At 51.0% G+C, this 57,671-nt stretch carries 44 protein-coding genes, 1 tRNA gene and 1 pseudogene (1 of these 46 running past the window's edge); 28 read left to right on the top strand and 18 right to left on the bottom strand.

Annotation, left to right across the window (positions count from 1 at the left end; genetic code table 11):
• The 5 genes from HMPREF6485_RS12645 to mltG all read left to right on the top strand — a co-directional run.
• A protein-coding gene (locus HMPREF6485_RS12645; RefSeq protein WP_004346992.1) for an EFR1 family ferrodoxin crosses the window boundary here: on the top strand, window positions 1-799 show its 3' portion. The gene continues 83 nt to the left of window position 1, outside the view; only the last 799 of its 882 coding nucleotides appear in the window; its start codon lies beyond the left edge, outside the window; it ends in the stop codon at window positions 797-799.
• Window positions 800-864: 65 nt separating this feature from the next.
• Entirely contained in the window at window positions 865-2,568 is a 1,704-nt protein-coding gene (locus HMPREF6485_RS12640; protein WP_004346990.1) for a M6 family metalloprotease domain-containing protein, read from the top strand.
• Between the two features lie 136 nt (window positions 2,569-2,704).
• Window positions 2,705-3,244, top strand: coding sequence for a DUF4494 domain-containing protein (locus HMPREF6485_RS12635; protein WP_004346988.1), 540 nt, complete (start codon window positions 2,705-2,707; stop codon window positions 3,242-3,244).
• 5 nt (window positions 3,245-3,249) lie between these two features.
• Window positions 3,250-3,918: a YggS family pyridoxal phosphate-dependent enzyme gene (locus HMPREF6485_RS12630; RefSeq protein WP_004346985.1), complete on the top strand. Its 669-nt coding sequence runs from the start codon at window positions 3,250-3,252 to the stop codon at window positions 3,916-3,918.
• 12 nt (window positions 3,919-3,930) lie between these two features.
• Window positions 3,931-4,977, top strand: a complete 1,047-nt coding sequence (gene mltG / locus HMPREF6485_RS12625) for an endolytic transglycosylase MltG (protein WP_004346982.1) — start codon at window positions 3,931-3,933, stop codon at window positions 4,975-4,977.
• Between the two features lie 242 nt (window positions 4,978-5,219).
• Here mltG and HMPREF6485_RS12620 read toward each other — a convergent pair whose 3' ends face one another.
• Window positions 5,220-5,609: a rhodanese-like domain-containing protein gene (locus tag HMPREF6485_RS12620; RefSeq protein ID WP_004346981.1), complete on the bottom strand. Its 390-nt coding sequence runs from the start codon at window positions 5,607-5,609 to the stop codon at window positions 5,220-5,222.
• Between the two features lie 897 nt (window positions 5,610-6,506).
• On the opposite strand from HMPREF6485_RS12620, the gene HMPREF6485_RS12615 reads away from it, so the two are divergent.
• Entirely contained in the window at window positions 6,507-7,382 is an 876-nt protein-coding gene (locus HMPREF6485_RS12615) for a DMT family transporter (protein WP_004342525.1), read from the top strand.
• An 11-nt stretch (window positions 7,383-7,393) separates the two neighbouring features.
• Window positions 7,394-7,885 carry an exonuclease domain-containing protein gene (locus HMPREF6485_RS12610; protein ID WP_004346972.1) on the top strand — a complete coding sequence of 164 codons (492 nt, stop codon included), beginning with the start codon at window positions 7,394-7,396 and terminating at the stop codon, window positions 7,883-7,885.
• A gap of 115 nt (window positions 7,886-8,000) precedes the next feature.
• On the opposite strand, the gene HMPREF6485_RS12605 is transcribed toward HMPREF6485_RS12610, so the two are convergent.
• From HMPREF6485_RS12605 to HMPREF6485_RS12575, 7 genes are all read right to left on the bottom strand, one after another.
• The gene (locus tag HMPREF6485_RS12605) at window positions 8,001-9,146 is read right to left on the bottom strand and encodes a DUF6057 family protein (protein ID WP_004346970.1); all 1,146 of its coding nucleotides are present in this window, start codon (window positions 9,144-9,146) and stop codon (window positions 8,001-8,003) included.
• Between the two features lie 135 nt (window positions 9,147-9,281).
• Window positions 9,282-11,318, bottom strand: coding sequence for an alpha amylase C-terminal domain-containing protein (locus HMPREF6485_RS12600; protein ID WP_004346967.1), 2,037 nt, complete (start codon window positions 11,316-11,318; stop codon window positions 9,282-9,284).
• Window positions 11,315-11,758, bottom strand: coding sequence for a YhcH/YjgK/YiaL family protein (locus tag HMPREF6485_RS12595; protein WP_004342514.1), 444 nt, complete (start codon window positions 11,756-11,758; stop codon window positions 11,315-11,317). The genes HMPREF6485_RS12600 and HMPREF6485_RS12595 overlap by 4 nt, the downstream gene beginning before the upstream one ends.
• A 281-nt stretch (window positions 11,759-12,039) precedes the next feature.
• Entirely contained in the window at window positions 12,040-13,158 is a 1,119-nt protein-coding gene (locus tag HMPREF6485_RS12590; RefSeq protein ID WP_004342512.1) for a phosphatidylinositol-4-phosphate 5-kinase, read from the bottom strand.
• A 168-nt stretch (window positions 13,159-13,326) separates the two neighbouring features.
• Entirely contained in the window at window positions 13,327-14,622 is a 1,296-nt protein-coding gene (locus HMPREF6485_RS12585) for an NCS2 family permease (protein WP_004346964.1), read from the bottom strand.
• Window positions 14,623-14,861: 239 nt separating this feature from the next.
• Window positions 14,862-15,602 carry a nucleoside-specific channel-forming Tsx family protein gene (locus tag HMPREF6485_RS12580; protein WP_004346963.1) on the bottom strand — a complete coding sequence of 247 codons (741 nt, stop codon included), beginning with the start codon at window positions 15,600-15,602 and terminating at the stop codon, window positions 14,862-14,864.
• Between the two features lie 244 nt (window positions 15,603-15,846).
• The gene (locus HMPREF6485_RS12575) at window positions 15,847-17,151 is read right to left on the bottom strand and encodes a nucleobase:cation symporter-2 family protein (protein ID WP_004346960.1); all 1,305 of its coding nucleotides are present in this window, start codon (window positions 17,149-17,151) and stop codon (window positions 15,847-15,849) included.
• Window positions 17,152-17,271: 120 nt separating this feature from the next.
• On the opposite strand from HMPREF6485_RS12575, the gene HMPREF6485_RS12570 reads away from it, so the two are divergent.
• The 12 genes from HMPREF6485_RS12570 (at window position 17,272) to HMPREF6485_RS12510 (ending at window position 31,786) form a co-directional block, all read left to right on the top strand.
• Window positions 17,272-18,471, top strand: a complete 1,200-nt coding sequence (locus HMPREF6485_RS12570) for a uracil-xanthine permease family protein (RefSeq protein ID WP_004342504.1) — start codon at window positions 17,272-17,274, stop codon at window positions 18,469-18,471.
• A 694-nt stretch (window positions 18,472-19,165) separates the two neighbouring features.
• Entirely contained in the window at window positions 19,166-20,716 is a 1,551-nt protein-coding gene (locus HMPREF6485_RS12560) for a lipopolysaccharide biosynthesis protein (RefSeq protein WP_004346956.1), read from the top strand.
• 208 nt (window positions 20,717-20,924) lie between these two features.
• Window positions 20,925-21,545 carry an acyltransferase gene (locus HMPREF6485_RS13185; protein ID WP_155814416.1) on the top strand — a complete coding sequence of 207 codons (621 nt, stop codon included), beginning with the start codon at window positions 20,925-20,927 and terminating at the stop codon, window positions 21,543-21,545.
• 11 nt (window positions 21,546-21,556) lie between these two features.
• Window positions 21,557-22,297 carry a glycosyltransferase family 32 protein gene (locus HMPREF6485_RS12550; RefSeq protein WP_044126122.1) on the top strand — a complete coding sequence of 247 codons (741 nt, stop codon included), beginning with the start codon at window positions 21,557-21,559 and terminating at the stop codon, window positions 22,295-22,297.
• 9 nt (window positions 22,298-22,306) lie between these two features.
• Window positions 22,307-23,383, top strand: a complete 1,077-nt coding sequence (locus tag HMPREF6485_RS12545) for an EpsG family protein (protein WP_004342497.1) — start codon at window positions 22,307-22,309, stop codon at window positions 23,381-23,383.
• A complete protein-coding gene (locus tag HMPREF6485_RS12540; protein WP_004346949.1) occupies window positions 23,384-24,229 on the top strand; it encodes a glycosyltransferase in 846 nt (281 codons plus the stop codon).
• Window positions 24,226-25,233 carry a polysaccharide pyruvyl transferase family protein gene (locus tag HMPREF6485_RS12535; RefSeq protein ID WP_004342495.1) on the top strand — a complete coding sequence of 336 codons (1,008 nt, stop codon included), beginning with the start codon at window positions 24,226-24,228 and terminating at the stop codon, window positions 25,231-25,233. The genes HMPREF6485_RS12540 and HMPREF6485_RS12535 overlap by 4 nt, the downstream gene beginning before the upstream one ends.
• An 11-nt stretch (window positions 25,234-25,244) precedes the next feature.
• Window positions 25,245-26,420, top strand: a complete 1,176-nt coding sequence (locus HMPREF6485_RS12530) for a glycosyltransferase (protein ID WP_004346947.1) — start codon at window positions 25,245-25,247, stop codon at window positions 26,418-26,420.
• A gap of 15 nt (window positions 26,421-26,435) precedes the next feature.
• Window positions 26,436-27,206 (top strand): glycoside hydrolase family 16 protein, encoded by a 771-nt coding sequence (locus tag HMPREF6485_RS12525; protein WP_004346946.1) that lies wholly within the window; start codon window positions 26,436-26,438, stop codon window positions 27,204-27,206.
• Window positions 27,207-27,275: 69 nt separating this feature from the next.
• Window positions 27,276-27,995 carry a WecB/TagA/CpsF family glycosyltransferase gene (locus tag HMPREF6485_RS12520; protein WP_004346944.1) on the top strand — a complete coding sequence of 240 codons (720 nt, stop codon included), beginning with the start codon at window positions 27,276-27,278 and terminating at the stop codon, window positions 27,993-27,995.
• Between the two features lie 6 nt (window positions 27,996-28,001).
• Window positions 28,002-28,751, top strand: coding sequence for a WecB/TagA/CpsF family glycosyltransferase (locus HMPREF6485_RS12515; protein ID WP_004346942.1), 750 nt, complete (start codon window positions 28,002-28,004; stop codon window positions 28,749-28,751).
• 554 nt (window positions 28,752-29,305) lie between these two features.
• Window positions 29,306-31,786, top strand: coding sequence for a cellulase family glycosylhydrolase (locus HMPREF6485_RS12510; protein ID WP_004346941.1), 2,481 nt, complete (start codon window positions 29,306-29,308; stop codon window positions 31,784-31,786).
• Between the two features lie 365 nt (window positions 31,787-32,151).
• Here the strand turns inward: HMPREF6485_RS12510 and HMPREF6485_RS12505 are convergent, their stop codons facing one another.
• Window positions 32,152-34,317, bottom strand: coding sequence for an elongation factor G (locus HMPREF6485_RS12505; protein ID WP_004346938.1), 2,166 nt, complete (start codon window positions 34,315-34,317; stop codon window positions 32,152-32,154).
• Window positions 34,318-34,491: 174 nt separating this feature from the next.
• On the opposite strand from HMPREF6485_RS12505, the gene hemW reads away from it, so the two are divergent.
• Entirely contained in the window at window positions 34,492-35,610 is a 1,119-nt protein-coding gene (gene hemW / locus HMPREF6485_RS12500; RefSeq protein WP_004346935.1) for a radical SAM family heme chaperone HemW, read from the top strand.
• A gap of 37 nt (window positions 35,611-35,647) precedes the next feature.
• Here the strand turns inward: hemW and HMPREF6485_RS12495 are convergent, their stop codons facing one another.
• Both HMPREF6485_RS12495 and HMPREF6485_RS12490 read right to left on the bottom strand, forming a co-directional pair.
• Window positions 35,648-36,832: an ATP-binding protein gene (locus HMPREF6485_RS12495; RefSeq protein WP_044126457.1), complete on the bottom strand. Its 1,185-nt coding sequence runs from the start codon at window positions 36,830-36,832 to the stop codon at window positions 35,648-35,650.
• Between the two features lie 252 nt (window positions 36,833-37,084).
• Window positions 37,085-39,133, bottom strand: coding sequence for an outer membrane beta-barrel protein (locus HMPREF6485_RS12490; RefSeq protein ID WP_004346932.1), 2,049 nt, complete (start codon window positions 39,131-39,133; stop codon window positions 37,085-37,087).
• A 122-nt stretch (window positions 39,134-39,255) separates the two neighbouring features.
• Between HMPREF6485_RS12490 and HMPREF6485_RS12485 the strand changes: the two genes are divergently transcribed.
• From HMPREF6485_RS12485 to HMPREF6485_RS12475, 4 genes and pseudogenes are all read left to right on the top strand, one after another.
• Window positions 39,256-40,824, top strand: a complete 1,569-nt coding sequence (locus HMPREF6485_RS12485) for a sensor histidine kinase (RefSeq protein WP_004346931.1) — start codon at window positions 39,256-39,258, stop codon at window positions 40,822-40,824.
• The gene (locus HMPREF6485_RS12480) at window positions 40,821-41,528 is read left to right on the top strand and encodes a response regulator transcription factor (protein WP_004342831.1); all 708 of its coding nucleotides are present in this window, start codon (window positions 40,821-40,823) and stop codon (window positions 41,526-41,528) included. Before HMPREF6485_RS12485 ends, HMPREF6485_RS12480 begins: the two co-directional genes overlap by 4 nt.
• Window positions 41,529-41,741: pseudogene (locus HMPREF6485_RS14430) on the top strand (PD-(D/E)XK nuclease domain-containing protein); the annotation flags it as partial.
• A 25-nt stretch (window positions 41,742-41,766) separates the two neighbouring features.
• Complete coding sequence (locus HMPREF6485_RS12475; protein ID WP_044126455.1) at window positions 41,767-43,878, top strand: prolyl oligopeptidase family serine peptidase; 2,112 nt, start codon at window positions 41,767-41,769, stop codon at window positions 43,876-43,878.
• Between the two features lie 134 nt (window positions 43,879-44,012).
• On the opposite strand, the gene HMPREF6485_RS12470 is transcribed toward HMPREF6485_RS12475, so the two are convergent.
• The 3 genes from HMPREF6485_RS12470 to HMPREF6485_RS12460 form a co-directional block, all read right to left on the bottom strand.
• Complete coding sequence (locus tag HMPREF6485_RS12470; protein ID WP_004342826.1) at window positions 44,013-44,474, bottom strand: DUF4293 domain-containing protein; 462 nt, start codon at window positions 44,472-44,474, stop codon at window positions 44,013-44,015.
• Window positions 44,474-44,803 carry a DNA-directed RNA polymerase subunit omega gene (locus HMPREF6485_RS12465; protein ID WP_004342825.1) on the bottom strand — a complete coding sequence of 110 codons (330 nt, stop codon included), beginning with the start codon at window positions 44,801-44,803 and terminating at the stop codon, window positions 44,474-44,476. Before HMPREF6485_RS12465 ends, HMPREF6485_RS12470 begins: the two co-directional genes overlap by 1 nt.
• A 63-nt stretch (window positions 44,804-44,866) precedes the next feature.
• Complete coding sequence (locus HMPREF6485_RS12460; RefSeq protein ID WP_004342823.1) at window positions 44,867-45,715, bottom strand: outer membrane protein assembly factor BamD; 849 nt, start codon at window positions 45,713-45,715, stop codon at window positions 44,867-44,869.
• A 48-nt stretch (window positions 45,716-45,763) separates the two neighbouring features.
• On the opposite strand from HMPREF6485_RS12460, the gene HMPREF6485_RS14465 reads away from it, so the two are divergent.
• Window positions 45,764-45,886, top strand: a complete 123-nt coding sequence (locus HMPREF6485_RS14465; RefSeq protein ID WP_004346928.1) for a hypothetical protein — start codon at window positions 45,764-45,766, stop codon at window positions 45,884-45,886.
• Between the two features lie 650 nt (window positions 45,887-46,536).
• Here HMPREF6485_RS14465 and HMPREF6485_RS12455 read toward each other — a convergent pair.
• A tRNA-Pro gene (locus tag HMPREF6485_RS12455) sits at window positions 46,537-46,609 on the bottom strand.
• A gap of 290 nt (window positions 46,610-46,899) precedes the next feature.
• Here HMPREF6485_RS12455 and HMPREF6485_RS12450 point away from each other — a divergent pair.
• From HMPREF6485_RS12450 to HMPREF6485_RS12440, 3 genes are all read left to right on the top strand, one after another.
• Entirely contained in the window at window positions 46,900-48,990 is a 2,091-nt protein-coding gene (locus HMPREF6485_RS12450; RefSeq protein WP_248622320.1) for a DUF5686 family protein, read from the top strand.
• A 38-nt stretch (window positions 48,991-49,028) separates the two neighbouring features.
• On the top strand, window positions 49,029-52,394 hold the full coding sequence (locus HMPREF6485_RS12445; RefSeq protein ID WP_004346924.1) for a UvrD-helicase domain-containing protein: 3,366 nt from the start codon (window positions 49,029-49,031) through the stop codon (window positions 52,392-52,394).
• Between the two features lie 104 nt (window positions 52,395-52,498).
• Window positions 52,499-55,402 (top strand): PD-(D/E)XK nuclease family protein, encoded by a 2,904-nt coding sequence (locus HMPREF6485_RS12440; protein WP_004346923.1) that lies wholly within the window; start codon window positions 52,499-52,501, stop codon window positions 55,400-55,402.
• A 544-nt stretch (window positions 55,403-55,946) separates the two neighbouring features.
• On the opposite strand, the gene HMPREF6485_RS12435 is transcribed toward HMPREF6485_RS12440, so the two are convergent.
• The 3 genes from HMPREF6485_RS12435 to HMPREF6485_RS12425 all read right to left on the bottom strand — a co-directional run bounded on the left by HMPREF6485_RS12435 (window position 55,947) and on the right by HMPREF6485_RS12425 (window position 57,477).
• Window positions 55,947-56,279, bottom strand: a complete 333-nt coding sequence (locus HMPREF6485_RS12435) for a hypothetical protein (protein WP_004346921.1) — start codon at window positions 56,277-56,279, stop codon at window positions 55,947-55,949.
• Window positions 56,280-56,461: 182 nt separating this feature from the next.
• Window positions 56,462-56,749, bottom strand: coding sequence for a winged helix-turn-helix domain-containing protein (locus HMPREF6485_RS12430; protein WP_004346920.1), 288 nt, complete (start codon window positions 56,747-56,749; stop codon window positions 56,462-56,464).
• Between the two features lie 371 nt (window positions 56,750-57,120).
• Window positions 57,121-57,477, bottom strand: a complete 357-nt coding sequence (locus HMPREF6485_RS12425; protein WP_004342814.1) for a MarR family winged helix-turn-helix transcriptional regulator — start codon at window positions 57,475-57,477, stop codon at window positions 57,121-57,123.
• Window positions 57,478-57,671: the final 194 nt, after the last annotated feature.

Here is a 57,671-nt window from a genome sequence, read left to right as displayed (position 1 = left end):
CATCGCCGAAGCCCTGTCGGGCGACTGTCGCTTTGAGCTCTCTCCCACCGAGCGGATAGGTTTCGCCTTTCCCGTACATGGTTGGCGGCCACCACTTCCCGTACGCCGGTTCGTAGAGCACTTGAGTGTCCGGCTCACTACCGAACACGAACTTGACGACGAAGACCTGAAGGGCGAATGGCTCATGCGGTCGCTGTTGGCACGAGAGGAGACAAGAGCGCGGTTTTGTTATGCCCTGATCACGGCCGGTGACGACATCGGCGAAACAACCGAGTGGCTCGACCGTGCCATCGCCGCCAATCCACTGCTGCACCGTTTGGGCATCTGCCGACTGCATTCGGCGTTTTCACTCGTCATGCCCAATACCTATGTAGGGTTGCCGGGCATGACCATTGATGCTCCGGCCAAGGTGGCCGAAAAGAAGAAACGGGCGGCAGAGCTGCTGGAGGAATACCTGCCGCTGATTGTCGAAAGGCAAAAGGGCGAGCGGCGGCTTCATCTCAGCAGGTGGCCGCGCACCAACTCCCGCCTACTGGGCGGACTTTTCGAGAGATTTCTCCTCACCGACGGCCCGTTCCGCGTTGACCGGGAACGCTGCATTCAGTGTGGCATCTGTGCCGAGGTCTGCCCCACGGAGAATGTCATCGGTGGCCACAAACGCTATCCACAGTGGAAGCACGATGGCAGTTGCATAACCTGCTTCGCCTGCTACCACCACTGTCCGCAACGGGCGATAGATTATGGTTCGCGCACGCGAGGCAAAGGGCAATATGCCTATCAGGGCCATAAGCCTTATTAGCCCAATAGGCCCTATTAGCCTCATAGGCCTTATAAGCCCAATAAAATCCCATAAAAAAAGAAAATATGAAGAAACTGTTACTTGCTTGCTGCATGATGTTTGCAGCCATCGGCGCATGGGCTGTCAAAGCCGATCCCACGCCATTCAAAGTCACCTTGAGCGACGGCACCACCGTCATTGCCAGTCTCTATGGCGATGAAGACTTCAGCTGGTATGCCGACACCGAAGGCAACGTGCTCGACTTCGACGGCAAGACGTTCAGCCGCAAAGGCATCACCGTGAACGAACTGCTGGCCCGGCACCATACTTCCATCAAGGCACGCAGGGCCCGCCGCATCGGTGTAGGGCCGGCATCGCCGGTTTATTTCCCACATACAGGCAGCCCGAAGGCGGTGGTGATACTCGTGGAGTTTCAGGACACCCCGTTTAGCGTGACCGATCCGGTGGCCTCCTTCAACGACTTCCTCAATGCCGAAGGAGCCATTCCCAACCGCGGATCGCGGGAAGACCGCAACTTTGGCAGCGTGTCCAGATACTTCAAAGACATGAGCGGCGGACAGTTTACACCGCAGTTTGACATCTATGGTCCGGTGAAGGTGAGTCACAATATGGAATATTACGGACAGAACGATGGGAAAAGAAAAGACATCCATTATGACGAAATGATCAAGGAGGCCTGCACGGCACTCGACGGCAAGATCGACTTTTCGAAGTATGACTCCAACGGCGACGGCGATGTAGATCTCGTTTACATCATCTACGCCGGTTATGGGGAAAATTTGTCAGGCAACTCCCCCAACACCATCTGGCCCAAATCGGGCTCCGGATTCTTCGGCACATACGACGGAAAAAAAATCAAACGCTACGGCGTGAACAACGAGTTGAACTACTCTCCCACCAAAAAATTCGAAGCTCCGCCCTACAAGCGCATCAACGGCATAGGGCTCTTCTGCCACGAGTTCTCCCACACGCTCGGTCTGCCCGATATGTATCCCATCAATGAAGAGGCTCAAGTAGACAATCAGGAAATGGAGTATTGGGATCTCATGGACGGTGGCGAATACACGGACAACAGCTATACGCCTACTCCCTACACACCATGGGAAAAGGCCACAATGGGCTGGATCACGATAGATAAACTCACAGGCGACCGCAACGTGACCTTACAGCATGACCAAGCAATCAAAGTGGAAGGCAACAAGGAGAACAGCCACTTCATCTTCCACAACATCCAAAACGAGGGCTGGAGCAGCAAGCTGATGGGCCACGGTATGCTTGTCTATCGGGTGAACTACCCCTACTCTTCAGTCAACATCTCCGACTATCCCAACAACACAAAGGGCTATCCGGGCATGACCATCGTGCCTGCCGACGGAATACTGCACTCCGCCTATCTTGCCAAGACCAATGAGGCCAAAGCCAGATATATGGAAAGCCACAAAGGCGACCCGTTCCCGGGCACTTCAAACGTGTCCCGGCTCACGAGCGAACAGAATCTGCCCAACTTCTGCTGGCAGGATAAACAGAATGACTCGTTCGTGACCACGCCCGTGAAGTTCGCGCTAAGGAATATCACCGAGGTTGGCGGCATCATCATGTTCGACTATGTGTCTGATGCCACGGGCATCGACATTCCCGGCATCGACGGAAAAACCGGCATAGGCGACGGTCGCATCTACACGCTCGACGGTCGGTTTGTGGGCACCTCCACAGACGGCCTGCCCAAGGGTATATACATTGTCAACAAGAAAAAGATAATTATCAAGTAGAGTGAACAAGTTGACGAGTTGACAAGTAAACGAGTTGCGTGCATGGCAAACTGCTCGCCTGCTCATTCCGCAGATTGACAAACAACTTGTCCACTCGTCAACTTGTTCACTCGTCAACTTAAAAAAATACACACTAATGAGAACAAGAACTTCTACGTGGTTTGAGACCAGCGTACAGTATGAGAAAACGATGGAAGATGACTTGCAGAAGAAAGTCATCGAGCAATATGTGGTGGATGCTTTCAGCTTCACTGAGGCCGAGAGCGCCATCACCGAAGAGATGTCGGCTTACATCTCTGGCGAATTTCGGGTGAAAACTATTCGGCAGGCTGCCTACGGCGAGATATTCTTCAGCGATGCCGCAGCCGACGACCGATGGTTCAAGGCCAAACTGATGTTTATCACTATCGATGAGAAAACAGAAAAGGAGAAGCGCACGGCCAACACCTATCTTGTGCAGGCCCATACCATCCAGCAGGCGATGAAATATATCGAACAGGTGATGGGCGGCACGATGATTGATTACGAGGTGGCGGCCATCTCCGACACGAAGATTTTCGATGTGTTTGAACACGAAAACAAGGTCCGCCGGCCCGAACCTGACGACCGTCCCGAATACGAATCGGATGGAAATGAAGAGACCCCGGCTGCCGAACCGGAAAAGGAAGGAGAATAAAGACAATGAACACTGACGTAGCACAACGCTTACACACGGTGCTGGGCAGCCTGCCTGAAGGAGTAAGACTGGTTGCTGTCAGCAAGTATCATCCCGCCGAACGGATATTCGAGGCCTACAACGAAGGGCAACGACTGTTTGGCGAAAGTCATGAGCAGGAACTCCGCCACAAGGTGGAGGCTCTGCCTCGTGACATCGAATGGCACTTCATCGGACATTTGCAAACCAACAAGGTGAAGTACATCGCCCCTTACATCGCTATGATAGAAGCGGTAGACTCCCTCCGTCTGCTGCGCGAAATCGAGAAGCAGGCGGCCCGTTGCGACCGCACCATCCGGGTGCTGCTCGAACTGCATATAGCCGAGGAAGCCACCAAATATGGCCTTTCGCTCGATGACTGCCGGGCACTGCTCGACGGTGGCGAATGGCGGGAGATGACACACGTGCAGATATGCGGCCTCATGATGATGGCCAGCAACACTGACGACAAGCTCCGTATCGCCCGGGAGTTCGACCTTGCCGCCCGTTTCTTCGATGAAGTGAAAGCCCGTCATTTTGCCGGCAACGATAACTTCTGTGAACGCTCATGGGGCATGAGCCATGACTATCGCATTGCCGTCGATCACGGTTCCACACTTGTACGCGTGGGAACCGGTATTTTTGGAGAAAGGTAAAGGAGATTCAACATGAATAAAGCAACAACCCATCGTTACACCCTCGCTGCCATCGCTCTGCTGGCCATCATCGTCGGCATAGTCTACTACTATTTTTTTGCGGCACTCTCGCTCAACACCGAGACCCAGTATATCTACATTGACAACGACGACACCATCGATTCCGTCTACAATAAGTTGCAGCCGTTTGCCCGTGAATATCAGATGCAGGGTTTCCACACGCTCGTACGTCACAGTTCATACGCCGACAATATCCGCACAGGACGCTATGCCGTGAAAGCGGGAGAAGGTGCCTTCCGGGTGTTCCGCAACCTCAAGAATGGTATGCAGGAACCGGTCAACCTCACTATCCCTTCCGTGCGCACAGTGGATAGGCTGGCAGCCGAGGTGTCCAAACACCTCATGCTCGACTCGGCCACCATCGCCACAGCTCTCCACAATCCCGACACCTGCCGTGCGTTGGGCTACGACACGACCACCATCGCCTGCCTCTTCATTCCCGAAACTTACGACATTTATTGGAACACTTCCCTTGCAAAGTTTCTGGAGCGTATGAAGAAAGAAAACCGCAACTTCTGGAACGCCGAGCGCACAGAAAAGGCCGAAGCACTGAAACTCACCCCCGAGCAAGTGGTGACATTGGCCAGCATCATTGATGAAGAGACGGCCAACGATGCCGAGAAGCCTATGATAGCAGGCATGTACTACAACCGGTTGATGCTGCGCAACGCCAAGTATCCCGAGGGAATGCCCCTTCAGGCCGACCCCACCATCAAGTTTGCATGGCACCGTTTCGAACTCAAGCGCATCTACCACAATCTGCTTTCCATCAACAGTCCCTACAACACCTACCGCAATGCCGGTCTGCCTCCCGGTCCGATACGCATACCGTCGGTGGCCGGCATCGATGCCGTGCTCAATCGCGTGCATCACAACTATCTCTATATGTGCGCGAAAGAGGATTTCAGCGGCACGCACAATTTTGCCGAGACCTACGAAGAGCATTTACAAAATGCTTCCAAATATTCTAAAGCTCTCAACGAGCGGGGCATCAAATGACAGATGGAAACGCAAGCAAGGAACTGTTTTAGAAACTGAAATAACAAACCTCCCGTGTCGTTGAAAACACAAAGCTACAGAAGATAAGAGCAGTCGCTTCTAAAATATAACCACCCCAAGAGTCCCCCCGTTGGATATCCCTCAGTTGGAGGATGCCCAACGGGGGATTCTTATAGTATGTCCTTTAAAATTTTTCGCGAGTTTTTCTATTGCATTCGATGACGGAAAAACTCATTTATCCATCATTTCTTTATCGGTTTGCAGGCATCCTCCCACTCAAGGATACCCCCTTTAAGATTCACGACTTTGAAGCCGGCATTCACCAAAATACCGGCAGCCTCCAAACTTCGGCGACCGGACCTGCAATACACCAATGCCTTTTTGGAAGGATCAAGCAAGTCCATGGCTTTCGCCTTAAAGTCAGGGCTTTTCACATCAATGTTCAGCGCACCACCAATGTGCCCGCCATCATATTCACCTTGCGTGCGGACATCCACCAGTTGCACTCCGTCTGAGGCAAGCATACCCTCAAACTCGTTGGCGTTTACATTCACTACGTTTCCTTTTTGCGCACATGCCCCAAAAACGGCACATGCGACTCCCATCATGGTAGTTCTCAGCTTATTTTTCATGCGTTCTCTAATTGTTTATGTGTTACTTAGTAGTCAAATCTTGAAAGGATATCGACTTTTTCTTTGATTATATCTATTTACACAACTCTTGACTGCAAAGATAAGCATAAAAAACCAAAAACAATGTATTATCTGATACTTTATTTTCCACCTCCCATTCCCGAATGATATGCCATGCAATCGTCTCGGAACAGTAGCTATTTGAAAGAGAGCATGATGGGGGATGGCCATACGCTCACAAAACCGGTGAAAGGTATCTCCGCAGGTTGCCGGACAATAGCGAATAATCTTAACAGAAACATCTCCACCAAAACTTCCCAACCAGAATGGAAAACCGGCTTTAAGCCACCCTAAAAGTCCACCGGTTTCCTTATTCGGGCTCTCCGAACTTGCAAAAGAGCCGCAGTTGGAAACAGAACGGGCCACAGTTGCGATGCAACCGTGGCCCGTTTGCAATTCCGTTTGGGCCCGTTGAAGCCCATTTTTATCCCCAACTCGGTGTCAATAAAATTCAAACGACTGATTACCAGCACTTTGGAAACATTGCTAAAATTCGCTTATTTGCACCGAGTGGGTTGTCTGCCAAGAATATTGCAAGCAGAGAGCCCGAAAACGAACAAATCGTTTGACAATTACTCTATCCGAAGTTCTCCCCATCATCCGTCGACAGCTCCACCTTTCTTGCTGCTTTTGCCGGCAAGTGATGCGAAAGAACGCATAAATCTTCGTGAAACACCTATCCTTTCGCAGGGTTCGAAAGCCTCCTTTAAGGGTTGGTGTGATTCTTAGCAGGCTTTCTTCCGCCGGGTACTCCCCTCCTTCGGAGAGGCCGGGGGAGGCTTTCTTTCCCCCTCTTTGTTTGTAAAATATGGATTATTTTTGTACTTTTGCACCGAAATGCGAGTAACCAAGAACTTAGGCTATCACCTCCTCGCCGCCATAGTGGTGCTGATTTGGGGTGGAACATTCGTCAACAGCAAGGTGCTTATCCTCCACGGCATGACACCGGCAGAGATCTTCACATTGAGATTTCTGTTGGCTTATATCTGCATCTGGTTTATCTCCCCCCGCCGGCTCATGGCCGACAACCTGCGGGACGAGGGGCGGATGGTGCTGCTCGGACTCACGGGCGGTTCGCTCTACTTCGTCTCTGAGAACATGGCGGTGGGCATCAGCTATGTCAACAACGTGTCGTTCATCGTGTGTACGGCTCCGCTCATCACCGTGATGATGGCCATGGTGCTCTTCCGCGAGGAGAAAATGACATGGCCCCTCTTTCTCGGTTCTACGCTGGCATTGACCGGCGTGGGACTCGTCATCTTCAACGGACATTTCGTGTTACAGCTCAATCCGCTGGGCGACCTTCTTGCACTGGCAGCTGCCGTGTGCTGGGCGATATACAGCATATTGATGAAAGGCGTGAGCCGGCGATACAGTGCCGTGTTCATCACGCGCAAGGTGTTCTTCTACGGACTGGTGACGATGCTTCCTTTCTTTGCCGTCACCCCGTGGACATTCCCCCTGTCGGGACTGCTCAGGCCTGAAATTTGGGGCAACCTGCTGTTTTTGGGTGTCGTGGCCTCGTTTCTGTGCTTTGCGCTTTGGAGTCTTTCCATCAAGAAACTCGGAGCACTCAAAGCTTCCAATTATGTGTATCTCAACCCTGTGACCACCGTTGTGGCGAGTGCGTTGGTGCTCAATGAGCCCATGACTTGGATGGCTGGTGTGGGGTCGGCGATGATTCTCACCGGGGTGTTTTTGGCAAACAAATAAGTGGATGAAGCATGAACAATTTTGCAGCGATAGACTTTGAGACAGCCAACAGCGAACGCACGAGCGTGTGCAGCGTGGGGGTCGTGGTGGTGAGAGACGGGGTGATTGCCGACTCTTTCTACTCACTCATACAACCCGAGCCCAACTACTACACCTATTGGTGTACGCGTGTACACGGACTCACGCAAGCCGACACCGAGACTGCTCCCGTCTTCCCCCACGTGTGGGAGCGGATAACGGAACTCATCGGCGACCTGCCGCTCGTAGCCCATAACAGTCCGTTTGACGAGAGTTGCCTGAAAGCCGTCTTCCGTTGTTACCAAATGGACTATCCCGACTATCGTTTCTATGATACGTTGCGCACGGCGCGCCGTGTCTTTCCCCACCTGCCCAACCACCAGTTACAGACCGTGGCGGCAGCATGTGGCTACGACCTCACCTGCCACCACCACGCCTTGGCCGATGCGGAGGCATGTGCCCGCATAGCAATGGCCGTGCTCTGACGGACACAGAGAAAGGTGCGGGATGCCTGTGATCCCCTTCCATCTTTGCATATATCACCTTTTGCATCTTGTCCGCTCCCTTTTACATCTCTGAATATTTCAATTTTTGAATGTTTTAGCGGCCGTACTGCCAGTAATACCAATAGGTGTTGCCATAGGTTGCACGCAGTGCCGTTTGGCGTTCCCGCTTGTCGGGAAACTTGCGTTCGAGGGCCTGATAATCCTGAAAATCAGCATCCATCACGTTGTTGTGATAGACCAATCGCGGAGTCGAACGGGTGTGGGTGTAGAGTGTGAGGGCCTCACGATAGTGCTTGGGAAGCAGACTGTCTACCTTGTAATAGCGGCCCACGGTCGAGACAAACCCGTCGAGGTCTTTGTCGAGCAGGCAGGCCGTAAGCAGATAGTCGGCCGCAGGCCGGCGGGCAAGGTGGTGGCGCTCAAGGAAGTGCAGATAGCCGATGGTGGACATGGGGCGCATGGGACGCTTACCCACGTAGCAATAGAAACTGTCGGCAGGGAGCATGGCCAACCGCACGGCGTGTCCGTCGGGCTGCAAGGCAGTGCTGCCGCCGGTGACAGGTTTCTCAAACATGCGCTCGCCGAGCGTCCCCATGCGCGAGAGGGCCATCGCCCGCAGACAGGTGAGCACAGTGTCGGGGGCGGCTATCCGCGAACAGGCATCAAGGGCCTCCTCATGGTGACCTTCGGCCAGCAATCGTTCGGCACACAACTGTTCGTGGAACACATCATCGTGGTTGCTTATGCCCACCGTGAAAGCAAACTGCAAGAGCAATAGCAGCATGTTCTCCCACATCATTTGCGAGTACCACCGGTCTTGACTGATATCGATGTGCAGGTTGAGAATGCCGTGGCAGAAAAACAACACCCCTGCATAGACGACCAAAGACAGGGGAAACGCCCACATCCAGAAACCGAAAGAAAGGTCGCCGGCTCCATCGGTTTGTCCCCCTGCAAGCAGGGCCAGAAGAAGCAGCGAAGGGAAATAGACGAGGGCATGGAAGCGGGCACGCAGCTTCAACACGGCCCGCACACCCACACTGAGCAGCGTGAGTGCCAGCGTGATGACCACTGCACCCACAATGCGGTTGTAGGTCGTAGCCCCCCGGGAGAGCACATGTTGGGTGTAGGCTATCAAGTCGGTCTGATAGTCGTAGACGAAGAGGAAGGTGAAAACCACAAAAACAATAGCACAGGCCATCCTCATGGCAGCTGTGCTATTCTTGATATTAAAAGTCATTGGCTTCAAGGCGCGTCTGAAGAAGAATACGTGCCGCTAAGTTTGTTGAATGTCGTGCGAGGCAGATCTGCCGCGGGTTGTCTTCTCCCCACGGCCGACCTTTTCTCCATGCCCCGCACAAGAGGAATACTAAGTTCAGTTTTTTCTCAACACGAGTGCACTGCGTGCAGGCAGATAGAGCTTGAGCCACTCCTTGCGGTCGGCCACATAGAGCGGATCGAAGTTGGTGAGATGCACCACCGAGTCGTCGTTGAAGCCGTTGCCGCCAAAGCACTTGTTGTCGGTATCGAGCACCACCTCGTAGCTGCCCGTGGGCACAAGGAATCCATAGTCGGTGAAGGAGCGCACGGGCGAGAAGTTGAACACAAATATCAGGTCGCCACGCATGAAGGCCAGCACCTGGTCGCCGTCGTCGTGCCAAATCTCCTGTACGGGCGTGTTGTTGAAGTTGCGCTGGCTCTTGATGACGCTCAGCATTTCGCGATCGAAGTCGCCGAGCCAGTGATAGCACAACTCCTTGTTGTCGACAAGGTTCCATTGGCGGCGTGCATACTTGTAGCTCCAGCCGTTGCCCTCGCGGGGGAAGTCAATCCATTCGGGGTGTCCGAATTCGTTGCCCATGAAGTTGAGATAGCCGCCGTTGATGGCCGCCGCCGTCACGAGCCTTATCATCTTGTGCAAGGCTATGCCCCGGCGGGCCGGCTCGTTCTCGTCGCCCTTGCGGAAATGCCAGTACATGTCGGCATCGATGAGACGGAAGATAATGGTCTTGTCGCCCACCAACGCCTGGTCATGGCTCTCGCAATAGGAGATGGTGCGCTCGTCGGCACGGCGGTTTTTCACCTCCCAGAAAATGCTGCTGGGCTTCCATTGCTCGTCGGGCAGTTCCTTGATGATCTTGATCCAATAGTCGGGTATGTTCATCGCCATGCGGTAGTCGAAGCCGTAGCCGCCGTCTTCGAAACGGGCAGCCAGTCCGGGCATCCCGCTCACCTCCTCGGCGATGGTGATGGCGTTGGGATTCACCTCATGGATGAGCTTGTTGGCCAACGTGAGATAGCAGATGGCATTGTCGTCTTGATGGCCGTTGAAATAGTCGCCGTAGTTCGTGAAAGCCTCCCCCAACCCATGACTGTAATAGAGCATGGAAGTGACACCGTCGAAGCGGAAACCGTCGAAGTGGAACTCGTCCAACCAATACTTGCAGTTGGAGAGCAGGAAGTGTACCACCTCGTTTTTGCCGTAGTCGAAACAGAGCGAGTCCCAGGCCGGATGCTCGTGGCGGTCGCCGGGATAGAAGAACTGGTTGGGGTCGCCGGCCAGATTGCCCAGTCCCTCCACCTCGTTTTTCACGGCATGGGAGTGTACGATGTCCATAATCACGGCCACGCCCTTTCTGTGCGCTTCGTCAATCAGCTCCTTGAGTTCTTCGGGCGTTCCGAAGCGACTTGACGCCGCGAAGAAACTGCTCACATGATAGCCGAAGGAACCGTAGTAAGGATGTTCCTGAATGGCCATAATCTGAATGCAGTTGTAGCCGTCCTTGATAATGCGGGGCAACACATTCTCACGGAACTCACGATAGCTGCCCACCTTCTCGGCATCCTGCCCCATGCCGATGTGGCATTCGTAGATGAGCAGCGGTGTGCGCTTGGGCTTGAAGGAAGTCTTCTTCCAGACGTATGGTCTCTCGGGATTCCACACCTGTGCGGAGAATATCTTGGTCTCCTCGTCCTGCACCACGCGGCGCGTCCAAGCAGGTATGCGCTCGCCCTCGCCACCGTTCCAGCGCACGCGCATCTTGTAGAGGTCGCCGTGTTTAAGGGCTTTTTCGGAGAGTTTCAACTCCCAGTTTCCGGTGCCTTCGATACGGTGGGCGCGATAGCGGTCGTTCTCTTTCCAGTCGTTGAAGTCGCCCACCAGATAGAGGTCGGTGGCATTGGGTGCCCACTCGCGGAACACCCACCCCCTTGAGAGTTTGTGCAGGCCGTAGTAGGCATGGCCATTGGCGAAGTCGCTCAGTTTCATCTTGCCGCCATTCGTGAGTTGGTCGAGTTTCCACAAGGCATGCTCGTGGCGACCGCGGATAGCGTCTTCAAACGGTTCCAGATAGGGATCGTGGGCCACGATTCCTATGTGCTGGGGGGTAGTCTCCTTTCTCATTGTTTTCATGCTTTGACTTTAAAGATTGCTTTCAATATGTCGCCCTCGCCGATGCAGGGCTGGTGGCCGTCTTGGGGCCAGAAGATGGCAAACTCTCCCGGCCGGCATTTCACAAGCGTCTCGGCCTTGGCACCGGGATATTTCGTCACGTCTTTCTCCTCGTTGTAGTCGGCCTCTGGCAGACGGGCCAGCGGCGTGTACCCGTAGGCTTCACAGGCGTTGAGGGGAATCTGAATATCGAGCATGCGGCGATGGGTCTCAAACACGGCTTCGCCCTCGCTCTTGGCGTGTGCCACCTGTATGTTGACGAAGAGGTCGTTGTCTTTGATGACATGTTTCCCCGGCTCAAGCCGGGCCAAGTCGTTCTCGCGGATGAACTTCACCACTTCGGGAAACAGCGGGTTGAGGGAAACATACTTTTCTAAATTGTCTAATGTGTCTACAACCATAATGATTTCTTATTTTTAGTTATTTAATTTATAGGTGATAGGTGGTGGGTGTTAGGTGGTGAATGACGAGCCGGAAGTGTGAGCCCTACAGACTCGACGAGATTTCTTGTTCAGCCTCAAAACTTAGGGGGCTTGGCCAGCTGGGGAGTAACTTGTTCCGTGTTGCTTGTTCAGCCCCCACCTCCTAATTTAGGGGGCTTATCCTGCTAACTTAGAGGGCTTTAGACGGCCTTTGTCCCGCAAGGCACTCCCCTCCTTCGGAGGGGCCGGGGGAGGCTTCTTCAATCCTCAAACCTCCTGCCGTTTTCATAAGTCCCTCGTGCCGTGATTTTCCCGTTGCGGTCTTTTTCGACAAACTTCCCTTCGCGGCGGTCGTTCACATAGGAGCCCTCAAAACGCTTTCCGTCTTTGCTCTCCTCTATGGCAGCCCCGTTACGCTTTCCGCCACGGTAGACACCCTTAAACTTGCTGCCGTCAGCATAGTGGATGATCACCTCTCCTTCCACCTTCCCATCCTTGAAGTTACCCTCAAATATGTCACCGTTGTGCTTGGTCAGCTTGCCCAACCCGTTCTGTCGGTCGTTTTTCCACAACCCCACGTAGGAGTCACCGTTTTTCCACGTCAGTGTCCCTTGACCGTCTTTCATCCCTTCTTGGAAGTGGCCGGTGTATTTGTCGCCGTTGGCGTAGCGGAAGATGCCCAGTCCCGTGCGCTCGCCTTGTGCGTAGTCGCCCTCGTAGACATCCCCGTTACGGAACTTGTAGATACCTTTGCCGTTCTGTATGTCGTCGCGCCAGTCACCCACGTAGACATCGCCGTCGGCATATTTGTTGGTGCCCTTGCCCGAGCGTTGGTTGTTGGCCCATTGGCCGTCGTAGGTAGTGCCGTCGCCCCAGTCGAAGAAGCCCTTGCCGTTTTTCATGTCGTCGAGCCACTGGCCGCGGTAGTAGGCTCCATTGGAAAAAGTGTAGGTGCCTTTGCCCTGCCGCTTGTCCTGAAACCACTCACCGTCGTAGCGGTCGCCATTGTAGTAGTACATCACCCCGTGCCCCTGCTGATAGTCGCGGAACCACAGGCCCACATACTTGTTGTTGTTCATGAAATAATAAGTGCCCTTGCCGTGCTGCTGGTCTTGAAACCACTGCCCTTCATATTTCTCTCCGTCGGAAAAAGTGTAGATGCCGTAGCCCTCCCGCCGGCCTTTCACGTATTCTCCCTCGTAGGTGTCGCCGTTGGCAAATACGGTGTTGCCCTTACCGTTGGGCTTACCTGACACCATTTCGCCCTTGTATTGCCCCCCGTCACGCGTGGTACACGAGCCGAGAGTGATCTTTTGCGCCATCGCGCAGATGGGCAGGAATACAAGAGAAAGGGACAATATGGTCTGTTTGATATTCATCGTTTGTCAATATGATTTTCTATAATATTTTCGGTTTGCAGCCGACAAACTGCCGGCATAACAACATAAACACCTCAAAATTAGGAAAATATCGGGTAACAGCAAAATTGTTTTAGAAATATTAAGTTTTCAGGGGTTGCAAATGCGGGCTTGGAGATTTTAAAAGGGTTAATCAAAAATGAAATTGAGGATGAACAGCACGGAGAGCACAAGCAGTGTGATGTTGACTTCCTTCCACTTGCCCAGACACAGTTTCATGATGACATAACTCAGGATGCCAAGACAAATGCCATCGGCTATGCTGTAGCAGAGCACCATCGTGATCATGGTGATGAAGGCAGGGAAAGCCTCACTGATGTGGCTGAGGTCGATTTTCTTCACCGAGTCGATCATCAGCACACCCACCAACACGAGGGCTCCGCTTGTGGCGGCACTGGGAATGAGCAGGAACAACGGTGAGAGAAAAAGTGAAACGAGGAAAAACAGCCCCACAACAAGGGAAGTGAGTCCGCTGCGTCCTCCCTCGGCAATGCCGGATGCACTCTCCACGTAGGTGGTGATGGTGGACGAACCGAGCAGTGCTCCCACGGTGGTGCCGATGGCATCGCTGGTCATCGCTTCTTTCACACGGGGGATGGTACCGTCGGGCTTCACAATGCCGGTCTTCTCGGCCAGTCCCACGAGAGTGCCCACGGTGTCGAAGATGTTGATAAGCAGCAGGGAGAACACTACAAGGAACATCTTAAGAGTGAACAACCCCGTGAAGTCGAACTTGCAGAAGATGGGCTCCGGCGAATGGGGGGCGGAAACAGGCAGCCATCCGCTCTCCACCTGCGTCACGCCCATCGGGATGCCGATGAGCGTGGTGATGATGATGCTGAAAAAGAGAGCACCCTTCACCTTGCGGGCCATGAGTACACCGCTCAACAGAATGCCGATGATGCCGAGAATGGCCGGTGGCGTGAACTTGCCCAAGCCGACGATGGTGGCGGGATTGGCCACAATGATTTCGGCGTTTTTCAGTCCGATGAAAGCAATGAACATACCGATGCCGGCCGAGATGGCATAGCGCAGATTGGTGGGGATGCTGTCGAGAATCATCTCGCGCACATTGAAGAATGTGATGATGATGAAGATGATGCCTTCCACAAGCAGGGCAGCCAGCGACTGCTGCCACGTGAGCTCCATCGCCTGACACATCGTGAAAGCGAAAAAAGCGTTCAGCCCCATGCTCGGTGCTTGGGCAAACGGCAGTTTGGCCATAACGGCCAGCAGAATGGTGGCAATGGCCGAGGCCAAAGCCGTGCTGGTGAAAAGGGCCGCCTTGTCCATGCCGGTGGTGGAAAGGATGGACGGGTTGACGGCGAGAATGTAACACATGGTGAGGAAGGTGGTGGCACCGGCAATCACCTCGGTGCGCATCTTCATGGTGGTGGCGTTGAAGCCGAAAAGTTTTTGAAGCATAGTTTTTTTAAAGGAGTTAAAGGGAGTTAAGACAACAGCTTTTTTCTTGTGATCTTGTCTTCTTTCATCTTGATTTAATACATGGACATAACGTGTATGACGTTAAAGTAAGACTTAGTTGGAATATTCGAGGAAGGAGAAAGTTTTTATAGCTTTGCACGTTGGAAATAAGACTGTTATCTTAACTCCTAACGAACGAAGTGAGTGCTCACTTCTAAACTCCTCGTAACTTCGTAAAGTTAGAATGTCCACTTTGCTGCAATGGTGGGAATGAAATAGAAGCGGTTGTGCTCACCCTTGTCGTTCCACACGAAATTGTTGGAGAGTTCCCACTCCGTACCCACGCTGAGATTGATCTTCTCCCAACCCTTAAACTTGTTGAGGTTCCACCAGAACTGGGGTTCGGAAATCACAATCCACTTGCCGTTGGCCGACGGGTCGTACCAAAGGTCGCAAAAGCCGCTGAACGTGCAGAAGCCTTTGGCAAATTGGATGCCCCACACCTCGGTGAGCTGAAACCCGTTGAAAGGCCGGGCACCATAGTGGCGGTTCTTGAAGTAATACTTCCACAGAGCCTGTACGGAGAAAGTGCGCGAGAAGTCAGCCGAATGCCAATTCCACGCACCACCGGCGAGCACGGCATGTTGGAATCGGGTGGCATTCCAAGTGTCCTCATCGCTGTTCAGTCCGCCGTTATATTCCACATGGAATGCCCATTGCTTGTTTTTCGTGACATTAAACTCACGGGCGATTTCCCAATAGGCTCCGGCCACGCCGTCGCGCTGGTAGTCAATGTCGGTGAACAGATAGGTGCTGCCCCATGTGTCGGGCTTGAACATCTCCACGGTAGTGGTCACGCTCGGCCGGTTGCCGAGGTCGTTGTAGAGCGAATGTCCGAGGTCGTAGTGCAACTGCACGTTTTGGGCCGGTGCAGCCATTGTTGTTGCCACGAGGGCAAGGGTTGAGAAAAAATGTTTCATACGTTTAAATTATTGTTTATTGCTTATCAGGGAGTTAAAGGGAGTTAAGGAGTGAGCACTCGCTTCGCTCGTTAGGAGTTAAGACAACAGCCTCTACTCTTGTGTATGGATAGAAATGCCCCTCTTCGCTTCTTTACCTTATTCTTATTAAACAACAAATTGCTTTTCGGAAATTCGACTATTGTCTTAACTCCTAACGAGCGAAGCGAGTGCTCACTCCTTAACTCCCTTAATTCCTATCTTATTATTCCTTCAGTCTTATCACCACATTGGTCACTATCGCCGTGAGTCCGCCTGTGGTGATGCCGCTGGCAAAGATGTTGCGCAGTGTTTCAGGCAACTGAGAGAGGATCTCGGGTTGCAGTTCCACGCCGAGTCCGGTGGCAAAACTGAGGGCGATGACGAGCGTGGCCTTGCGGTCGATGTCGTGGGAGGCGATAATGCGCACCCCCGCTGCTGCCACCGTGCCGAACATCAACAGGGTGGCTCCACCGAGCACGGCAGTGGGAATGAGCGAGAATGCCACACCCACGGCAGGGAACAGACCGAGCAGCACGAGGAATCCGGCCACATAGTAGCCCACATAACGACTGGCCACGCCCGTGAGTTGTATCATACCGTTGTTTTGGGCGAAGATGGAGTTGGGGAAAGCACAAAGCAGTCCCGACATGATGGAGTTGCATCCGTCGCCGAGCACACCGGCTTGGGCACGTTTGATAAAGATGTCACCCTCAACGGGCTCGCCCGAAATCATCGAATTGGCCGTGATGTCGCCGTAGGCTTCGATGGCCGTAATCATGAAGATGAGGCCAAGGGCGATGATGCCCGAGATGTCAAACTTGAGTCCGTATTTGAGCGGTACGGGAATATTCACGCCTCCGAAACTTGACACCGAGTCGAGATTGACCATCCCCATGAAACAAGCGGCCACGAATCCTACAACCAGTCCTATAAATATAGACCCCATACGCAGGAAGCGGTTGCCGCTGCACTGGAAGATGAGAATGGTCACGATGACCAAGCCTGCCAAGGCCAGATGGGGCAGACTGCCAAACGTTCCGTCTGTCCGGGCGGCTGCTCCTCCGCCACATGCGGTGATACCCACTTTGAGAAGGCAAAGACCGATGAGCGTCACCACGATGCCCGACACAAGCGGGGTGATGATGCGGCGGGTGTATTTCAACAGCCGGCTGATAACCACCTCTACAAGTGCCGCCATAATACAGCAACCGAAAATCATGGGAAGTCCGCCTATGGCACCAATGGTGATGATGGGGCCGATGAAGGAAAAACTCGTACCCTCAATGCAAAGCATCCCCGTCCCCACAGGCCCCACGCGGCGGCACTGTACGAAAGTGGCGATACCTGACGCGAAAAACGCCATCGACACGAGGAAAGCCGTCGTGGAGGCATCAAAGTTCAAGGCACTGGAGATGATGAGGGGAGGTGTGGCGATGGCGACAAGAATGGCCATCAAATGCTGAAAACCGGCAAAGAGAGATTCCTTCACGGGCGGCCTGTCATGAAGACCGTAGATGAGTTCTTGCATTTTAAGTATTTAAGAGTTAGATTCGATTACAGGTTGCAAAAGTACACATTTTATGGCAAAAAGTTATTGATTATTGATTTTTTTTGTTAATTTCGCACTCAATTTAGATCAACAAAACCAATGGATACAGAAAATCTCTCGTTATCGAAGAAAACCATCGTGGGGGTGCAATTCCTTTTCGTGGCTTTCGGCGCCACGGTGCTCGTGCCCCTGCTCGTCGGCATCAACCCCTCCACCGCCCTCTTCACGGCCGGTCTGGGCACGTTCATCTTCCATTTTGTCACCAAAGGACGAGTGCCTATCTTCCTCGGCAGTTCGTTTGCCTTCATTGCCCCCATCATTGCAGCCACACAACAGTGGGGACTGCCCGGTGCGCTGGCCGGACTGGTGGGCGTGTCGCTCGTCTACTTCGTGATGAGTGCCATCGTGAAATGGCAGGGCCGCAAGTTTCTCGACCGTGTGTTTCCACCTGTGGTCATAGGTCCCGTCATCATCCTTATCGGCCTGTCACTCTCGGGGAGTGCCGTCAACATGGCCAAAACTCACTGGCTTCTGGCCTGCGTCTCGCTCGTCACAGCCATTCTTGTGCTCACGTTCGCCAAGGGACTGATGAAGCTCGTACCCGTGATTTGCGGTATTGTGGCAGGCTATATTGCGGCCGTCATCCTCGGTCTGGTCGACTTCTCGGGAGTGGTAGCAGCCCCGTGGTTCACCAATCCTGTCAGCCTCGACACCATCACCCATTTCCAGTGGGCACCTTTTTTATATATGATACCCGTGGCCATCGCCCCCGTGATAGAACACATCGGCGATGTCTATGTGGTGAGTGCCGTAGCCGGCAAAGATTTCGTCAAAGACCCCGGACTCCACCGCACGATGCTCGGCGACGGGTTGGCCTGTCTGGCTTCGGCCTTCCTCGGCGGCCCTCCGGAGACCACCTACTCGGAAGTCACCGGTGCCATGTCCATCACCAAGGTCACCAGCCCTGCCGTCATCCGCATTTCAGCCGTTACGGCCATCGTTTTTTCCGTCATCGGCAAACTGAGTGCCCTACTCCAGTCCATTCCACAAGCCGTTTTAGGCGGCATCATGCTGCTGCTTTTCGGTACGATAGCCAGTGTGGGCGTACAGAATCTTATCCATCATAAAGTGGACATGAACGAGACACGCAACGTGATTATCATCTCCGTCACACTCACAATGGGCATTGGCGGTGCCGTGCTCTCTGCCGGCGACTTCGCCATGTCAGGCATCGGCCTCTCTGCCATCATCGGTGTGGTGCTCAACTTATTGCTGCCCCAGCCCAAACGCACCTCTTAAGAAGATTAGGGGGACACCATATTTATTCGGTATTCCCCCTTCCTTCCAAACAAAAGAACGCAAAACTGGGATATTTATGCCCTTTTTATTCTTTTATTCTTTGATTTCCCTCTAAAAGAATATTTGAGAGGGGCATTTTCTTCCTTTCCTTTTGGTGTTATCGCCAAAAATTCCTACCTTTGCACCGCATTGTAAATACAACATTTCTGCGAGATGTATAAGGGTGACAGACAGCAAAAAAAGGAAAATTCCTCTAAAACGGTATTTGCATCACGGGCTACCTGCTTGACAGTTAAAAGTCCGCTTACCTCCCTCTCTGTCTTTCTTGGTCCATCTCACATGCGGGAACGTAGCACCCCCCCGACGCCTATCCTATATCTCTACTGATGTGGATTATCCAAATGGCAGCTTCCTACTGTGTATACATAGTGGGAGGAGGTCGTTTTAGTTGCTGTCTATTCCTCTGATATTTATGATGATTCATTACCAGCTTCTGTTTTTCACAGATTTTAGTAGAATTGTTAATGTGCTTCTTGAATACTTTAAGAGTTCTTATGCCTGCAAGAACTTGGAAATACTGCCCCATATAGACCATCCACGTCTGTCATTCATTATTCAAATTTATAATACTTCTTCTGTACCTTTTTTACGATAACTTTATTGCATAATAACAGAAAGAATAAAAGGATATCAAATGAAAATTCAGGATAACAATTCAGCTGTCAACAACAAACGAATTATAAAAAACACACTATTTCTTTACATTAGAATGCTATTTCTAATGTTCATATCTTTATATACCTCGCGAGTCGTCTTAGATAATTTAGGCATTTTGGATTTTGGAATATATAATATAGTTGGAGGATTTGCCACTATGTTTATATTCTTTAGATCATCTTTAGCAAATGTTACCCAAAGATATTTAAGTATAGAATTGGGGAAACATGATGAAAAGGCTGCAAAAGACATTTTTTGTATACATCAATCCGTATATATCATTGTTAGCATACTGGTTTTGGTAGTCGGAGAAATTCTTGGTACTTGGTTTATATATTATAAAATGAATATTCCTGCAGAAAGATTATCTGCTGCTTTTTGGGTGTTCCAATTTACACTATTTTCTCTTTGCACTACAATTCTCAGTGTTGTATATGAGGCGGTGATAATAGCAAGGGAAGAGATGAAAATATACTCGTATGTGGGTATATTTGAAGGTCTGACTAAATTAGGTATAGCAATGATCATATCTGTTGTAACATACGATAAACTCATAGTCTATTCTTTTTTACTTGTTATGGTCGCAATTGGTATACGCTTCTTTTATTCTATCTATTGCAAGCGTAGGTATAAAGAGTGTGTTTATAAGTGGATATGGAATAGGGATAAGATAAAAGAATGTTCGTCTATGATTGGTTGGAATACAATGGGCACCTTAATTTACACGATAAATGATCAAGGCATAAATATTCTTTTAAACTTATTTTTCGGCCCTATTATAAATGCTGCAAGAGGAATCGCGTTTCAGATAAACCAAGCTGTGAATAACTTTGGAACTAACTTCTATATTTCAGTTCGTCCACAAATAGTTAAATTATACGCTACAAAGGATTTTAATCATCTATTTAAGTTGTTTTTCTCAAGCTCTAAATTATCTGTTTATCTTCTTTGGATTATATGCCTTCCCCTTTGCTTGTCCATTGATACCATATTGCATTTGTGGCTAAAAGAAGTACCTGCTTATACTAACGTATTTACAATTCTTATTCTTATCTACTCTATTGTTGATGTCTTAAATAATCCTATATGGTCTTTGGCATTAGCAATAGGCAAACTAAAAAATTACATATTGATTGGAAGCTCTGTGCTTTTATTCATTTTCCCTATTTCGTATGTTTTTCTAAAATTAGGTTCTACCCCTCAAACAGTTTTTGTTGTAAGCATTATTATAAGATGCGCCTATATATATGTCGTATTATTCTTCATTAAAAAAGAAATCAATTTCTCTTTAAACTCGTATTTTTATGAAGTGCTCTTTCCCGCAATAATTGTTATAGGCATATCAGGAGGAGGGTGTTATTGGCTCAATTCAGGCTTCAACAATTCTATTCCACAACGTGCTTTTATTACAATAGCAACCATCTTGATAACTGCTATAACAATATGGACACTTGGACTGAAAGGAACGGAGAGACAAAAGATCAAGTCGATATTCTATGATAAGATTCAAAGAAACAAACATGAATAGGTTTCTGAAAGGTATTGAACGGCAATATGTCAAATATGTTGAAAGGTTACCATACATTAACTGGTTCAACCCCATTATCACATTTTACCTCAATTTGAGAAGTTTCCCTCTCAATCAGGCAATTAGATTTCCGGTTTTCGTTTATGGATGGCCTAAACTATTTTCATTATACGGGACAATGGAATGTCAAGGGAAGTGTATAATGGGAATGATTAAATTTAACCAAACAAATCCTGAAGCACCATCTAATCCCGGATCTAATACGGCTTTAGCAAATTGGGGGAAAATTATTTTTCATGGAGAATGTCTGATATACACTTCTAATAAAATAAATGTAAGTAGACATGGAATTTTAGAATTTGGCGAAAGAACTATGGTAATGCATCATTGTAATATAGCTGCTTATTCTAAGGTTGAGATAGGCAATCAATCATGGATAACCCACAGGTGTCAAGTAATGGATACTAATTTCCATTATATAGCAGATTTTAATAATAAGGTTATAGAAAAAATTGCACGGCCAATCAAGATTGGCGCATATTGTTGGATTTGTAATACTACGACAATTTGTGCAGGTTCCGTCATACCGGACAAGACCATCGTTGCAAGCAATAGTCTTGTAAACAAAGATATGTCAAACATACCCGAGGAGACTATTATTGGAGGAATACCAGCTAAAATCATCTCAACCGGAGTACGTAAAGTAGACAATATAAGTTTAATAAAAAAACTACAAGTTTTTTTCATGCAGAATCCAGAGGAAGCCATCTTTAAATTAGATAAGAATATCAGCCATTCTATTTGTAATATTGTAAATAGCAATAGGTAAACATAATCAATATGATTCCAAAGATAATACATTATTGCTGGCTTAGTGACGATCCTATACCGGCAAGTTTAAACAGATACATGTCTACATGGAAAAGGATTCTTCCTGACTATGAATTCATGAAATGGGATTTCAACCGTTTTCCACGGGGTAAATCAAAGTGGGTAGATCAAGCTTTCGATAACAAAAAATATGCTTTTGCAGCTGATTATATCAGGCTCTACGCTTTATATAACTATGGAGGAATCTATTTGGATATGGACGTGGAAGTGTTAAAATCTTATGATCCTTTCCTTTGTTTGTCATCTATGGTATGTTATGAAGCTAATGGTACAACAATAGAGGCAGCAACCATAGGATCAGAAAAAGGCAGTGAATGGGTGAAGAAATGCCTTGATTATTATCAAGACAGAGACTTTGTTACAGAGAAAGGTGTGCTTTCTATGAAACCAATTCCACAAATAATGCGAGACATTCTAAATCAGAACTATAAACTGTCAAGTGTGGGGAATATTGAAGATGCACTGTCTCTGACTCAAGAAATTCCTGTTTTTTCTTCCGATTTCTTTAGTCCCAAATCTTATTCTTCTGGAAAGGTGAAAACTACTAAGAATACATATTCCATTCACCAATTTTCAGGAACTTGGCTACCTTGGTATGTTGGTATGGAAAAAAAAACATGTAAGTTTCTGCATATCCGTTATCATGATATCCTTAACAGAGTCTTCTTTACAAAAACTTTTTGGAAATAAGAGTATTTTATGTTGTTTTATTGGTTTATATTTTTGCTAATTGCGACAATAGCGCTTTACTATAGAGACAAAAAGGTAGCCTTTTATTTTATTGCTTTATTACTAATGGTCATGGGAGTAATAAGAGCCAGGACCGTTGGGAGCGATTTAAATGGAGGATATTGGAGTGAGTATATAGCAATGGGAGAAAATCCTGCTTCTTGGGGCATCGTTATGCATCAATTTGAGAAAGGTTTCTCTTGGATAATGGCAAAATTCAAGTTCAACATCTCCAAAGACCCCCTGATATTTTTCCACACACTTTTCTTTATCACATTCTTAAATTATTTGATTTTCATATATAGAGAAAGTAAATATAAATGGTTATCATTAGTTTTTATGATGGCTTTTGCATATTACTTCCAATTATATAATGGCATGCGACAAGAATTTTGTTATTCCATCATTCTTCTTGCATTATCTTTCTACATTCTGAGAAGACAGAAATACTTATGTTTTATATTAGTTGTAATAGTAGTGTCATTTCTTTTCCACAAAAGCATGATTCTGATGCTATTGCTAATTGTTTTACATCATTTCTACACAAAGTTCACAACTAAATTTATGATTATGGCGATAGTCATATCAAGTGCCACAAGTCTCACGTTAGCTCGATTCGCATCAGAACAAATGTCTCTATTATCAATCTATTTGGATGACGGCACATCCAATTTCTCAAATTACATGCAGAACACAAGTTTAATGGGCCAATATTCACAGATTTCCAATTTACTAAACTCGCTATTTTGCATATATACAGTTTACACCTATAGATATAAAAAAAATTTCTTCTTGGCGTGTTATGTTTTTGGGATTATACTTCTCAATATTTTAACCCCAATTAATTGGATCTTCCAAAGAATAGCTTATCCTTTTATGTTCTACCGAATAATAACTTATGCAGATTTGTGGTATGACATTCCAAAGAAAAATGAAAAAATACTATTTAGATTTGCAGTTATTCTTCTTGCTATCATAATGTTTCAAAATAGACTCATTGCTGATAATTACCAAGATGTTGTTCCATATATTAGTGTGTTTTTCTAAATGCTTTTATCTATAATAGTTACTTCACAAGATAGGCCAAAGGAACTAAAACGTTACTTTGAGACTATTAACAAACAAAAGAATATCAATTTCTCCAACCTACAAATTATATTTGTAGACCAAGGTGACAATAAAAGTATATATGACAATTTAAGCCAAAGTATTATCCGAAAATATGTAAAATACCACAAATGTGGCTTGTCGGAAGCAAGAAATCAAGGCCTTAAATTTGTCATTGGTGATGTTGTTGCTTTTGGGGATGATGACTCATGGTATGATGATGACACATTATCGAAAGTGCTTGACTTATTTGAAAAAAGAAACATAGACGGTGTTGGGACTGCCATAAAAAATGAATCAGATGTGCCATATAACAAATATCCTCAAGAAATAAAAAAACTAACATATTTGAACCATTATGGTCTTTCCTCAGCATCCATATTTCTAAAATATGACTCTTCTGTCTCTTTTGATGTAAATATTGGCGTGGGGTCTAAATTTAATCTTTTAAGTGGGGAAGAGACCGATTATCTTTGGACATATATGGAGCGCCATCCAAACTTCGTGATAGAGTTTCATCCTGAGATAACGGTAAGACACCCTGTCTTACAAAAGCAAAATTTCAACAACTATTTGGATAAATGCTATTACTATGCAAGGGGCTTCGGATATATCATGAAGAAGCACTCTCTTCCTGCTACATTTATAATACAAAATTTCCTCCGACCTTTTATGGGAATATTCGTGTATCTTATGGTTAACAACTTTAGATGCAGAAAATCATATTACATTTTGAAAGGCCGGATGGAAGGTTACTTATACAATATAAAGAATTTAGATAAATGAAAACGATCGGACTTTTTACAGGTGTTTATTTTAATAACATAGGAAACGCCTTTATCGATTTTGGTGCAGAAGAAAGTATAAAAGCAGCTATTAACGATGACTTTAAGATCGTGAAATTAAGTCAATGTCCTTTCTTTGCTTCTTCTATGGGGCCTGGGTTTGCTCTAAAAGAAAATAAGCTGATTCATTGGTTATGGGTAAAAGTAATGTCCAAATATGCTAAAAGACTTCATGACAGAACTTATTCGGCAATCAGTCCTAAAGAGGTATTTAACTTGATAGATTTGACTCCGCTTGATTATTTAGTAATCCCCGGATGTGATCTGACTGTACCCTTTATCAAAATTTTTGGAGAGGTCATAAAAAATATTTCGATTCGTGGCACAAAAATCATTTTTTTAGGAGCATCTGGTAACTTTTACACGGATTATGAAGTTAATATGGTCAAAAGATATTTAGAAGAGATTAGGCCATACGCTATTATGACAAGAGATCCCGAAGCTTTCAAGCACTATAAGGCGATGGCAGAACATACATATAATGGTATTGACAATGTCTTTTTTGTTAATAGACTGAACATCCCCAAAGTAAAAACAACCAAAACTCCATACATCGTATTAAATTTTGACGAGCCAAAGCACAATTCTATCAGAAAGGAGTTAGAAGCAAGGTTTAAGGATAGGAATATTATTTATACAAACCACAAACCATATCCCTACTCCAATATAAAAAAGATGGTAGACAAAGGGATTATGTGCTCTGACCAACCTTTAGATTATCTCTTCGTATATGCCAATGCAGAAGAGGTCTATTCCGATAGGGTACATGCCTGTATTCCGACTCTGTCTTTTGGGAATAAATGCAGATTGTACTCTGATAGCCCTCGCATCGCATTGTTTGAGAACGTAGACCTATATGATATCCAGAAGGAACTTACCCAAATAGACAATTTGCAATCAAGACAAGAAAAGCAGATTGAGTTTCTCAAAAATATCCTTATTTAAGAATAGGTTAAATGAATATACTGTTTTTTTATAGGATATATCCTGAATTCGGCGGAGTTGAAGTTGTTACCACCATTCTTTCAAATCGTTTTGTTCAAGATGGTTGTAATGTTGTCATAGCATCAATAGAGCAACCCCATTTAGAGATTATAGAACAGCTTGATCATAGGATAAAGTTAGTTAAGTTAGACTATCCTGTTATAAGTTTCAAAAATATAAAGAGACTGAACAAAATAATAGTAGACAATAAGATTGATATTGTCATCAATCAATGGGGACTACCCTATAAATCAACTGTACTATGCAATGCTGCTATCAAAGGTACAAAATGTAAACTTATATCGGTGTTGCATGGCTCACCTTATACTTCTAAAGTTCTATTGAAGGCTAAGGCGAATTATGAAAACAAAAACCTTTTGTTGAAGCCAATATTTTATACAAAATATAAAATAATTGATAAAGTCATCAGATATTCTATAAAATACAATGTAAAGCACACTCAAAAGTATGTGCTCTTGTCGCATAGTTTTATCAAGCCACTAATGAACTATGCTCATTTAAAAGACGATTCTAATATTACAGCTATTGGAAATCCTATAACTATAGAGGTGAAAGAAGAGCTGATAGATGTTGGAAAAAAGAAAAAACAGTTACTTTATGTAGGCCGTATGGATCTGACAAATAAAAATGTAGATAGAATCGTTAAAGCTTGGGAAGATATTTGGAGAAAGCACCTTGATTGGGAGCTAATATTAGTAGGAGACGGCCCTGATAAAGAAGCATTGATGAATTATACCAGCGATCATCAAATTGGAAACATTCGTTTTGAAGGTTTCCAAAAAGAACCTCCCATAAAGTATTATGCCAATGCTGCCGTATTTTTGTTAACTTCGGATCTTGAAGGGTTCGGGTTGGTAGTCATCGAAAGTATGAGTTATGGAGCTGTACCCATCGTATATGGCAGTTATGAGGCAATTTATGATATCATAGAAAATGGCAAATCGGGATTTATCATATCACAACCTTTCTCTCCCCAAGAATTAGAGCAAAAAATAGAATTACTGATTAGTAATGATGATATGAGGGAAAAAATGGGGCACAACGCAATAGAAAGAGCCAAAATATTTAAACTTGACTCAATTATAGAACACTGGTACACACTGTTCAAGGAGGTTGCTAAAAATTAGTTAGTTTGCCATTTAATGAAGAAAACGTTATATCTGCTAATATTTGTGTATATCAGCCTGCTTGTAAATGCACGACATATTATACCATCAAAAACAGAAGGAATAAAAACAAATGAGTGGGAATTGCATTGGCATGATGAATTTAATAAGAAATCTACTATCATCAATAAATGGAATACAGAAAATGGTTCACCAGCGCACATTCTCAGCAGTAGATGGCATGAAAATATTGAAGTGAGAGGTGGCCATTTACAGATCAAAAATATAAAACAAAATAAGGGTGGGAAAAATTGGACCACCGGAAGTATAACTTCCAAGCAAAAATTTAAATATGGATATTTCGAATGCAGGATTAAAATGTCTAAAGCCACGGGAGTCAATAATGCCTTTTGGCTATATTGCACCAATCCTTCACAAAAAAGCAATCATTGTTTTGAAATAGACATAACAGAAGGTCACTATCCAAATGAATCGTATAATAATATCCATGATTTGGGGATAAAGGAAAAAAGATGTAACAATCAGCTTTCTCAAAAGCATCTTGTTTCACCTAATATTTATGGTGCTTATCATAGGTATGGACTTGAATGGAATAAAGATACTATCACTTTCTTTATAGACGGGAAAATGGTTCGTACAGAACCTAATTTGTTCTGCCACGATGAAGGGTACATCGTTTTAGGTACTTCAGTGCTCAAATGGGCTGGTGAAATCACACCATCGATTGATGGGACAAGTATGAGTGTAGACTATGTAAGAGTTTTCAAAAAACATAAAGGAGAATAACTTTCTTATATGACAAGTTTGTAGAAAGCAAATGATTTTATAAAAACACGTTCACTTATACACCAAAAGATGAAATATCCCATTTTAGTCAAAAAATTGATTAAGACAGATTTTCTAACGACGGATGAACTCTGTTCAAATAAAGGAAAACTCTACACTTTCCTCAATCCTGTGTCCTACCTTGATGCGTTAAGAAACAAGAAATTGTTTGCCGATTTTAACGGCATATTTGCCGACGGCGGATTGCTGGTGAAAGCCATCAAGATACTGTATGGCACGAGCGTGGAGAGGCGAAGTTTTGATATGACCTCTATGGCTCCCCTACTGTTTGAGTACGCATCGTCACACCACCAAAATATTGCCATTGTAGCCACCAAACAGGAACCATTAGAAAAAGCTATTCAGACGCTTAGGCAGAAATATCCGAAACTGAATATCTCCTATTACCGCAATGGCTATTTTGCCGATGAAAAGGAAATGGAAGACGAGGCTCGTAAACTTGCAGAAATGAATCCGGACTTTCTCATTGTGGGTATGGGCATCATCATACAGGAGAGATTCTTGCTCAAAGTGAAACAAGCAGGTTTTCAGGGCATCGGATTCACCTGTGGTGGATTTATCCACCAAACGGCAGAAAACAAGGCCGATTATTATCCTCAATGGATTAACGACTATGGTCTGCGCTTTCTCTATCGCATGTATAAGGAACCGCACACCCGTAAACGTTATGCAAAAGCAGCTTTCGTTTTTCCCATTAAGTTTATATGGGAAAAATTCACAGCCAAATGACCGGTCTTGGAAAAGATAGAAATACTTAACATCCATATTCTCTCCATCCACACACGGGAACTGTTAGAGAATTTGCATGAAGGGGTATTAGTTACTCCTAATCTTGATCATCTTGTAAAACTACAAGAAGACAGATTATTTTATGAAGCATACAAGAAGGCCGATTGGATCATCTGTGACAGCCAGATATTATACTTTCTTTCCAACATCCTTGAACATCCTTTCCACAAGGCCATTGCCGGTAGCAGTTTTTTTCGTGATTTTTATGAGTTTCACAAAGATGATGATGATTGCAGGATCTTTATTCTTGGAGGTAGGCAAGGAGTTGCCGAAATGGCAATGGGGCATATCAACAAACGCTTAGGAAAAAGGCGAATAGTTGGTACACACTCCCCATCTTTCCATATAAATGAAGCCGAAAGCCACACTATAGCGGATATTATCAACCGCACTGGGGCTAATGTTGTATTAGTAGGGCTGGGAGCTCCCAAACAAGAAAAATGGATATTCCGCTATAAACACCTAATGCCAAATGTCAAAATATGGATGGCTTTAGGTGCTACTATCGACTTTGAGGCAGGGACACTTAAAAGGGCTCCCGCCTTTTGTAGAAAGATAGGGATGGAATGGTTTTATAGATTTCTCTTGGAGCCTCGACGCCTTTTCAGACGCTACTTCATTGATGACATAAAGTTTTTCTATTATTTTGCCCGACAGCTTCTTGGAATATACAAAAATCCGTGGAGAGATAAATAGAATATACTCTCTATTTTGTTGTTTCATTTATTTGCTGTCGTTGCTGTCTTTTTCGGCATAAGTAGATATAAAACAGGCAGTTATGAATGACAGGAAACTATGGAGTGCTGTCATTTTGCTGTCAGATGTGAGAGCGGGAGTACACGAGAGAAATGAGAATGGGAGAAATCTTCTCAAACACACTCCTTATGTATAATTTTGATTCCTCGGTATGATCTTCATTTATCATTTATGATTTTCACCCTCCATATATACTCGACATTCTCCACATAATCTTCATGAAATAATCCTGAATAGATAAGGCAACAACAGCAGGCAATACTTATGGCGTAGGTTGGAAAAGAAATTCCGGCCTACGCCTTTTTTCATGTCAGAAAAACAACAAAATACCATGACAAGAAAACAACAAAAAACTTTGTGACACCAATCATAGGCGACACGCAAATGCGAAAATGATAGCTGAAGGAAAGTTTTCGTTACAATGGGCAACGCCATTGACAAAAATTAAGAATAAATTTGCGGCGATATAATAACCCAAATTTAATTTGATTTTGATGAAAAACTTTCTACTTGCGATGGCCGTGGCGGTGATGCCATTCGGGGCCTTCGCGCAGTTTGGAGTCGTGGCTCCACTGCATGTGAATGGTAACCAGCTCAACGACGAGCATGGCAACAAGGTGGTGCTTCACGGGGTGATGGATACGCCTAACCCCTATTTCAACCACTACAGATGGGGACAACAGTGTACAGATGCCACCGTGCCGGCTTGCATCGACTATTTTGAAAAGGTGTTTGCCGGCATCGCCAATCCTGCAAAGGGCACCTATTGCAACATCTTCCGCTTGCATTTGGATCCATGTTGGACCAACGATCCCGCCAAGCCCAAGACGGGCAGCGAACAGGGAGAAGCTAATATCTCGCGGTTCAGTTCCACCCGCTTACAGAAGTATCTCAACACGCTCTACTGGCCTATCGCCCAAAAGGCTTTGAACCACGGACTCTATGTGGTGATGCGTCCACCGGGCGTGTGCCCTAAAGACCTGCGCGTGGGCGATGCCTACCAACAATACTTGAAAACGGTGTGGCGCATTGTCTCGGCTCATGCCGGCGTGAAAAAACATGCCGGTGTGGTGTCACTCGAACTGGCCAATGAACCCGTCCATGTGTATGGAACTAACGGTCAGAGTTCGCCCCGGGCACTCCACGACTACTTCCAACCCATCGTCGACGTTATCCGGGCCAACGGATTCAAGGGCATCATTTGGATTCCCGGAACGGGTTATCAGTCACAATATCAGAGCTATGCCACCCACCCCATCAGCGACGACAATTACGGATATGCCGTGCATGTGTATCCGGGATGGTATGGTGCAAGCGACAAGAGCTATGACCATCAGGCTTTCATCCGTAACTTCAAGGCACAAGTGCCTGTGGTGACATCAAAGCCCATTCTCGTGTCTGAAATAGACTGGAGTCCGGAAAAGCCGGGAGCCGGGAAATACAATGAGTTCGGCCAGTGGGTACCCGCCAACCTCGGCACATGGGGGACGGCTACCACAAGCAAGTGGGGCAACGCATGGAAAGCCGTGAAAGACCACTACGGCAACATCAGCATGACGCTCACCAGCACCGACGACTATCTCGATGTGGATCAATACTTGAAAGACGGTCGGGTGACAGATGCTTTCGGTGGCAACACGGAGGCGTGTGCCAAGACTTGCTTCTACTGGTATTACGAGTATTCCAAGAAAGACTTTGCCGTGAGAAGCGGTGGCACATCCCCCACTCTGCCACCTGCCAACAACAATACAGGTGGCAATCTCATCAAGCCGTGGCCGGTACAGAGCGATATAGTGCCGGCCGGCTGGACAGTGGTTGACAATGGAATCGAATGTAGTGAGGGAACCACACAAAACGGGCCACGCCTGATGCAGTTTGCTGCCGGTGGTGAATTCGCGCATGGTTTCTATGTCAGGGAGGTCAGTGCGTCGAAGGCCGGCTACATAGAGTATGGTGGCAAAAACGGATATCTGCTGCCGCTCGCTTTCGGTGAATACGAACTCACCTGCAATGCGATAGCCTGGACGGGAGAACCGTGGCTCAAATGTGAGGTGTTCGACCCCACAGGTGACATTCTGGCTTCAACCATTGTGGCTGTCCGGCCCAATATCGTGCGTAACCGCAATGCCCGCATCACGGGGAGCACACGCATAGGCCTGAGTTTCTATTCGATGCAGAAAGGCAACTACCGTGTGCGATTTACGCCCGTGGCCGACCGGCAGGGCAATGGCGGTGAATGGCGCGAGGTCGTCATCGGCAACATCGCACTTCACTCCAAGGGCAATCCTCTTGCTTTCGACAAGGGCGGCGAAGTGCCGGAGGGATGGACCGTTGTGGATGCCGACCGCAAGGCAACCACCGGTTCGGCCGGTTCCGGTCCACGCACATTCAGCTTTAGCGGAGGCGGAGATATTTCCACCGGACTCTACATTCGCCAGAGCGATGCCACCAAAGGCGGCTATGCCGAGTATGGCACTACTCCCGGTTACGGGCTGTCGCTCAAAGCCGGACACTACACCCTCTCCTATCATGCCGTGGCATGGGCCGGTTCGCCTTTTGTCAAGTGTGAAGTGCTTGACAGAAGCAATCGCGTGCTGGGGTCGCAAGTCATCAGTTGCGACAAGAGTGTGGAGAAAAACCTTTCGGCATCGACAGCGGCGAGCAGTCGCGGCGTGGTACACTTCCACGCGCCCTCTACGGACTACTATCATTTCCGATGGACACCCGTGGCCGACCGGCAGGGCAATCCCGGCACTTGGTTGGAGGTGGTGTTCGGACACATCAAGATACAGCAGGGTGCGATGCAGGCCAAAGCAACCTCTTCGGCCAATGACGAAACAACAGCACTGAAGGCTGCACAGCTGTCAACGGGCACATCGACCAATGATGTCTGGTACAACCTGCAAGGGCAGCGCGTTGTACGGCCCGTAAAAGGACTGTACATACACAAAGGCAGGAAAGTATTGGTGAAATAAACTAACCGAAGATACTGGAAATGTCTTGCCGGAATGTAGGGGGCAATGATTGATGTCCACCTACACGCCCGGCAAGACATTTGTCGTGTCTTTCCGAGACCGGTGCAGAATACCGGCACCCTCTGTGCATAGGTGGCGCACAGGAGGGGCGACAGAGTAGCGCGAATGGTGCAGAGCCCATGCACCACCCTCTTTGCAGCGCACTCTTTTGGCTTCTTGTATGTTTAAGGGGAGCTTCTCTTACCCTGCAAGACTTTCGGGGAACCGGGGGGCTGTCATAAAGAAAATCCCCGCAGGGGATTGGCCTGCGGGGAGCGTGTTGTACTTATTTGATTTGGAGCAATTTGTTTTCCTGATATAACATTTTAATCATCTTTCTCGGCAGCCAATTCGGCTTCATGCTCGGCGATGAGGCGGGTCTGGATGTCGGTGGGCACAAGCTCGTAGGAGGCAAACTTGGTGGTGAACGAAGCACGGCCGCCGGTGAGCGAGCTGAGGGAGATGGAATAGTTGGCCAGTTCCTTGAGCGGAATCTTGGCCTGCAACTTCTGGTAGCCGGCCTCACTGTCCATGCCCATGATGAGGGCACGACGGCCTTGCAGGTCGCTCATCACATCGCCCATGAAGTCGGACGGGACAAACACTTCCAAGTCGTAGATGGGCTCGAGTATCTTCGGGCCGGCATTCTTGAACGCATCGGAGAAGGCATGGCGGGCGGCGAGCATGAACGAGAGTTCGTTGGAGTCGACGGGGTGCATCTTGCCATCGTAGACGATGACGCGCACATCGCGGGCATAGCTGCCCGTGAGCGGGCCGTGCTCCATGCAGTCCATCACGCCCTTGAGGATGGCAGGCATGAAGCGTGCGTCGATGGCACCGCCTACCACGGAGTTGAGGAACACCAGTTTGCCGCCCCATTCGAGGTCGATCTCTTCGCGGCTCTTGATGTTCATCTTAAACTCCTGACCGTTGAAGGAGAAGTTGGTCGGATCGGGCATACCCTCTGCGTAGGGTTCCACGATGAGGTGTACCTCGCCAAACTGCCCGGCACCTCCCGACTGTTTCTTGTGGCGGTATTCCGCACGAGCCTTCTTGGTGATGGTCTCACGGTAAGGAATGCGCGGTTCGCCAAACTGCACCTGCAGCTTCTCGTTGTTCTCCAAGCGCCATTTCAGCGTGCGCAGATGGAACTCGCCCTGCCCGTGAACGATGGTCTGGCGCAGCTCTTTCGAGTTTTCCACCACCCATGTGGGGTCTTCCTGCCTCATCTTGAGTATGGCGGCCATGAGCTTCTCCATATCCTGCGCGTTGGCAGCCTTGATGGAGCGGGAGTATTTGGAGTTGGGGTATTTGATGAAATCATAACGCCACTCGACCTCCTTACCGTTGAGGGCGTTGCCCGTCTTCACGTCTTTCAGTTTCACAGTGCAACCGATGTCACCCGCATTGAGCTGTTCCACGGGCACGCGGTTGGCCCCGGCGCAGGCGTATATCTGGCCCATACGCTCCTTCGACCCGCGGTCGGCATTGGTCAGATCGTCGCCCGGTTTCACGCATCCACTCATCACCTTGAAGTAGCTCACTTCGCCAATGTGCGGCTCCATGCCCGTCTTGAAGAAGTAGAGGCTTTCGGGCCCGGCCACATCGGCAGCCACTTCCTCGCCCCGGGTGTTGTGTACCTTGGGCATCTCGTCCACAAACGGCACCACGTTGCCCAGAAACTCCATGAGCCGGCGCACGCCCATGTCTTTGCCTGCACACACGCAGAACACGGGGAAGATGCTCCGCGTGACGAGCCCTTTGCGGATGCCCTCACGCAGTTCGTCCTCGGTGAGCGACTCGCTCTCGAAGAACTTCTCCATCAGTTCCTCGTCATTCTCGGCCGCAGCCTCCACCAACGCGCGGTGCAATTCCATGGCCTTGTCCATCTCTTCGGCCGGGATGTCTTCGATGACGGGCGCGCCGCCCTCCGGCTTCCACGTGTATTTCTTGAGCAGGAGCACGTCGATGAGTGCGTTGAAGCCCGGCCCCGTCTGCACGGGATATTGTATCTGCACGCACTTCGACCCATAGATGTCCTTCATCGAGGCAATGATGGTATCGAAGTCGCACTTGTCGCTGTCAAGCTGATTGATGAGGAATATCACCGGCTTCTTCAACTTCTCGGTGTAGCGGAAGCAGTTTTGCGTGCCCACTTCGGGCCCGTACTGCCCGTTGATGAGCACCACGGCCTGGTCGGTCACGTTGAGCGAAGTGATGGTGCCACCCACAAAGTCGTCAGAGCCCGGGCAGTCGATAATGTTGAGTTTCTTGTTGTTCCACTCCACATGGAAGACCGTGGGGAACACCGAGTAGCCGTATTCCAACTCAACGGGGAAATAGTCGCTCACCGTGTTTTTGGCTTCGATGGAGCCGCGGCGCTTGATGAGACCGGCTTCAAACAACATACTTTCGGCAAGGGTCGTCTTGCCGCTGCCCGCACTGCCAATAAGCGCGATGTTCTTAATCTCGTTAGTCTGATATACTCTCATAACGTTATAGATTTAAAGTGTGAATAATATTAGCCTAAAAAGGGATGAACCGGCTGTCTGCCGAATCTGCCGTCTAAGATAGTTATTTTTGTCAAACCGACAAAACAATCGTTGCCAAAAGCCGTTTTTTTTAAAACAAATTAGTATTTTTGCACGTGCGAACACACATTTGGCATGGCAGGACTTTACATTCACATCCCCTTTTGCGAGAGCCGCTGCATCTATTGCGGCTTTTACAGCACCACCCGGACCGGACTACGCAGGCGGTATGCCGACGCGCTCTGCCGCGAGATGGAGATGCGGCGGGGGGAGATGCCGGGCCCTCCGGACACCATCTACCTCGGCGGGGGCACCCCGAGCACGCTCGGCGGCGAACTGCTGGGACGCGTGTTCGACTATATATATAAGGTGTACGGCCCCTGCGAGGGAGAAATCACGCTGGAATGCAACCCCGACGACGTGACCGATGACTTCTGCCACGCGCTTGCCCGACTGCCCGTAAACCGCGTGTCAATGGGGGCCCAAACGTTCAGCGACGCGCGACTGCGCTTCCTCCACCGACGCCATTCGGCTGCCGAGGTGGTCACAGCCGTAGAGCGGTTGCGCCGGGCCGACATCCGCAACATCAGTCTCGACCTCATGTTCGGCTTCCCCGGAGAGACACCGGCCGACTGGCAGACCGACATCGACAACGCCTTGCTGCTCCACCCCGAACACCTCTCGGCCTACAGTCTCATGTATGAGGAGGGCACACCACTCCACCGTATGCTCACACGGGGCGAAGTGGAGGAAATCGACGAAGACGTTTCGCTGCACATGTATGACATGCTCATCGACCGGCTCACCACCGCCGGCTACGAGCACTACGAGATAAGCAACTTTGCGCTGCCCGGCCACCGCAGCCGCCACAACTCAAGCTATTGGCACGGGGTGCCCTATGTGGGTCTCGGGGCTTCCGCCCACAGCTATTCGGGCACCGCGCGCTCGTGGAATGTGGACAACCTGCAGGCCTATCTTGAAGCCATCGAGGCCGGCCGGCTGCCATCGGAGAGCGAGAAGCTCGACCTCACCACGCGCTACAACGACCTCATCACCACCGCTCTGCGCACCCGGGAGGGCATCGCCCTCGATGCCATGCGTGCCGAGTTCGGCCCCGCCCTTTACGGCTACATGATGCAACAGGCCCAAAATCAGCTTGCTCTCGGCTTGCTGCAAACCGACGGCCGCAGCCTTTCACTCACGCGCAAGGGGCTCTATGTGAGCGATGCAGTGATGGTGGAACTGATCAGATAGCCTGCTCATACGCCTTGAAAGGCCGTCCCGAGAGTCATTAGAACAGCTTCTCCACCCCTACCTGCAGAAACTCATCCAATGGTACGCCGCCTGTGCCGACAACCATCGAAGTGGTAGGATGAAACTTGTCACGAAACGTGGAGAGTCCGCTGTTCATCGTCCTTCGTCCACTTTTTACCTCGATAGCCACGAGACTGTCACCCTTTTGCAGGACGAAATCCACTTCCTGCGAGTTTTCCCGCCAGTAATACACCTTATAGTTATCCTCCTCGGCATGGCAGAGCAGTTGGGCGCCGATGGCTGTTTCCACCCAGCGTCCCCATCTCTTCGGAGTGACTAACTCGTGGGCAAAGCCCCTACCCGAGTTGACGGTGAACAGCGCGGAATTGTAGGTCATCAGTTTAGGGATGGAATTATACTTGCGTGCCTGATCGTTGGCATACTTCCTCATTCCACAAAGCAGCTCCGCTTCAGACAGAGTTTCCAAGTAACTGGCAAGTGTGGTCACGTTGCCGGCATCCTGCAACTGACCGAGCATCTTGTTGAGCGAGAGTTCTTCCCCCGCATAGCTGCACCCCAGCTCAAACATCTGCCTCATGAGTGCAGGCTTATAGATAACCTTTGTCTGCAACACGTCCTTCTCGATGGAGGGGTTGACTATGGCATCGCGCATGTAGCCGAGCCATCTCGGCTCGTCACCTATGAGTGGAGCACTGCCCGGATAGCCACCAAAATAGATATATTGCTCTAATGTGAAACCGAAGGCATCACGCATTTCCTGATAGCTCCAGTGGGTCATGCGAATCAATTCAAACCGACCTGCAAGCGACTCATTGAGCCCTGACTTGAGAAGCAATCGAGAAGAACCGAGCACCACTACTTTCAGGCGGATGCCATGAAAAGTATCCACGTCCCATTCTTTTTTCACCAGATTGCTCCAATCGTCAATCTTGTGAATCTCGTCGATCACTAAAAGATATTCCTCAAAACCGCCATATTTCATCCGTGAACGAGCCGACTCCCACAGATCGGCGATCCATCCGCGGTCTTTAGGGTCTACGGCATCAGCCGACTCAAAGGTGTAAGGAATATGTATTTCCTCCAACACCTGCCTTACCACGGTCGACTTGCCTATCTGCCGAGGCCCGACTATCGCTTGGATAAACCTCCGTGGTTCTTCCAAACGTGATTTAACCAAATTGAAATGATACCTTTTATACATATTGCCCATGATAAATAATCTGTTACAAAACTAAACAAAAATTCTCAAATCTCCAAACAGAAATTCTCAAATCTCCAAACGGAAATTCTCAATTTGATCATCCGGGACAATAATAAAATCTTGATTTCCAACACTTTAAGGGTGACTGGTGATAGTCGTGGAATGACGCGACTGAGCAGATGGGATGTAAAAAGGCCTCCCCGTGGCAAGACATTTGTCCATGGGGAGTCCTTTTGGCGGCTTCACCGTTTCTCACTTTCCGAATCGTGAAGTGTCTATCTCCTCACGGCTGCGCTCCTTGAAGCCTCCGAAGGTGTAGGTGAACGAGAGGCCCAGCTCACGGTAGCAGGCAAAAGTCATGGTGAGATGCTGACCGCGATAGTCTATCCGCGGATTGATTCCTCCTGTCTCGAAGAGGTCGTTGCAGAATAGCCGCAAGGCGGCCCGCTTCTTCCAAAACCGACAACGCAGACTGAGGTCGAGATTGCCCGAAGGGGGCAGGTCGTAGGTGGCTTGATGGGCTTTCGAGCGTATCATCCCATCGACAGAGAGCGTGAGCTCGGGATGGCGGGCTAGCATGAACGTGTTGTGCATCGTAGTCATCCCATAGGCTATGCTCCGATTGAAGGAAAGGTCGTAGAAATCGTCGTCGCGCTCCTGCATCCACACTCCAATGAGTGTCAGGCGAGCATCCCACCATCCCCAAGGCTTGAAGGGCGCGGAGGCTTGTATGCCCGCCTGGCGCTGATAGTTGAAGTTCAGATACTGATACTGTATGGTGAGCCGATCGGATCGCTGGTAGGGAGTCTGCACAAAGTAGTCCTTGCAATGGGCATACCATGCCACCATCTGATACTTGCTGTGAAGCACATAGACAAACTGTGCCCGATACTTCACCGACGGGCGTAGCCCCGGATTACCCACTATCTCATTGTAGCCGCCATTGGAATAGGTCACGAAGTTGTTCATCGTCCAATATTGGGGATAGCGCTTGTCGCTGCTCACACCCATCTGTATCACATGCCCCGTGGCAGGCAACCACGTGAGATTGAGTGTGGGGAAAAGATCCCATTGATGCCATAGCGGCGTGTGGTAGTATTCGGCTGCCAACGAAACCTCCATCGTCAGTTTCTTGGAGAAATTGCGGTTGATGCCCCCGTAGACGTTGATGTTGTCTTCACATCGGCTTATGATGTTTTCGGTCGCATCCGTTATCTGCCTGCTGTTGTCGCGACTGGTGGTGTAGATGGTGCCGTAGTTCAATTGCCAGCCGTGGCCGAGCGTGTGTTCCTGTGAGAGAGACAGCCGCCATCGGTTGATGCGCTGGTTGTTGTTGATCTCATGGTTGATTTGCCCTGTGGGCAGCCGACTGTCAATCCACTGCTCTTCAGGATTGCGGAAACAGGTGAGCTCGGCCCCGGCCTTGAAACCGAAAGGCGCTTCGTAGTCGAGTCGAAGATTGTGGAGCCGTTCCGGTGAGTGGATATGAAACAGGGCTTCCACGGAGCCCGAAACCTCTTGCTGAGTGCGATTGCTCTCGATATTGCCATTATAGACGAAGTCCACCCGATGGTGTTCGGCAAAGGTATAGTCGATGCCGAGCCGGTAGCTGTCGTCGTGGAACTTCCTTCGCGACTCCTCATGAGTGGCGATGTCATGGCGGGTGCCGTCGGCAAGGGTGTGGAGGGATGTCTCATCAGTTACATCGAAATCCCGCCCATGACCGTGCCGGTACATCAAGTCGGCCGACCACCGTCCCCGTTGATAGAGCAAGGAGGCACGCTCGCCATATCGGGCATGATGCGTCTGGTTCCATGCGAGGTTTGTTTCACCCTGCAAAGCCGCCCCACCATCCGGTCGATGTTTGAGCACGATGTTGATGAGTGCTCCCCGCACCTGATACTTGGCCGGCACCGTGTACATCACCTCAACACGCTCCATGCGCCCTACGGGCAGCGAGCGCAGCAGAGCCATAAGCTGCGTGACGGTCATGCTGCTTGGCGTGCCGTCGAGCATCACATTCACCTGTTGCCCCGAGAGCAACAAAACACCGTCTCTCACGGTCACGCCGGGCAGCTCTTTCAACGCGTCGAATATATTGGTCACACCCTTCTTCTCCACCATGTGTGGCAGGTCGTAGACCAATGCGCCCCCTTCGGCCTTCACCATGGGGCGCTCGCCGCTCACCATCACCTCGGGCAGCGAGTACATGACACTGTCCATGCGCAGCGAGTCGGCTGTCTGGGCACAGGCATTTCCCCATGCCGGAAGAAAAACTATCAGCAACAAGAGATTTTTCATCACATTTTTCTTAGGTTATACTTGACACTTGCAAAAGTAGATATTTTCAGTCGTGTGTAGGCAAAATGCCGCTTATATAGTCTTAACAGAAATGTTATTTAGTCTTATCATATTGAACGGACATGACGAAAAAGCATTATCTTTGTTGCATGAAACTGTCCTTGAAATACATCGCATTGCCCGTCATCGCGACCCTGATAGCCATCTTTGCCTACCAGGTATACTGGCTGGCGGGGCTTTACACCACCATGCAAGCCAAAATGCAGAGCGACATCCGGGAAGCACTGCGCATGGCCGACTACGGAGAGATGTTGCATCGGGTGGAGATGCTGCGCAAACGGAAACATGCCGAACATGGCACGGTGGAGTTTTCGGCCGACTACAAAGTGCATGGAGGGACGGGCACGGCCACCAGTCGGACCACGGTCAAGAGTGACACCGGCAACATGGTCAGGAGAAAACTGCGGCGCATACTAAGACAGAAGGGAAAGGCGGCCATCGTCTATGACACCGAGACCAAGCGGACTGACGTGCGTGAGACCGACTCCGCGCAGGCCGGACTGGTGGCCAATGACAATCTGTCGACCATACTCAAGGAGCAGAAGGATATGCAGCAACTGGCCGTCTACATGCAACGCGGACTGCACTCGGGGCTTGATGCTGTAAGCGAAACCGACGTGAAGTATGCCGACCAACTCCTCACCAAGCGGTTACACGAACTGGGTGTTGACTCCCCCCACCGCCTCTGCTTCCTCCACCATTATACGGTCTATCCCGATACCACCACCTTCACCGATACCCTCGCCGTCATAGGACAGCCGATTGCAGGGCCGGCGATAGATTACCGCTACGATGCCGACCTCACCGACAGCCGCAGCTACTTGCTCGTGATGCCGACGACGAGACTCGTGGTGCTGCGTCAGATGAGCGGCATTTTAGCCACTTCGCTTGTCATTCTTGCAATAATCGTCCTCGTGTTCTGGTTTCTGATACACACCATCATGAAGCAGAAAACACTTGACGAGATGAAAAGCGACTTCACCAACAACATGACGCACGAACTGAAAACACCCATTGCCGTGGCCTATGCTGCCAATGATGCACTGCTCAACTTCAATGAGGGCATCAGCCGCGAGAAGCAACGGGAGTATTTGCAGATAGGCCGCCAACAGCTTGAAAAACTCGGTGGATTGGTAGAGCAAATATTGGCCATGAGCATGGAACGACGCAAAACCCTCACGCTCGAAATGGAGCGGGTGGAGTTGGAACCGCTCGTGCGTCCCATGATAGCAACATACAGGCTGAAAGCAGACAAGGCTGTCGATATAGAACTGGTGACCGAACCTGCCAGTGCCGCCGTGTGGGCCGACCGGAGCCATCTCCAGCATATTATCGGCAATCTTATCGACAATGCCGTGAAATACTCCGGACCGTCGGTGACCATCCGCATCGTCTGCACGGAAGGGTGCATCTCAGTGGGCGACAACGGCATAGGCATCGACAGCGCACAGTTGCCCTATCTGTTTGATAAGTTCTACCGCGTACACCAAGGCGACCGACAAGACGTGCAGGGCTACGGACTGGGCTTGTACTATGCCAAAAGCCTAATGGAACACATGGGCGGGACTATCGCCGTGGAGAGCACTCCCGGACGGGGAACCACCTTTACACTCAATTTCAAGACACCATGACAAAGAATCGGAAGATAAGCGTATTGCTGGCTGAAGACGAACAGACCTTGGCCATGATTATCAAAGACACGCTCGACGCACAGGATTTTAACATCACGCCGGCAGCCGACGGAGAGGAGGCGTTACGACTCTTCCTCGCCCGAAAGCCCGACGTGCTCGTGGCCGACGTGATGATGCCGCACATGGACGGCTTCGAACTGGTGAGGCGCATCCGCCGTGTCGACAGTCACACGCCGGTGCTATTCCTCACGGCCCGTTCTTCGGTGGAGGATGTGGTGAAAGGATTTGAACTCGGTGCCAATGACTACCTGAAAAAACCTTTCGGCATGCAGGAGCTTATCGTGCGACTCCGTGCTCTCATGGGCCGCGCAGCCCGCTATCGGCCGGAAGACCGGCCTGTTGTTCCCTCGCCCACCATTGGGATAAGCCGCTACCGGCTGGATGCCGTGAGGCAGCAACTGCTCTTCGCCGGGCAGACTGTGCTTCTCTCCCACCGCGAGACCGAACTGCTCCGCATGTTGGCGGAAAGACGCAACGACGTGGTGGAGACGCAAGACATCCTACTCAAGCTGTGGGGAGATGACAGTTTCTTCAACGCCCGCAGTCTGCAAGTGTTCATCACCAAGCTGCGCCACAAACTTGCAAAAGACGACAGCATCCGGATTGTCAATGTGCGCGGTATCGGATATAAGTTGCTCGTCTAAATTTACATCCTTGAATTCGAACTCGACGGCACACCGGAAGACGCGCTCCGGCAGATAGAGGAGAATGGCTATACCCGCCCTTTTGCCTTAGACAGCCGCCGACTTTACGAGATAGGTGTGAACTTCTCGTTGCAGAAGCGTTGCATCGACGGATGGAAGATAGTGTCTTCCCGTCTCCCTGCCGGAGACAGGACGGAAAGTGAAACCAATTAGAATGACCCAAATATCAAACAACCACATGAAAAGAGAAATGATCGTCGGTATGGCCATGCTCACCGTCTCGGGGGCCTTGGCACAGAAAATAACTTATCCCGACACACCGCGTGAAAACACCGTAGACACCTATTTCGGAGAACAAGTGGCCGACCCCTACCGATGGTTGGAGAATGACACGTCGGCCCGGACAGCTGCATGGGTGGAGGCCGAAAACAAACTCACACAGGCCTACCTCAAGCGCATTCCGATGCGGGAGAAACTGTTGAAGAGACTCAAAGAAGTGTCTGACTATGAGAAGATAGGCCTACCTACATTCAACAAGAAGAACAAGAAGTGGTATTTCTACAAGAACGACGGATTGCAAAACCAAAGCGTGCTCTACGTGATGGATCGTCCGGGAGACGAACGCAACGCCCGTGTGTTCCTCGACCCCAACAAGCTGTCGGCCGACGGGACGGTGGCACTGACGGGACTTTCCTTCTCCAACGACGGCAAATATGCCGCTTACAGCATCTCGCGCAGCGGCAGCGACTGGCAGGAGTTCTACGTGATGGATGCCGTCACGGGCCGCCTGCTTGACGACCACATCGAGTGGGCCAAGTTCTCGGGGGCAGCGTGGCAGGGCGACGGCTTCTATTACAGTGCCTACGATGCGCCCACGAAAGGCAAAGAATACAGCAATGTGAACGCCACCCACAAGATATACTACCACAAACTGGGCACACCGCAGAGCGAAGACCGGCTGTTCTACCAGAATCCGGCCTACCCGATGCGCTTCTACAGCGTGAGCGTGAACGAGGAGGAAACCATGATGTTCCTCTATGAGAGCGGGGCAGGAGCCGGAAACAACCTCTACGTGAGAGACCTCACGAAGCCCGACGCACAGTTTATCCGGATGACGGCCAACATGGAACTGCAATACTCGCCGGTAGAGACCATAGGACGGAAAATATACCTGCTCACCAACGACGGCGCACCGCGCAACCGTCTCATGGTGGCCGACATCGACCGCCCGGGCTTCGCCGACTGGCAGGAACTGGTGCCCGAGAGCGGCGATGTGCTCGAAGGGGTGACCTTCACTGCGGGCAAAATGATACTCTCCTACATGAAAGACGCTTGCAGTCATGCCTATCTCTACGCCCTCGACGGCAGGAGAATGGGTGAGATCGCTCTGCCGGGCGTGGGCAATGCGGGCTTCAGCGGTGACAAAGACCTGCCGGACGTGTTCTATTCGTTCAGCTCCTACTCCACACCCGGAACCGTCTACCGCTACGATCCGGCCACCAACCGCAGCACACGTTACTCTTCGCCGAAGGTGAACTTCAATCCGGCAGACTACGTGAGCGAACAGCACTTCTTCACCAGCAAGGACGGCACGCGCATTCCGCTCTTTATCACCTACCGGAAAGGCATGAAGCGCAACGGGCGCAATCCGCTGCTGCTCTACGGCTACGGTGGTTTCAACATTGCCCTGACACCCTATTTCGCCGCCACACGCATCCCCTTCCTCGAACGGGGTGGCATCTATGTGGTGGCAAATCTGCGCGGTGGCAGCGAGTATGGAGAGGAATGGCACTTGGCCGGCACGAAGATGAAGAAGCAGAACGTGTTTGATGACTTCATCGGGGCGGCCGAATGGCTCATCGCCAACCGCTATACCGACAGCGACCATCTGGCCATCAACGGGGGCAGCAACGGCGGACTGCTCGTAGGGGCCTGCATGACGCAACGCCCCGACCTCTTTCGTGTGGCCGTGCCACAGGTGGGTGTGATGGACATGCTGCGCTACCACAAGTTCACCATCGGCTGGAACTGGGCTTCCGACTACGGCACGAGCGAAGACTCCAAGGAGATGTTCGACTACCTCCGGGGCTACTCTCCGCTGCACAACCTGCGCCCGGGCATCCGCTATCCGGCCACACTCATCACCACAGCCGACCATGACGACCGCGTGGTGCCGGCCCACAGCTTCAAGTTTGCCGCCACTCTGCAAGCCTGCAACGACGGCACGCGCCCCACGCTTATCCGCATCGACACCAAAGCCGGCCACGGCAGCGGCAAACCGATGGGCAAACGGTTGGAGGAACAAGCCGACATCTACGGTTTTATTTTCTACAACATGGGCATCAAATAGAACGGTCCGTGCCCGTCACCGCCATAAAAGCAACACGGCATTAGCCCCAACGACACAGACCGGAGGACACAAAAAGGCCGGAATCCCGCGCGGGATTCCGGCCTTTTCGTGTTATCTTTATTCTGTTATATAGTCTATCTGAGCCGGTCGGCAGCCCTTACGAGCTTCTCGTCGTCAAGCACCCCCTTGCGCGCGAGCACCAGCAAGATCATGGCCACAGCAGGCAACATGCCGGCAAACGACATGTGGAAAGAGCCCGTACCCAAGTCGAGCAGCACGCCAAAGGCGCAAAGGGCGTAGTAGGCATACCATGCCGACAAGAGCACAAGTACGGTCGTACAGAGCCGGGCCTGCAAAGAGCGGTTGTGGTAGAGGAATATCGCCACGAACGAAAGCACACAGGCCACTGCCAGCAACACAAAGAGCGGCACGCTGCTGAAGTTGAACGAGCCGTTGGCATCCACCACACCGAGGTTGTAGACGGCCATCGTCTGCCCCAACATTTCAGGCACCACCACGGCCACCGGCAAGGCGAGGCACACCACAAAGGCCACCACTGCCAGCAGCAGGAAGATGGTTTGCTTGCGCTGTATCATCAGAACTCGCGATCCTTAGAGGGGTCACGCCAGTAGACATTGCCCTCGATAAACTCCTGTGTGGCGAGAAGTGTGGGTTTGGGCAACTTCTCGTAATAGCGCGAAATCTCTATCTGCTCGCGGTTTTCAAACACCTCCTCAAGCGAATCGTTGTAAGAGGCAAACTCGGCCAGTTTCTTGCTGAGATCCTGTTTGATTTCAATGCCAATCTGGTTGCTGCGCTTGCCGATGATGGCCACGCTCTCGTAGATGTTGCCGGTCTCCTCGCAGAGTTCCATGATGTTGCGGGTCACGGTGTTTGTAGGGGCTTTTGACTTCTTGTAATCCATTCTTTAGATGTATATACTGTTTTGTTTTTTATTGATATGCGTGTTGTGGACATCCGCCCGGGGTCAGCGCAGCGGATTGTCGTGCTCGTGTCGGGCGATGTATTTCTTGCAGTCGTCGATGTATCGTTCACAGTTGGCACGCTCCTTCGAGTCGGGATATTCGTTAAGGAATCCGTAGCACTCGTCCTGCGCGTCCTGATAACGCTCCATCTGTTTCGCCTCCACACTCATCTTGGCCAGTTCGTATTTGCTCTTCATGAGCAGCGTAGCAAAACGCTCCCGCTTGCTGCTGTAGGGATATTCCTTGAGCGCATTCTGCGAGGTGACGATGCAAGCCTGATAGTTGTTGCCGCCGCTGGTGCAGTTGCCGAAATAGGTGCCGAGATCGTAATAGAGCTGGGCGTTGTAGAGCTCCTTCTGCACGAGCTTGTCCTGCAGGGCGAAGAGCCGCTGCTGGGCCTGCTGTTTCAGTTTGCCGTCGGGGAAGAGGTCGAGATATTCCTGATAGGCAGAGATGGCCGAGTAGGTCTGCGACTGGTCGAGCCGGGGCTCAGGCGTACTCATGTAGAGGCTCTCGCCCACGTAGTATTTGGCCATCTCGGCATATTGCCCGCGCGGATAGGAGGAATAATACTTCTTGAAATATTCCGATGCCGTCTGATAGTCTCTCATGCAATACTCCGCCATCGCATACATGTAGAGGCACTCCTGCGCATTCTCGGTGCCTTTCATCACCGTCACGAGTTCCCCAAGCAGGGTGGCTGCGCGGGTGTACTTGCCGGCGGCAAAGCACTCTTTGGCATATTCGTATTTGTATGGGTAATTGTCCGATTTGTACACCTGATTGAACTCATGCGCACAACCCGACAGCAGGATAGCCACAAACAGGGCTGCAAGAGATATTTTTTTCATATAAGAATATTCACGCTTTGGCTTGCAAAATTACGCATAAATCTTTGAATGGCAAAGCAAAGAAAATGTTTTTTAGCAAATTTTGCGGAAAAGTCGCAAATACTTGCCATCATAAAAGAAAAAGATTGGTCTACAAAAGCAGAACTGACAGAACGGGCGGTCGCCCCTTAACGAACCTTTGACAAACAGGAGATCCCGCCACCCTCGGGCGCACAAATAACCTCTCACACCTCCAACTCCACGGCCATTCATTACCACCCGACACCTGCCACCCGACACCTGCCCTTGTAAAATATATTGGCCGAAAAAGCGGGCTGTGCCTGCGATATTTTCCAGCTAAAGCTCTTCGGCCGGAAATACGCAAAATTCAGGGAAGATGTTTAAGTCATTGGCTGTCAGCACTTTGAATTTCTTTGACGCTCACGAAGCCTCGAAAAGGGGGCGGAAAATGCCGAGAACAAGGCTCAAAAGGCCACAGTGAGAATGCAGAAGAGCCACTTTCAGCTGCTCGTCCGGCCTGTTTGACGCGCTCAAAGGGGCCCTTTCGCATTGTCGCAAGGCCCGGATGGGAAAATCGGAACGGCTTTTTTGTCTCTCAAACACATTTTTCCGCTCCGGATGGTGCATTAAGGTCTCAGCTTTTTTGTCCGTTCTTTTCTTCCGGAAAAGATGCAGGGCAGCCTTCGGAAAAACCGTAGGGGCAGCGCTTTATGCCTGCCCGCACGCCCCCAAGGGCGTATCCCGGCAAACGAAAAAGCGGAAAAATGGGCAAACGAAAAAATCCAAACCACCGATGAAGATGATTTGGATTTAACGGATTGTCGGGGTGACAGGACTCGAACCTGCGACAGCCTGGTCCCAAACCAGGAACGCTACCAACTGCGCTACACCCCGAAAAAATCGACCGGCTGACCGCCTTTTGCAATCAGCGCGTGCAAAGGTAGTGCTTTCTTTTTGTTCTGCCAAATTTTCATTCTCCTTTTTTCCGAAAACTTTCCTGCCGGCAAGTGAACCCGTGCATCGCCTCACCGGGGCCGGCAAAGGCTGGAAACAACCGCCTCGCGCGCCAAGGGCTATCGACGACAAGACAACAATAATGGAAGAATGACGAAAAAACAAGGATGAATAAAAATAATTGCAGACAGGCCGGTGGGGTGTGCGGATTTTTGATTAAATTTGCAGCAATGAAAACATTTCGCCTGTTTGTGACAATACTCGTGGGACTTTGGTTGTCGGCGGCAGCCCCCCTCCACATCGTGGGAAAACCGCGATACGACCGCGAATTGCTCAGGCGCGTGATGGACTATCCCCAACGGTTTGCAGACACCCGTCACGACACGCTCACGACCAATGTCTACATGAAATTCAGGGTGAACATCAACCGCCGCAACCCCACGCTCATGGCCGTGCCCACGTTGTTTTATCTGGCGCGCGACGGGCGGCGCAACTACTTCGGCGAGTGCTACGACCACGTGACCTACTACCGTCGCGGGCGCGTGGAGGCCAAGCGCAAAGTGTCGCTAAGCACCGTCTACCACCGCCACAACACGCTCTCCGTGCTCCACGAATACCTCCTGCCCGACATCTACGATGCGGAACTTTTCAAGGGGCGCATCCTCTCGCCGCTGTGCCGGGACAACAAGCGTTTCTACCGCTACCGCACCATCGAGCGCGACAACGGACAAACGAAAATACTGGTGAGACCGAAGTTAAAGAACACGCAGCTCGTGAGCGGTTATGTGCTGGTAGACAACGCTTCGGCACGGGTGATTAACTTCGAACTTGAAGGTGAATACGACATGATTCACTTCCGCTTGTTGTGCCGGATGAATGAAGACGGCGAGAAGTCGCTGCGCCCGAAGCAGTGTGATGTGACGGCCAAGGTGTCGGTCACGGGCAACCGCATCTTCACATGGTTCACCTGCGTCTACGACCTGCCCCGCGACCTGCCCGACTCCATCGACAACAGCGAAGACCCGCGGCTGATGCAGTCGGTGCGCCCGATACCGCTCACACCCGACGAAGAGCGCGTGATGGCCGACTTCAACTCCGCGCGCAATGCGCGCATACAGGCGGCGAGGGAGCAGGCTGTGCGCGACTCGCTGGCCGGCATATCGCCCAAGGCGAAGAAAGAAAATTGGGCTAAATATGTGTTCTGGGACATCATCGGCGACAACATGCTCAACCGCATACACGCCGACTTGGGGCAAAATCGGCAGGGCCATCTGCGCGTGGGGCCGATATTCAACCCGCTCTATTTCGGGTTCACGCGGCGCAAGGGACTCATCTACAAGTTTGACATCAGACTCAACTACAACTTCACGCCCAACCGCGATCTGTCCATGCGCGTGAAGATGGGCTACTCGTTCAGACAACGGCACACCTACTTCAACATACCGTTCAACTTCAACTTTAACAAACGGCGCAACGGATATGTGCGCGTAGACTTTGGCAACGGCAACCGCATCACCAACTCCCGGGTGCTTGAGGAGGTGAAGGCCGAGAAGAAAGACTCCATCAACTGGGGCAAAATGCACCTCGACTACTTCAAAGACATGAACCTGAAAATGGGTGTCAACTACGACGTGCTGAAGAACAGACTTGGGGTGCAGGGCGGTTTTGTGGCCCACAGACGGTCGGCCGTGCATAAACAGGGCTTCATAGCCGCCGGCAAACCCACCGTCTACAAGACCGTGGCCCCCTATCTGCGCCTGCAATACCGCCCGTGGGGCGACGAAGGCCCCATCCTCACTTCCGACTACGAGCGGTCGTTCAAGGGACTTTGCGGTTCGATGACCAACTACGAGCGGTGGGAATTTGACGGGCAATTTCTCCACAAGATGAGTCGCATGAGGGCGTGGTCGATGCGCGGAGGCGTGGGCCTCTACTCCTCGAAAGGAAAAACAGACTACTTCCTCGACTACACCAACTTCCGCGAAAACTACATCCCCAACGGTTGGAACGACGACTGGAGCGGCGAGTTTGAACTGCTCAACTCCAACTGGTACAACGCCTCCGACTACTACGTGCGCCTCAATTCCACCTACGAAGCACCGCTGTTGCTGCTCTCGTGGATTCCGGTGGTGGGACAAGTCGTGGAGAAGGAGCGCATCTATGTCAGCGCGCTCTCGGTGCGCAAGTACACGCCCTACTTCGAGGCGGGCTACGGGTTCACCAACCGCCTGTTCTCCATCGGCATCTTCGGCGGTTGGAGTCCGCGCCACTTCGAGGGCGTGGGCGTGAAGTTCGGCTTCGAACTTTTCAACAACTGGTAGGCGCAACGGCCCGTCTCCGCCCCTCTACCAACAAGAATATGCACAACGACAATATGAAACCACTCACCGTCTACAAGGCCAGTGCCGGGTCGGGCAAGACCTTCACACTGGCTACGGAATACATCAGGCTCGTGATAGACAATCCCACGGCCTATCGGACCATCCTCGCCGTGACTTTCACCAACAAGGCCACGGAGGAGATGAAGTTGCGCATACTCTCCCAGCTCTACGGCATCTGGCGGGCCGACAAGGCTTCGGAGGGTTATTATAATAAGGTGAAAGAAACCTCCGAACTGCCCGAACGCGAGATTAGGAAGCGGGCAGGAATGGCCTTGCGCAACCTCATACACAACTACAACTACTTCCGCGTGGAGACCATCGACACGTTCTTCCAAAGTGTGCTGCGCAATCTGGCACGCGAACTCGACCTCACGGCCAACCTGCGCATAGGGCTCAACGACTATCAAGTGGAACAGCAAGCCGTGGACAGGCTCATCGAAGACCTCGACGCGAAGAATCCCGTGCTCGGTTGGATCATGGATTATATCAACGAGAACATCAACGACGACAAGAGTTGGAACGTGATCGGGCAAATCAAGAAGTTTGGTGAAAACATCTTCAAGGACTTCTACAAAAGCCGGAGCCGCCGGCTGGAGGAGGTGTTCGGGCAGAAAGACTTCTTCCCCGAGTTCAACCGGCAAATGCGGGCCATCCGCAAGGAGGCGCAGGAGCGGCTCGCCGGCCAAGCCGAACGATTCTTCAGACTGCTGGCCGACAACGGTCTGTCCGTGGAAGACTTTGCCAATGGTGCATCGGGCGTGTGCGGCTACTTCTTGAAACTGCAAAAGGGGGAGTATGACGAGACCAAACTACTGGGCAAAAGGGTCTTGGATGCGATGGAATCGCCCGAAAAGTGGGTCAAGAAGAAAGAGGCCGTGCCCGGCAATCCGGCCTTCGACCTCGTGACGGAAGTGCTCTTCGACCTGCTGAACGAGACCGAACGGCTCCGCCCGAAGGCCGTGCGCGACTACAAGTCGGCCGACCTCACCCTCCGGCACATCAACCAACTGCGCCTGTTGGGCAGCATCGAGACCAAGGTGAGAGCCCTGAACGAAGAGGCCAACCGCTTCTTGCTGAGCGACACGCAGATGCTTCTCCACTCGCTCATCGACGGAAGCGACTCGCCGTTTATCTTCGAGAAGATAGGCACGCAGCTCGAACACGTGATGATAGACGAGTTTCAGGACACCGGCACCGTGCAGTGGGCCAACTTCAAGGTGCTTCTGGAGGAGTGCATGAGCCGCGACGGGGCCGCCAACCTCATCGTGGGCGACGTGAAGCAGAGCATCTATCGCTGGCGTTCGGGCGACTGGCGGCTGCTCAACGACATCGAGCGCGAGTTTGCCCCCCATGCCGAACAGCGGCTTGCCGTGACCTCGCTGTGTACCAACTACCGCTCCGAGCGCAACATCATCGCTTTCAACAATGCCTTCTTCCGCACGGCTGCGGCACTTGAAGAGGCCGACAGGCAGGAAGACAATGCCGAGGGGGCGGCCCAACTGGCCCACGCCTACGCCGACGTGGTGCAGCAATGGCCCCAAGGACGGGCTCCCCGGGGGCGCGTGGAGGTGGAACTGCTGCCCAAGTCAAGCACTGACGATGATATGCTCGACAAGACCGTAGAGACCGTAGACTATCTGCTGCGGGCAGGGGTGGCGACCAACAAGATAGCCATCCTCGTGCGTTCCAACCGCACCATCCAAGACATCGCCGACCATTTCATGACCCTTCGTCCCGACATCCCGCTCGTTTCCGATGAAGCTTTCCGCCTCGACGCATCCGCAGCCGTCGGCATGATAATCAACGCCTTGCGCTATTTGGTTAACGAAGAAGACTATCTATCGAAAGTGGCACTGGTGGAAGCCTACCAGAAGCAGGTGGTCGGCACCACGCTTACCGACAGCGAACTGCTCGTGAGAGACCGGGCAGGCAAGACCGAAGGCGACACCCGGCTCAACGAAGAGCTGCCTGCCGACCTCACCGAGCCCGACAAGCGGGCCCGATTGCTTGCCATGCCGCTCTTCGACCTGGCCGAACGGCTCTTCTCCCTGCTCGGACTGAAGAGACTGAAGGGCGAAAGTGCATACGTGTGTGCCTTCTTCGACCGACTGACGGCCTATCTGCAAGACAACACCACCGACATCACGGCTTTTCTGGAAGAATGGGATGCCAACCTGCATGAGAAGACCATACAAAGCGATGCGGCCAACGGCATACGTCTGCTCACCATCCACAAGAGCAAGGGACTGGAGTTTGACAACGTGGTGATGCCTTTCTGCGACTGGACATTGGAGCGCACATCGGGCAACACCGTGTGGTGCGTGCCCTCGGAGGAGCCTTACAGCCGGCTGCCGCTCGTGCCCGTAGACTTCAGTGCCAAAGGCATGAAAGGCTCCATCTACGAGGCCGACTACCACCACGAGCACTTGCAGAACATCGTGGACAATCTCAACCTGCTCTATGTGGCCTTCACCCGTGCCGGGCGCAACCTCTTTGTATTTGGCAAGCGGGGCACAGCCAACTCCCGCTCCTACCTCATCGAGCAGTGTCTCGCGCAGATGGCCGGCAGTGAAGAGTTTGAGACAGCCGACTACCATGAGGGAGCGGACGATAAAACAGAGTCGGTGGGTTTCGCGTTTGGGGAACTTTCTGTGGAGAAACCGACCGTTTCACCGACAGCCGGGACTGCCGCAGGAGCGGAAAATGGCGGTGATACAGCCCTATCCGAAATCCCAGAAAGCGAAAAAGAGCCCGTTTCATCGCAGCCGAATGTGTTCATCCGCCGCCCCATGCCGCTCCGGCCCGACATCGAAACGTTCGAAAGCCATGCCGAGTTCAAGCAGAGCAACAAGAGCCGCGACTTCGTGGGGGGCGACGAGGAAGAAGAGAAACGCCGCAGCTACATCAACACAGGCAACATCCTGCACCGGCTTTTCTCCAACATCCGCACCGCGACCGACATCGACGATGCCGTGCGCGAACTCGAACAGGAGGGCGTGCTCTACGACGAAGAACTCACAGCCGAGAGTCTGCGGCGCATGATTCACAAACGGTTGGAGACGGAGCAGGTGGCCGACTGGTTTTCCGGTCGCTGGCAACTCTTCAACGAGTGTACCATCCTGCAACTCAACCGCGAAACCGGCAAGGTGGAGGAGCATCGCCCCGACCGCGTGATGACCGACGGCAGGCAGACCATAGTGGTCGACTTCAAGTTCGGCACCCACCGCGACGAATACCACCGGCAAGTGAGACAATACATGGAACTGCTCCGCCAAATGGGCCACCGGCAAGTGGAAGGCTACCTCTGGTATGTATATAAAAACGACATCGAGCGCGTGGAATGAGCCACTCCAACCGCCGGGCCACTCACTGCACGCCCCTGCCCGAGCCTTTCACCGACACTCTCCCATCCCCAACAACAACGATATAAAAAACCGCTGACACGCCAATGAAGACTTTTCTCGAAACAGTAGCACACGATATCATCACAAAATACGGCACCGACCTGTCGCGCACGGCTGTGGTGTTTCCCAACAAGCGGGCCTCGCTCTTCCTGAACGAGCACCTCGCCCGATTGGCCGACCGACCGCTCTGGAGCCCGGCCTACATCACCATCAGCGACCTCTTCCGCCGCCACAGCAAGCTCGCCACGGCCGACCCCATCAAACTCATCTGCGACCTGCACAAGTCGTTTGTGGCCTGCACGGGGCTCAACGAGACCCTCGACCATTTCTACGGATGGGGGCAGCTCCTGCTCTCCGACTTCGACGACATCGACAAGAACATGGCCGATGCCGCCAAGGTGTTTGCCAACCTGCGCGACATACACGAGTTCGACGACGCCTCCTTCCTCACCGAGGAGCAGAAGGAGATGCTCAAAAAGTTTTTCAGCAACTTCTCCGACGACCACAACTCCGAGCTCAAGCGCCGGTTCTTGGAACTATGGAGCCACTTCGGTGACATCTTTAACGATTACAACCAACGTCTTGGCCAACAAGGACTTGCATACGAGGGTAAGCTCTACCGCGAGGTGGTGGAGAATCCGCAGCTCACCTTCGAGTATGACACCTATCTCTTTGTGGGTTTCAACATGATGCAGAAGGTGGAGCTGGCCCTCTGCGACCGGCTGAAACGGGAAGGCAAAGCCCGCTTCTACTGGGACTACGACCACTATTACATGTCGGGCGACAACGAGGCCGGGCACTACATACGCCAATATCTGGCCCACTATCCGAACGAAATAGCCCCGGACGACGCCCACGATCCCTACGACAACTTGCAGCGCACGAAGGACATCACCTACATCAGCGCGTCGACAGAAAACATTCAGGCACGCTACATCAGCACGTGGCTGCGCGAGAACAACCGCATAGCCGACGGCAGCCGGACAGCCATCGTGATGGCCGACGAGAGTCTGTTGCAGACCGTTGTCCACTGTCTGCCACCCGAAGTGAAGGATGTGAACATCACCACGGGCTATCCCTTGCAGCAATCGCCGTTTTTCTCGCTTGTGATGCAGCTGTTCGCCCTCTGCACCATGGGCTACCAAAGGCAGAGCAACCGCTATCGGCTTCACTTCGTCAACCGCCTGCTGCGCCACCCTTACACGCCCTACGTGTCGCCAAAATACCGCGATCTCATCGACGATCTCAACCGCCACAAGCGTTTCTATCCGGCCCGCGACAGCCTCACCTTGGGCGACGAGGGACTGGAACTGCTCTTCCCCGACATGGGAGACTTCGACAACCGGAAGCTCATCGGGTGGATGCTGGCAGTGCTGAAGCGCATCGGTGTGAACGCCCGGGGGGTGGCTGACCCTCTGTTTCAGGAGTCGCTCTTCCGCAGCTACACGCTTCTCAACCGCCTGAAAGAACTCATGGACGCGGGCGACCTCACGGTGGATACGGCCACGCTGGAGCGGCTCACGGGCCAACTGTTTCAGTCGACCGGCGTACCTTTCCACGGCGAACCCGTGGTGGGCATACAGGTGATGGGCGTGCTCGAAACCCGCAACCTCGACTTCGACCACGTGCTGCTGCTCTCGGCCAACGAGGGCAACCTGCCCAAAGGCATCAACGACGCCTCGTTCATCCCCTATTCCATACGCCATGCCTACGGGCTCACCACCATCGACAACAAGGTGGCCATCTATGCCTACTACTTCTACAGCCTCATTCAGCGGGCCACCGACGTGACCATGACCTACAACAATGCCACGGAAGACGGCCACACGGGCGAGATGAGCCGCTTCATGCTCCAACTCATGGTGGAAAGCGGGCACCCGATAGTGCGCCGGAGCCTGCAGGCCGGCCAGGAACCGAAGCGAAAGGAGGAGACCGACATCACGAAAGACAAGGCTGTGGAGGAACAGCTCAACAGGTTTACAAGCCTCTCGCCCACGGCTATCAACACCTATCTGCGCTGCCAGAAACGTTTCTTCTACCGCTACATAGCCCACATCGAGGAACCGGACACCCCCGATGAAGACGCCATCGACAACCGCATCTTCGGCAACATCTTCCACAAAGCGTGCCAGAATATCTACCTCTCGTTTGCCGGACCGGGCGACGTGGCCTGCGATGAAAAGGGCGAACCGCAGCTCCTCCATCCGCTCACGATACGCCAAGGCGACATCGACAGCTATCTGAAGAGCAAAATGCGCATTGAGGAGGTGGTGGACGACGCTTTCCGGGAAGAACTCTTCCACGTGAAGCGGCAGGGATTCCGGCCCGAATACAACGGTCTGCAACTCATCAACCGCAATGTCATCGTGAGCTACGTGCGCCAGCTGCTGCGCCTCGACAGCCGCCACACGCCGTTCACAATACTCGGATTGGAACTGAAAGTGTTCGACACCGTAACTTTCACCGCGGGCTCTGCGGAGCGCACACTCCAAATCGGCGGCTCCATCGACCGCCTCGATGCCGTGGCCTCGGAACTGGGGGGCGAGCGCATTCGCGTGATAGATTACAAGACGGGCAACAAGGCACAGGCCAAAATCAAGACCATTGAGGAGATTTTCTCGGGTGAGGACATCAGCCGGAAGCACACCGACTACTATTTGCAGACGATGCTCTACTCGCTCATCGTTGACCGCAGCAGCCGCCACAATCCCGAAGGAGAGCCCGTGAGTCCGGCCCTGCTGTTCATCCAGCACACCACGGGGGATGAATACGACCCCACGCTCACGCTCGGCGACGAGAAAATCACAAGTGCCGGCCGCTACCGTGACGAGTTCACAGATCGGCTGAAAGGCGTGCTCACCGACATCTTCGACCTCTCCCACCCGTTCGTCGCCACCGCCGACCGCCGCCATTGCGACACGTGTCCCTACCGGCAGATATGCAAGTAAAAGGCAGGAGTCACTTCCCTTAGAATGAGGCGCATTTATCTGCGCGACCGGTTTTCGACATAATCAGCATCATTCGCCGAAGAACATCTGTGTCGGCGAAAGGAACAAATCAGGCAAATTTATCCGCGCAACCGACATTCTTTTCGCTGCGGGGGAGGTAAAACCTGTATATAGCACGAAACATTAAATCTTTAGAAAAAGCCTTACACGGTTTTTCTCCACAGCCGTTTGTCTACACAAAATCGTCCGCCCCACTCTCCTTATCCGCCCCATCAAACCCCTCATCAAGCCCGACCGACCTTGCAAAACGGCTACACCTGAAAGCCCGATCGGGCCGAACGACAACCTCAAAGAGCCCGTTTTGCAACGCCATTCGGGCCTTTTCGCAAGGGTTGGTGGTCCGATGGGAGGCTGTAGGTGGCTTGGGAATGAAAAAAGGGAAACACCTGCGTGCTCCCCTTGCCAATGCAAAGATAATACCTTTAAAAGGCAAATGCAAACGTGCTGCGAAAACTATTGACACACCAACCGCCCGCCCTGTCTGTCAGAACAAACTCAGCGAGAGGTCTACGGGCGGGGCTTTAGACTCTTCCTCCTCTTCCACGCGCGAGAAGCGGAGCATGAGCTGCTGCGTTTCGTGCGCATCGGGATTGAGAAAATACACGCCCCGGGCATCGGCCTTCTCGATAATGGAGTCCGGATTGCGCGCACTGCGTTGCAGAAACTGCGCCACATAGCGGTGTACATCGTCGTAGCTCGCCGGGCAGAACAGTGAGTTACAAGCGTTGAACACGTGGCGGGCCACCTTCTCGGCCTTCAGTCCGTTCTCTCCCGCCTCGGTGAGCACTTTGAATATTTCCTGATCGTAGTTCATCATAGATTCGGCAGTTCTGTTGTCCCGTAACAAATACGGATGCGCTTCCGGCCCGGCGACACACACCGCCCCACAGCACGACCGCTCCCCGGCGGCACAAAACTCAGCCTTTCGGCTTCAACAAAAAAGCCGCGGCTTGCATGATGGCGAGCCGCGGCCTCTTCATTTTTTTCTTTGAGTTTCGATTAAGCGAGGACCACTTTGTTGTCCTCTGCCTTGATTTTGCCCTCTTTCAGGAGCCATCCAATACCGAGGATAGCCTCTTCGGAGCTAATCTTAGACGCCTTGGTAATCTCGGCCAGTGTCTGGGCCGAACCGGCTGCTGCCAGAGCCTGATACACATCACCGGCCTTGAAACCTGCATTTTCAGCAGTGAGTTCCAATACCGATTTCTTTACAGCTGCCTTCTTCGGAGCAGCCTTCGTTGCTGTAGCTTTGGGAGCAGCAGCTTTTGTTGCTTTCTTTTCTGCCATAATCTTTTGCAAATAAATAAATTTTAGGGTTTCATGGCTATTTGATCCCCAGTTGATTAATTATTCGCTGCAAAGATAGCATAATTATCCTGAAACACAACGGTTTTTAATTGGAAATGTAACAGATTATCAGCCAATTAGCAAATATAGTGGGTTTTTCTTGATTTAAATCAAGGTTTAGGTGTTGGGTGGTAGGTGGCAGGTGGTAATGATCACCTTACAGACTATTACCTTATCACCCATCACCTACCCCACACACATCGCCAAGACAGCCAAGACAACGATGCGTTGTTCGCCTCGGGACAGAAGACACACACAAACACACAATGGGCAGACCGCCTCCGACTTGCCGCGGCAACCGGAACCCCGCACTACGGACAGATTTCGGTCAGGATGTCGGGCAACGGCATGTCGTCGCAGTTCATCTCGTTGAGCAGGTCAGACCCCTTCTTGGTGAGCGAGAAGTGCATCTGCCGCTTGTCCACACGGTCGAGGTTGCGGTTGACGAGCAGTTTGTTCTCTGCCGATCCTATCACCTTCGAGGCATTGGAGTTGGTCAGTCCCAATGCCTCGGCTATCTCGCCCGACGTGAGTCCGCTGTTGTCCTTGAGCGTGCAGAGCAGCATGGCCTCGTTGATGTTGAGGTTGAACGACTGCTGAAACTGGTTTTCAAGCGCAACGATGGCGCGATAGACGTCGCGTATGCGACATAGTTTCTTTTTATCCATAATCTATTATCATTTATTTAAGTTTCACAAGCGCAACTTTAGGAGTTAAAGGAGTTAAAGGGGTTAGCACTCGCTTCGCTCGTTAGAAGAAGCTCCTTGAGCGTAAGCGAAAAAAGACAACAGCCTTATTGATTGACTGCTTCATTGCATTAGGAAGAAGGACTATTGTCTTTTTTCGCTTACGCTCAAGGCAC

Origin of the sequence: Segatella buccae ATCC 33574, assembly GCF_000184945.1 — a bacterium.
GTDB classification, from domain to species: Bacteria; Bacteroidota; Bacteroidia; order Bacteroidales; family Bacteroidaceae; genus Prevotella; species Prevotella buccae.
The sequence above is the reverse complement of the archived record's forward strand: the minus strand, read 5'-3'. Positions and strand labels throughout refer to the sequence as shown.

Bases quoted from the DNA above. Each gene is read 5' to 3' on its own strand.
- HMPREF6485_RS12640 (WP_004346990.1), top strand. From the start codon at position 865: ATGAAGAAACTGTTACTTGCTTGCTGCATGATGTTTGCAGCCATCGGC.
- HMPREF6485_RS12635 (WP_004346988.1), top strand. From the start codon at position 2,705: ATGAGAACAAGAACTTCTACGTGGTTTGAGACCAGCGTACAGTATGAG.
- HMPREF6485_RS12630 (WP_004346985.1), top strand. From the start codon at position 3,250: ATGAACACTGACGTAGCACAACGCTTACACACGGTGCTGGGCAGCCTG.
- mltG (WP_004346982.1), top strand. From the start codon at position 3,931: ATGAATAAAGCAACAACCCATCGTTACACCCTCGCTGCCATCGCTCTG.
- HMPREF6485_RS12620 (WP_004346981.1), bottom strand. From the start codon at position 5,609: ATGAAAAATAAGCTGAGAACTACCATGATGGGAGTCGCATGTGCCGTT.
- HMPREF6485_RS12615 (WP_004342525.1), top strand. From the start codon at position 6,507: ATGCGAGTAACCAAGAACTTAGGCTATCACCTCCTCGCCGCCATAGTG.
- HMPREF6485_RS12610 (WP_004346972.1), top strand. From the start codon at position 7,394: ATGAACAATTTTGCAGCGATAGACTTTGAGACAGCCAACAGCGAACGC.
- HMPREF6485_RS12605 (WP_004346970.1), bottom strand. From the start codon at position 9,146: ATGACTTTTAATATCAAGAATAGCACAGCTGCCATGAGGATGGCCTGT.
- HMPREF6485_RS12600 (WP_004346967.1), bottom strand. From the start codon at position 11,318: ATGAAAACAATGAGAAAGGAGACTACCCCCCAGCACATAGGAATCGTG.
- HMPREF6485_RS12595 (WP_004342514.1), bottom strand. From the start codon at position 11,758: ATGGTTGTAGACACATTAGACAATTTAGAAAAGTATGTTTCCCTCAAC.
- HMPREF6485_RS12590 (WP_004342512.1), bottom strand. From the start codon at position 13,158: ATGAATATCAAACAGACCATATTGTCCCTTTCTCTTGTATTCCTGCCC.
- HMPREF6485_RS12585 (WP_004346964.1), bottom strand. From the start codon at position 14,622: ATGCTTCAAAAACTTTTCGGCTTCAACGCCACCACCATGAAGATGCGC.
- HMPREF6485_RS12580 (WP_004346963.1), bottom strand. From the start codon at position 15,602: ATGAAACATTTTTTCTCAACCCTTGCCCTCGTGGCAACAACAATGGCT.
- HMPREF6485_RS12575 (WP_004346960.1), bottom strand. From the start codon at position 17,151: ATGCAAGAACTCATCTACGGTCTTCATGACAGGCCGCCCGTGAAGGAA.
- HMPREF6485_RS12570 (WP_004342504.1), top strand. From the start codon at position 17,272: ATGGATACAGAAAATCTCTCGTTATCGAAGAAAACCATCGTGGGGGTG.
- HMPREF6485_RS12560 (WP_004346956.1), top strand. From the start codon at position 19,166: ATGAAAATTCAGGATAACAATTCAGCTGTCAACAACAAACGAATTATA.
- HMPREF6485_RS13185 (WP_155814416.1), top strand. From the start codon at position 20,925: ATGATTAAATTTAACCAAACAAATCCTGAAGCACCATCTAATCCCGGA.
- HMPREF6485_RS12550 (WP_044126122.1), top strand. From the start codon at position 21,557: ATGATTCCAAAGATAATACATTATTGCTGGCTTAGTGACGATCCTATA.
- HMPREF6485_RS12545 (WP_004342497.1), top strand. From the start codon at position 22,307: ATGTTGTTTTATTGGTTTATATTTTTGCTAATTGCGACAATAGCGCTT.
- HMPREF6485_RS12540 (WP_004346949.1), top strand. From the start codon at position 23,384: ATGCTTTTATCTATAATAGTTACTTCACAAGATAGGCCAAAGGAACTA.
- HMPREF6485_RS12535 (WP_004342495.1), top strand. From the start codon at position 24,226: ATGAAAACGATCGGACTTTTTACAGGTGTTTATTTTAATAACATAGGA.
- HMPREF6485_RS12530 (WP_004346947.1), top strand. From the start codon at position 25,245: ATGAATATACTGTTTTTTTATAGGATATATCCTGAATTCGGCGGAGTT.
- HMPREF6485_RS12525 (WP_004346946.1), top strand. From the start codon at position 26,436: ATGAAGAAAACGTTATATCTGCTAATATTTGTGTATATCAGCCTGCTT.
- HMPREF6485_RS12520 (WP_004346944.1), top strand. From the start codon at position 27,276: ATGAAATATCCCATTTTAGTCAAAAAATTGATTAAGACAGATTTTCTA.
- HMPREF6485_RS12510 (WP_004346941.1), top strand. From the start codon at position 29,306: ATGAAAAACTTTCTACTTGCGATGGCCGTGGCGGTGATGCCATTCGGG.
- HMPREF6485_RS12505 (WP_004346938.1), bottom strand. From the start codon at position 34,317: ATGAGAGTATATCAGACTAACGAGATTAAGAACATCGCGCTTATTGGC.
- hemW (WP_004346935.1), top strand. From the start codon at position 34,492: ATGGCAGGACTTTACATTCACATCCCCTTTTGCGAGAGCCGCTGCATC.
- HMPREF6485_RS12495 (WP_044126457.1), bottom strand. From the start codon at position 36,832: ATGTATAAAAGGTATCATTTCAATTTGGTTAAATCACGTTTGGAAGAA.
- HMPREF6485_RS12490 (WP_004346932.1), bottom strand. From the start codon at position 39,133: ATGAAAAATCTCTTGTTGCTGATAGTTTTTCTTCCGGCATGGGGAAAT.
- HMPREF6485_RS12485 (WP_004346931.1), top strand. From the start codon at position 39,256: ATGACGAAAAAGCATTATCTTTGTTGCATGAAACTGTCCTTGAAATAC.
- HMPREF6485_RS12480 (WP_004342831.1), top strand. From the start codon at position 40,821: ATGACAAAGAATCGGAAGATAAGCGTATTGCTGGCTGAAGACGAACAG.
- HMPREF6485_RS12475 (WP_044126455.1), top strand. From the start codon at position 41,767: ATGAAAAGAGAAATGATCGTCGGTATGGCCATGCTCACCGTCTCGGGG.
- HMPREF6485_RS12470 (WP_004342826.1), bottom strand. From the start codon at position 44,474: ATGATACAGCGCAAGCAAACCATCTTCCTGCTGCTGGCAGTGGTGGCC.
- HMPREF6485_RS12465 (WP_004342825.1), bottom strand. From the start codon at position 44,803: ATGGATTACAAGAAGTCAAAAGCCCCTACAAACACCGTGACCCGCAAC.
- HMPREF6485_RS12460 (WP_004342823.1), bottom strand. From the start codon at position 45,715: ATGAAAAAAATATCTCTTGCAGCCCTGTTTGTGGCTATCCTGCTGTCG.
- HMPREF6485_RS14465 (WP_004346928.1), top strand. From the start codon at position 45,764: ATGGCAAAGCAAAGAAAATGTTTTTTAGCAAATTTTGCGGAAAAGTCG.
- HMPREF6485_RS12450 (WP_248622320.1), top strand. From the start codon at position 46,900: ATGAAAACATTTCGCCTGTTTGTGACAATACTCGTGGGACTTTGGTTG.
- HMPREF6485_RS12445 (WP_004346924.1), top strand. From the start codon at position 49,029: ATGCACAACGACAATATGAAACCACTCACCGTCTACAAGGCCAGTGCC.
- HMPREF6485_RS12440 (WP_004346923.1), top strand. From the start codon at position 52,499: ATGAAGACTTTTCTCGAAACAGTAGCACACGATATCATCACAAAATAC.
- HMPREF6485_RS12435 (WP_004346921.1), bottom strand. From the start codon at position 56,279: ATGATGAACTACGATCAGGAAATATTCAAAGTGCTCACCGAGGCGGGA.
- HMPREF6485_RS12430 (WP_004346920.1), bottom strand. From the start codon at position 56,749: ATGGCAGAAAAGAAAGCAACAAAAGCTGCTGCTCCCAAAGCTACAGCA.
- HMPREF6485_RS12425 (WP_004342814.1), bottom strand. From the start codon at position 57,477: ATGGATAAAAAGAAACTATGTCGCATACGCGACGTCTATCGCGCCATC.